The organism is Faecalispora jeddahensis (assembly GCF_000577335.1).
GTDB classification, from domain to species: domain Bacteria; phylum Bacillota; class Clostridia; order Oscillospirales; family Acutalibacteraceae; genus Faecalispora; species Faecalispora jeddahensis.
The window spans coordinates 1-57,671 of the sequence record NZ_CBYL010000019.1; the positions used below are offsets into that span (position 1 = coordinate 1).

A 57,671-nucleotide genomic window follows, 5' to 3' on the forward strand; every position below is an offset into this window, starting at 1 on the left:
CCCGCCGCAAAACGGTACGATACTAGAGCGGGACCTTTCCCGAGTACCTGAACCGAAAGGGAGTAAGAAATGATCCAGCTGGAACCCGAACAAAAGAAAATACGGGCGGCCCTGATCGGGGCGGCCTTTCTAACCGGCGCGTCGTCTATCGGGCCGGGCTTTATGGTGCAGACCTCGCTGTTTACCGCGCAGTACGGCCAGAGCCTTGCGGCGGTGGTCGCCGCGATGATCGTAATGGATACTATTGCAAAGCTCAACATCTGGAGCATTCTGGGCATTTCGGGCCTGCGTGGGCAGGAGCTTGCCAACCGGGTGCTGCCCGGCTCTGGAAACGTGATCGCCATTCTGGTCACCTTTGGCGGCTTTACCTTCGCCATCGGCAACGTGGGAGGCGCCGCCCTTGGCCTGAACGCTGTGTGCGGGCTGCCGCTGCAGGCGGGCTACCTGATTTCGTGCGGCCTTGCCGTTTCCCTGTTTCTCATCAAAAACGCATCGAACGGCATTAACCGGGCCTCTCAGGTGCTAAGCGTGATGGTTCTGGTCATCCTGCTGATCATGGCATTTCAGACGCACCCGCCCATGAATCGCGTGGCTGACGGCCTGCTTTCCCCCGAGCAGCCGCTTTCGCTGCTCGTTCCGCTGATTACGCTGCTGGGCGGCTCCACCGGCGGCTATATTGCCTATACCGGTGCGCACCGCTTTCTGGATGCCGGGATTTCCGGCCGGGAGAATCTGCGCGGGATCCAGAAAAGCACCCTTCTTACCTGTGGGATCACCGGTCTTTCGCGCATTCTGATCTTTTTAGTGGTATTCGGCGTCTGCGCCGCCGGCGGTCAGGCAGCATCCTCCGCGATCGAAGCGGCGGAAAATCCTGCGGCCCAGGCGTTTCTGCTGGGAGCCGGCGAGCTGGGCTCACGGCTGTTCGGCGTCGCACTCTTCTGCGCGGGCATCACGACGATCATCGGGTCGTCGTACACCTCGGTATCCTTTTTAAAAACGCTTTATCCTGTGGTCGGGCGCAACGAAAAATGGTTCATTACCGGATTCATCGTGCTGGCCACCGTGCTGATCGCAACGATCGGCAAGGCCACCGCACTGCTTGTGATCGCCGGGGTCATCAACGGCTTTGTACTGCCGCTGACACTCGCCATCACGCTGTGGAGCATTCGCGACAAGAGCATCGTGGGGGAGGAATACCGGCATTCCCGCGTGCTGACGGTCACGGGGATCGTTATCACGGCGATTACTACATATGCGGCCTTTCGCGCGCTGCCCTCTTCGCTGGCAATGTTCTATTGAACGAGGCAGAGATTTCTGCTTTGCTGCATCCGATCTTTGAAAACGCAGGCCATCGAAAACTTTGCGATGGCCCAACGCTTCTACGGCATAAAAAATACTGCTGTTCCTTTGGAACAGCAGTATTTTTGTTTTTATGATCAGATAGAAACCTTCATCGCGATCCGGTACAGCTCCGTATCAAATCTTCGGAGCATTTCCAGCGCCTCGGTGATGTCGAAATCCACAATCTGGCCGTGCTGCATAGCTACCACACGATTGCTCTCGCCGTCTTCCAGCAGCTTCACCGCATGATAACCCATCTGCGTGGCCACAACACGGTCGCGCAGGGAAGGCGAACCGCCGCGCTGCACATGGCCAAGAATCGTCGCACGGGTTTCGATGCCCGTATTCTTCTCAATCTCTTTCGCCAGCTCTTCCACATGACACCCGGCACCCTCCGCCACCACAATAATAAAGTGGCGCTTGCCGATGCGCTGGGTGTACTGCATCCGCTGGTAAATATCGCGCTCAAAATCATACGGCTGTTCCGGCACCAAAATCGCCATGGCGCCGACCGCGATTCCGGTATTCAGCGCAATGTCTCCGCAGCGCCGGCCCATCACCTCAACCACGCTGCAGCGGTCGTGGGATTCGGTTGTGTCGCGCAGGCGGTCTACCATCTGCATCGCGGTGTTCATCGCGGTGTCGTAACCGATGGTGTACTCGCTGCACGCAATATCATTATCGATGGTTCCCGGCACGCCGATGCAGGGAATCCCGGCCTGTGTCAGGTCGCGCGCGCCGCGGAATGAACCGTCGCCGCCGATGACAATCAGACCCTCAATGCCCAGCTTCCGGCAGTTTTCCGCCGCCTTCTGCACGCCCTCCGGCGAATTGAACTCCGGGCTGCGGGCAGTGTAAAGCACGGTTCCGCCGTTGTGAATAATGTCAGAAACACTGCGCAGGTTCATTTCTTCCACATCGCAGTTCAGCAGGCCGTTATAGCCCCTGTGTACCCCCAAAACACCCATTCCGCTTGTGAGCGCGGTTCGAACAACGGAACGCACCGCCGCGTTCATTCCGGGTGCGTCGCCGCCGCTTGTGAGTACAGCGATCTGCTTCTTCCCCATCTTTCAGACCCTCCCGAATCAAAATGATACTGTGGTTTTTTTCTTACGATAACATTATTATACCATTCTCACGCGGGCGGCACTATGGAGGAAAATACCCATAATATGGATAAAAGTTGCATCATCGCACCAAAGCGACGTTTTCCTCTCCCAGCAGCTCGCGCAGCGCGCCGAGCAAAACCTCGTTGACGCTGACGCGATACTGCATCGGCGCCTGCATCAGCTTTTTGGTATCTTCAAAATACAGGTACAGCGGCGTCGCGCCGTCGAATACCGCGATATACTGCAGCGCTTTCCGGTGGCAGAAGCTCTCCTGCGACGGCAGCTTTAAATACAGGCCCGGGCGGCTGGAGCTGCGTTTCGCGGCGGGCTGCTCATCCGCTCCCGCACGCGGCGCGGCATCGCCATTCGCCTGCGGCGGCGGGGAAAGCGTATCGCACACAAGCTTTGCATCCTTTTCCTCCGTCAGGCTCAGGCGGCCCTTTACCACGACGACATTTCCCTCGGCCACCAGCTCCCCATACCGCTCCAGCACATTCGGGAACACCAGAAGCTCGATCGAACCATACATATCCTCCAGCAGGATGAACGCCATCCGGCTGCCGTTTTTGGTCACCTTCAGCTTCACCGAAGAAATGACGCCCAACAGCGTAAGGGTCTCGCCGTCCTGGTGGCGGCCCGTCTGCTCGTTGGCTTCCTCCAGCAGCTCGCCGGTGGGCGTTGCACCGATCTGCTCATACATCTGCAAGTATTTTCCCATCGGATGACCGGAAAGATACATCCCGGTCACTTCCTTTTCCATCACGAGCTTGTCCGCGTCGGAGAAATCCGGCATAGGATCGATGGAAAAGGTCGGCTCTTCCGACTGCAGCTGCGGCGTATCGAAAAAGCCGAGCTGGCCGTCCACGTTCCGGCGTTTGTCGGAATCGAGCGTATCGAGCACAGACTGGATGCTGGAGAGCATCTGGTTGCGGTTATAGTCAAGCGAATCCAGCGCCCCGCATTTGACCAGACTTTCGAGCGCGCGGCGGTTCAGATCCTTGCCATACATGCGCTTACAGAACTGGTAAAAGGACTCGAAATTCCCGTTCGCATCCCGCTCCTGAATCAGGCTGCGCAAAAAGCCGTCGCCCAGGTTCTTGACTGCCAGCAGACCGAAGCGGATATCGCGGCCCGCGACGGTAAAACCGCGGCGGCTCTGATTGACATTCGGCGGCAGCACGCGGATGCCCATCCGGCTGCACTCGGCGATATACGCGGCGATCTTGTTCGTGTTATCCAGCACGCTGGTGAGCAGCGCCGCCATATATTCGCGCGGGTAGTGGCACTTGAGCCACGCGGTCTGATACGAAATGGTGGCGTAGGCCGCTGCGTGGGATTTATTGAACGCATAGGAGGCAAAGCTCTCCATCTCGCCGAAAATCGCCTTGGCGGTCTCCTCATCCACGCCGCGGCGGACGCAGCCGTCCACCTCCACCGTGCCGTCCTCCGCCATAAGGCCGTACAGGAAAATGGAACGCTCCTTCTCCATCACGGAGGCCTTTTTCTTCGACATGGCGCGGCGCACAATATCCGCGCGGCCAAAAGAGTACCCCGCCAGCGTGCGGAAAATCTGCATCACCTGCTCCTGATACACGATGCAGCCATAGGTGACCTTCAGAATATCGGAAAGCATCGGGTGGCGGTAGGTGACCCGCTCGGGATGATGCCGGTTTTCGATATACCGGGGGATGGATTCCATCGGCCCAGGACGGTAAAGCGAGATCACCGCGATCAAATCTTCAATGTTTTCCGGGCGCAGCTGCATGATTACATTGCGCATGCCGCCCGATTCAAACTGGAACACGCCGTCCGTTGAGCCGGCGGTGAGCATTTCAAATACCTTGGGGTCGTCAAACGGGATCTTTGCGACCGAAAATTCCGGGTCGGCCCGGCGGATCGCTTCCTGCGCGTCGTTGAGCACCGAAAGGTTGCGCAGCCCCAGAAAGTCCATTTTCAGAAGGCCGAGCTCTTCCAGCGTCGTCATGGTATACTGTGTGACAATGGACTCCCCGTTTTTCGCGAGGGGAACATATTCGCTGACGGGGTGATCGGTGATCACGACACCCGCCGCATGCGTAGACGCATTGCGTGGCATTCCCTCCACCTGGCGGGCCATATCGATCAGCTCGTGAATCTGGGGATCGGTATCGTAGCGCGTGCGCAGCTCGGAGGAAGAGGCAAGTGCTTTTTCCAGCGTGACGTTCAGCCCCATCGGCACCAGCTTTGCCACCGAATCCACCACATTATAGGGAATCGCCATCGCGCGGCCAACATCGCGAAGGGAGCCTCTGGCCGCCATGGTGCCAAACGTGACGATCTGCGCCACGTGGTCGGCGCCGTATTTGTGTACGACATAATCGATCATTTCACCGCGCCGCTCGTCGCTGAAATCAATATCGAAATCGGGCATGCTGACGCGCTCGGGATTGAGGAACCGCTCGAACAGCAGCTGGTAGCGGATCGGGTCGATTCCAGTGATGCCGACGCAGTACGCGGCAAGACTCCCCGCGCCGGAGCCTCTGCCCGGGCCGACGGGAATTCCGACAGATTTCGCATACCGGATAAAATCGTAGACGATCAGGTAATAGTTGACATACCCCATACTCTCGATTACGCGAAGCTCATATTCCAGCCGCTCGGTAATGGCGGGGTCCGGCTGCTCGCCGTACAGACGGTGCAGCCCCTCAAAACACAGGCTGCGGAAGAATTCCACATTATCTTCCCCATTCGGCGTTTGGAACGAGGGCAGTTTTGTGTGACCGAATTCAAATTCCACCTGACAGCGCTCGGCGATGACAACCGTGTTATCACACGCCTCCTGCGGGAACAGCGCGCGCATTTCCTCTTCGCTTTTCAGGTAAAACTGATCGGTGGCGAACTCCATTTTATCGGGGTCCTGAATCGTGTGGTTCGTCTGAATGCAAAGCAGAATCAGGTGCATCCGGCTGTCCTGCTGCCGGATATAATGACAGTCGTTTGTCGCGACCAGCGGGATGCCGGTCTCTTTGGACAGGCGCAGCAGGCCGTCGTTGACGATTTTCTGCTCGCGGATGCCGTGATCCTGCATCTCAAGATAAAAATTCCCCTCGCCGAAAATGTCACGGTACCGCAGAGCGGTTTCCCGCGCGGCGGCGTAATCATCGTTTGTCAGCTGGCGGGGAATCTGCCCGGCCAGACACGCCGAAAGCGCGATCAGCCCCTCGCTGTGCGCCTCCAGCAGCTCCAGATCAACCCGGGGCTTGCTGTAGAAGCCCTCCGTCCAGGACTGGGAGACGATCTGAATCAGATTCTGGTACCCTGTATTGTTCTCGCAGAGCAGCACCAGATGATACGGCTCGTTATCGAGCCCATGCACCTTATCGAAACGGGTGCGGCGCGCGACATACACCTCGCACCCGATGATCGGGTGAAGCCCGTTCTGTTTTGCGGCACGGTAAAAATCCACCGCGCCGTACATCACACCGTGGTCGGTAACGGCCACCGCCGTTTGCCCCTGGCCCTTGACTGCCTCCATCAACGGCCCGATACGGCAGGCACCGTCCAGCAGGCTGTATTCCGTATGCAGATGCAAATGCACAAATCCCATGTGCCTGTCCTCCTTTCTCAAAAACCTTTTCGTGCGGTTTTACCGCAGAAGAATTTCTTTTATTTTATCCTTCGTGCCAGGACGAGTCATTTCTTTTTGATAGGAAAAGGTAATTTTCAGCGGGTGTCCCCCGCGGTACAGCTGCAAAGAAAAAATTTCTGTTTGAAAAGCAAGCGCAAAAAGCACTCTGCCCACCCCGGCACTAGAGGTTCAGCCTCCATACAATCCGACGGTCAAAGCGAAAAAGCCTTGACCGTCGGGAATCACTTCAGATTTTCGGCTTCCTCCATCAGTCGGCGCAGCCGATGATTGACCCCCGAGCGGCTGACCGGCGTTTGGAACAGCTGCCCCAGCTCCCGCAGAGAAAGCTCGGGATTTTTCAGCCGAAGCTCCGCCGTTTCCCGAAGCTCTTCCGGCAGAACCTCAAACCCGACCGTATCGCGGATTTTTTCGATCGCTTCCACCTGGCGCACAGATGCGCCGACAGTCTTGTCGATATTGGCGGTTTCAAAATTAGTCTTGCGGTTGACGTTGTTGCGCACCTCTTTGAGCATGCGCACCTGCATCAGCTCCATAGCTGCGCCTCCCGCGCCAAGATAGGCCAGCAGGTCGGCGATTCGGTCGCCGCCCTTGATATACACCACGAACGCGCCCTTTCGGTTGACGAGCGCCGGATGAAAATCCATCCCCTCGCGCAGGAGCGTTATAACGTCCTTTGCGAGGTTCATATAAGGCAGGATCAGCTCCAGGTGGTAATCCTTATTCGGGTCCGTCACGGTGCCGCAGGACAAAAATACGCCCCGCAGAAACGCCGCCTTGCAGCATTCGTTCTCCAGATTGGCCAGATTGACCCGCAGGCTGATTTCCTTCCCGCTGTGGCCGAATGCGGAAAGCACCTGCCTACGCTGGCTTTCCTCCTGCACGATCAGCGCATAACTGCTGCGGCGGTACGACACCGCCGTGCGCACCTCCACAATCGCGCCCGTGATCTGCGCCGCAAGCTGTGCGGCCCGGCGCGCCACCATGGGATGCTCCGTCACGAGAGAAACCGAAATCGGAGAAAAGCTCTTTGCGCACAGCAAAAGGCCGTAGCATTCCGCTTTTTCACAGCAGGCCTGTTCCGGCTCGATTTTACACATTTCCGATTTTGCATCATACGAAAATGACATGGCGCTTCTCCTATTTATGAATGTCCCTGTGGTTAACGCTGGCCCGTTTCCCGTTCTCGAGAAGGTGGTTATACAGCAGCTGCGCGAGCGCCACCGAACGGTGGCGGCCACCGGTGCAGCCGATCGCGATAACCAGCTGACTCTTGCCCTCGTCGCAGTAAAGCGGCAGCATGTAATCGATCATGTCGAGAAACCGGGTAACAAACCCCTTGGTCTGGTCCCATTTCATGACGTACTCGCGCACCGGTTCGTCCAGGCCCGTCTGGCGCTTTAATTCCTCCACATAAAATGGATTCGGCAGGCACCGCACATCAAAAACGAGGTCTGCTTCCGGCGGGAGACCATATTTAAAGCCGAAGGAAACGCAGTGTATCATCAGCGCCGCTGAGGCATCGCCCAGAAACAGGCTTGAAATCCGCTCCTTGAGCTGGGCCGGGGACAAAAACGACGTGTCGATAATGTAATCGGAACACTCCCGCACCGTTTTCAAAATCTGGCGTTCCATCTGCACGGCCTGTTCCAGCGAGCCCAGGTATTCCTCGGCCAGCGGGTGCTTGCGCCGCGTTTCCTTAAAGCGGTTGATCAGAACGGAATCGCCGGCATCGAGAAACAGAATCTTATATTTCTTCCCCTCTTCGCGCATCAGCGCCAGTGTTTCAGAAAGGCTGTCGAACAGCGTACCTCCGCGAATATCCGTCACGGCGGCGACGCGCTGAAACCCTTCCTTGGCCTGACTGCAGAGGTCATAAAAGGTGGGAATCAGCTTCGGTGGAATATTATCCACGCAGTAAAATCCGATATCCTCCAGCGCGTTGACGGCCCTGGACTTTCCCGCGCCGGAAAGCCCGGTTACAATAATAAATTCCATTTGAAATTCCCCCTCGCTTTACGCCCCAGTCACTGCCCGATTTTACGTATCTCACACTCCAACTCTACACCTGTTTGTTTGAAAACGGTCGATTGAATTACGGAAATCAGCCGCAGTACATCCTCACAAGTGGCGTCACCCTGATTCACAATAAAACCCGCGTGCTTGCTGCTGACGGCCGCACCGCCAACACTCTGGCCCTTGAGGCCGCACTGCTCGATCAAAGTACCGGCAAAATGATCCGGCGGGCGTTTGAACACGCTGCCCGCACTGGGCATTTCCAGCGGCTGCTTGGAACGCCTGCGGCCGATCAGGTCGTTCATCTTTGTACGGATCTCTTCCTGATCCCCAGCACAAAGCTGCAAATTCAAAAACAGAATCGCGGACTGATTATAACTGTACGCGCTGTGCCGGTAAGAAAGCTCCAGCTCCGCCCCGGTCAGCACTCCGAATTCGCCTTCGTGCGTCATATGCTCGCAGGAAAATAAAACATCCTTCATTTCGCCGCCGTACGCTCCGGCATTCATAAACGCGGCGCCGCCCGCCGTGCCGGGAATCCCCCACAGGAATTCCGCACCCGAAAGCGAATGCTCCAGCGCAAAGGTACACAACGCTGAAAGCGGTGCGCCAGCGCCGCACCGCACCCGCTGCGGCTGCGGCAGCGTGATCTCGTTGAATTCCCCGGTCAAAGCGATTACCATTCCGCGGATTCCCGCATCGCTGACCAGCATGTTGGAGCCGTTCCCAATCACCAGATACGGTACCTCCAGCTCATTGGCGCGCCGCGCCATTTGACTGAGACACTCACGGCTGCCGGCAGAAACAAACAGATCCGCCGGGCCGCCGATGCGAAACGTGGTGTGCCGGCTCATCGGCTCGTGAAAAGAATAGGCGCAGCCAAGCTGCTGTGCCATTGCACCCAATTGTTCGATCTGATCCATAGATGCCTCCTAGTTATTTTTGCCCACAGGAAATACCGGAGCCATCCGCTCCGGCATCACAAATCAAAATCCAGCTTTTTTTCGGTCGGCTCCAGCATTTTAGAATCCAGACCAAGGCTGCTCAGCAGCTCCTGTGCGGCATTGTAGCCCATCTTTTTCTGACGGTTGTTCATGGCGGCCACCTCGATAATCACCGCGAGGTTACGCCCCGGCTTCACCGGAATCGTCAGAATCGGCACCCGAATCCCCAGAATCTCTGTATAATCATTCTCAAGACCCATGCGGTCGTAATTCTTAGAGCTGTCCCATTGTTCCAGACTGATGACCATATCGATTTTCTCGGTCACCTTGACGGCACCCATACCGAAAATGCGCCGGGCATTGATAATGCCTATGCCGCGCAGCTCAATAAAATGACGGATATTTTCCGGCGAGGTACCGACCAGGGATTTTGCCGATACCCGGCGGATTTCCACCGCGTCGTCGGCAATCAGGCGGTGACCGCGTTTAATCAGCTCAATGGCCGTTTCGCTTTTTCCGACGCCGCTGTCGCCCACCAAGAAGATGCCTTCGCCGTATACCTCTACTAGAACGCCGTGACGCGTGATGCGCGGGGCCAGCTCGACGTTGACATACGATACAAGCGCGGCCATCAGGTCGCTGGTGGGTTCGGATGAACTGAATACCGACACGCCGTAAATCTGAGCCGCTTCCAGCAGCTCGGGCATCGGCTCAATGTCGCGCGCCACAATCACCGCCGGCGATTTTTTCGACAGCAGCTTATTGAGAGAAACCTGCCGTTCCTCCGGCGAAAAGCTGCTTAAAAAGGCTGTTTCCGTATTGCCCATGATCAGAATACGGTGAGAATCAAAGTAATCCAGAAAGCCGTTAAGCTCCAAACCCGGACGATTCACCTCACGGGAAGAAATCAACAGCTTTTCCGGGTCAACCGGCATATAAACAGGACGAAGGGAAAGCTCTTTAATTACCTTGGAAAGCGGAACCGTATATGTTGTCTGTGCGCCGTGGTTCTCATAGCCGCTCATCATTATCACTCCTATATTTTTTGCCGTCTGAACGAAGGACCATACTGCCCTCTGCCCGTTTCAAACGTCGGGAATCCTGCCGTAAACCAAAATTGCTTTTGCTGCGCTCCTATTTCGTCAATTATCATTAATGTTATTATAGCTTAAAAACGGGTAGAATTCAATGATGGAACACCTGAAACTCAATTTGCCCAAACTGGCAAAAGAAATGACTGAACATGGAAATTTTATGTTATAATAACCTCACGGCGTAAACGAAAGCAAAGCTTTTGACGCCTGGGAGAACATTGAATCATCGGCTTAGTGATTCCGAGTGTTGAAATAGGTTTTCGTGGGCTTGTTTTGGTTATGGATGATATAATAACCTCACGGCGTAGTTGAAAGCAAAGCTTTCGACATCTGAGAGACCATCGAATCATCTGCTTGATCATTTCGAGTTTTGAGATAGAATTTTCATGGGCTTGTTTGGTTATGGATGATATAATAACCTCACGACGTAGGTGAAAGCAAAGCTTTCGATGGAGTTTTGAGAGAGTCGAACTTCCCTGTACTTATCCCGCATGGGGAATCTGCATGCACAGCTTGCTTCAAGAGAGACAACACGCTAAACCTGCACGCGCACCGAAAATTTTCATAAAAATTGAAAGAAAAAAATTTTTCAGCAAGACAAATCCATTTTGCTATACTATAATACTTTTGAAAGGCACAATCGAATGAAACTCCCATATCTGTTTTTGGGAAGCGATTGTATGCTTTTTTCCTTTTTAAGGAATGTCCCCGCGGTATGGTTACAACCACTGCAATCCTGCCGCTTTATCTGCGATAAAACGAATCCATTCTTGATGATTTGCGGATCGGTCAGAGCCATCGGATTTGCCGGACGGCCCGGCTGACCGAAACGGGAGGAATTATGAAAATCGCCATTTTTACAGAAACATATCTGCCCCAAACCTCCGCGGTAGAAACACAGATTCTGCTGCTTGCCCAATCTCTCATCCGCCTGGGGCATGAGGTACTGGTGGTCAGTACAGACGTGGAATCGGAAGAATGCTATCTGGAGCAGCATACCCTGTTCGGCCCGGCCAAGCCCTCCGATACAATTTATGGACAAACTGGTCAGCGGACAAAGCTGAACCGGTTAAAAGAGTTCATCGATGATTTTGATCCGGATGTGATCCACCTGTTTACATTCTGTTCCGTGGGCGGGCTTGGGCTGAAATATGCCCTTTCGCACGATCTGCCGCTGATCACCACCGTGCAGAGCACTCACGACATCAGCGAGGGCTTTTATGGCAGAGGAGTACGCCGCCTGCTGGGCAAACGGTTGTGCCAGAGCACCTACCGCAAGGCGCTGGCCTTTTCGGATCTGGTGACAAGCCCCTCGCAAAAAATCCTGCGCAAAATCCGTCCGCTGTGCAAACACCGCCAGCTGACCGTTTCTCCCCTTTGTGTAGACACGGAGCAGCTGCGCGAAAAAGCGCCGGAAGGCGAAAAGACGGAAGCGATCCGCCGCCGTCTTGGAATCACCGGAAAAACAGGGGTCCTGTTTGTTGGAACGCTGGGAAAAGATAATGGAGTGGATGCCCTGCTTGATCACTGGGCTGCCTTATGCAAGGGCCAAAACAAGCTGCATCTGGCAATCGTTGGCACAGGCCCGCAGCTTGACGAGCTGAAGAACAAAGCCAATCTGCTGGGAATTTCCACCCGCGTCACGTTCGCCGGAGAGGTTCCGCGCGAACAGATTCCGCTTTGCTACCAGGTTTGCAGCGCATTTTTCAGCGCATCTGAATCCGACGCCATGAAGGCTGCTCCGCTCGAAGCCATTGTCAGCGGGCTGCCGGTGATTCTGCCGAAAAACAGCGCCTGTTCGGAGCTGCTGGTGGACGGAGTCAACGGCTTTGCATATGATCCGGAAACCGATATTGAAAAAATCCTGCACAATTTTGCATCTCTTTCCCCGGAAAAAGAAGCGGCTATGAAAAAGCTGGTGGCCCGCACAATGGGGAATCTGACTCTTGAGGAACAGGCCAAAAGCTTTTTGAGCTTTTACGCGCTGACGCAAAAGCACCACTATAAAACAGCGGAAAAGCTGGAATGACTTTTCCCCAAAAGAGCATCGCCGCAAATGTTGCGGCGATGCTCTTTTTATGCTGAAAGTTTTACCATCATCCTGCGCCGCCAAGAATCCCGCCAATATAGTACAGCACAAAAATGTGCAAGGGATAGAAAACATAGAAAAAGTATTTCCATCCTTTTCCCCTTTGTCCATTGTAGCTTACTAAAAACGGAAGCGCCCCAAGCATCATCCACGAATAATACTTGAAAAGAATTGCGGTCGGGTCAGGTGTGTAGGCCGGAGGAATTCCTACAGCCTTCAGGCAGAGCTCATAGAAAAAGGAATATAAATCCGGAAGACGGAATATTTCGATCAGCTGAGCAAGGCAATGCGGTACAAACTGGGTAAAAAGCAACAAAAAGAGCACAACGCAAAAAGCAGTATAGGCACGGGCCAAACGCTTTCTGTCATCCTTTACCCAGTAGAGTATCACCCCCAACAGCAAATACACCCAACCGCCCTCTAAATAGAAAATGCTGCCGAGCAAAGTGGGCAGAAACTCTATCAAGATGGTAAAGCCGGTAGTAATCGGAACTACCATTGGCAGCAAAATCAAGAGCAAATAAGCTCCAATCTGCCAGACACCATACCGAAGTAAATATTTTTGAAAGCTTCCATCCTTTTGGCGAAAACGATCTATTAGAAAATAGAGAATGCTCAGGCAAAATAGAGGCCGGAAAATATTATTACCAATGACTCCCGCAGGACTGGAAAACCCAGGAATTGCATGGAAGGAATAAAAGACCACACGCTTTGCAAGCTCCATGAACACACCCGCAAGATAAAGCCGAATGATGTACTTTTTCTTGCTTCTCGTATGAGAAAAGCCCTGTGTGGAGCAAAAAATGAAAATGGGAAACGAGAGTCTGCCGATCCAGTGGAGCCAAATCGGCATGTTGGGAAGAAACTGCCCGATATGGTCAATCACCATAAAAATAAGTGCGAGAATTTTCAGCGCTGTGACAGACATTCTTTTTTCTCCTTGTTCCTAAAAATAAAAACTACACACTCACGAAATCATAAGTGTGCAGTTTTAAAAAACAATTCAGTAATGACTTGATTGTACCAATCACATCAATGTACCTTAAAATATTTGACTTAAACTCTAAATAGCTTTTGATTCTAATGACGTTCTGGTAACTGTGAAAAACCGCTCAGAATTTCCGGGTGTTAAAACTGCATTATGTACTGTGGCCGGAACTTAAGCTTTTCGCCTTTACCGTAAGAATCGAAAAAGAACGATTGTGAACTTGGATAGAACGGCCATATTTATATAACGATTAATAACGATGTTTTGTTACAGATTCTTCCAAAAAGCCAAAATATTTTCAGTCGTCTCTTCAACAAAAAGCACCCCAAGCAATGTAACACTTGGGGTGGCTCAATGATTCTTATTCGTTTTTCTCTGCCAGACAACCTAAACTCAGCGGGAAGAAGCAACCGCCTGCTGTTTCTTCTGCTGCTTGTGCTTCTGCCACATGACATACAGCGGACCGGCAACGCAAACTGAGGAATAGCAGCCGGTAATGATACCTACCATCATCGGCAGAGCAAAGGTCTGCACGGAATCCAGGTTGTACATCACGCTGACGATATATACCACCGCGATTGCGGCAAAGGTGCAGCCCGCTGTGTACAGAGAACGGGTCAGGGTCTGGTTGATACTGGTGTCGACCAAAGTGCCATAGTCGGCCTTTGGGCCCATCAGCTTGCGGTTTTCACGGATACGGTCGTAAATGATGATCGTATCGTTCAGCGAATAACCGAGAATCGTCAGCACAACCGCAATGAAGTTATCATTGATCGGCATGCGGAAAATGACAAACGTAAAGTATACCATCGCCACGTCGTGCAGCAGGGCGATAATCGCCATGGTACCCGCCGAAGCACCGCCGATCTTCTTAAAGCGGAACGCAATGTAGACGATCAGCAGCAAGGCCGCAACCAATACGGACAACAGGCACTTGAGGAAGAAATCGCGGCCCATCACCGGGTTGACGGAGCTGGATTCCACCACAGCAAAGTTTGCACTTGGGTATTCCTTTTCCAGCGCGGCGGCCACCGCCTGCTGGTGCTCAACGGTCAGGGATTCTGTGCCGGAGAAGGAAATCGATACATTATTGAGCGATTTCCCGTCGTCCGCGGACTTGACGTCCTCGTTGATGTTAACGGTAACAGGCTTGCTTGTCGTAGCCTGAACGATATCCTGCACCTTTTCCTGATCGATGGCGCCGGTATAGGAATACTTGATCAGCGCACCGCCGGTGAACTGAATATCGAGCTGAGTGCCGAAAATAATGTTGAAGATCAGGCCGATTGCCATCAGGCCCAGTGAAATCGCAAAATAAATTTTGCGGTTCTCGTAAAAACGAATGTGAAAAGTTTTCATTTATCGGCACCTCCATACAGCCACTTGCTGCGTGCGAATCGGAACCCGGAAATGGATTTGGTCATCAGACGGGTTGCGGTAACGCCCATGATAAAGTTGCCGATCGTTCCGATCAGCAGGGTATATCCAAAGGAATAGATAGCCCCTGTGGTGGAGGAACCGAACAAAGCAGAGAACAGATTGGTGGGTCCGAATACCAGCATCAGAATCACGGCAACGATAATAACGGTGATGTTACCATCGAAAATCGCCCAGAAGCTGTTGGCGTTACCCTTTTGGATTGCTCCGTCCAGCGTTTTGCCGGCCCACAGCTCTTCTTTGATTCTGGTGGCGGTGATGATATTCGCATCCACGCCCATGCCAATGGAAAGGATGATACCGGCGATGCCGGGCAGCGTCATCGTAAAGCTATTGAGGAAGGGGAAATATCCCGAAACGGCCGCAAACGACAGGGCAACTTGTCCCATCAACGCGATTACGGCGATCAGGCCTGGCAGGCGGAACATGAACAGCATGAACAGACACACCAGTGCAAATGCGATCACACCGGCCCAGCGCATGGCATCCAGCGAGCTGCTGCCGAGGGACGGGCTGATCGTCTGGAAGTTGGTGGTCGTCAGCTTGAACGGCAGAGCACCGGCGCTGATCTTCGCGGCCAGAGACGAAGCCTCCGCGGCTGTGAAGTTGCCCTCGATGGTGCATTTACCGTCTGTAATCGCCTCTTTGACGTTCGGGGCGGAAATCATCACGTCGTCCATCCAGACCGAGATGGTTTGTCCGACCAAACGCTCTGTTGCCTCAGCAAATTTAGTAGATCCCTCTTTGCTGAATTCCAGCGCAACCAGATACTCGGTTTTGCCGGAATCGGGATTCTGATAAACCTGCGGCTGAGCCGACACAACATCGTCGCCCTGCAGGATAATCGTATCCTTTGTCGTACCTGTAGGGGTCTTGTACACCGGCTGACCGTCGGAGCCGGTCTCGGTGGTTGCGTAATCAGCCCCTTCACGGAAGGTGAGCAGCGCGGTCGCGCTCAGCTCTTGAATGGCTGTTTCAGGGTCAAAGTTCTGTTCGCCGCTTTTCCAGGGGAAACGAACAATAATACGGTCATTGTGATCGTCGGTATAGATCTCATAATCCGTGATATTATTGTTGACCAAACGCAGTTCAATCGTCGACTTTGCCGCATTGAGCTGATCCTCGGTCGCTCCCTTTCCGGTATCGGGTGTAAAGGTCGCCTCTACCCCTCCGCGGATGTCGATGCCCCATCGAATGTCGCCCGCACCTTTTACATATGTAGTGCGATTGTCCCCGTTTTGCGCATATACCCCAAAAATGGCGGTGTAGGTAAAAAGCAGGATCAGGAGGGCGACGACGAAAAACACCGGTTTTCCTACTCGCTTCATGCAAATATCCTCCAATAGCATTAAGGTTTCCGCGGCTGCGTTCCAGGTGGAACCGCAGCCGCGTACATAACAAAGCTTATTATAAGATTATACCCGCAAAAAGTCAATGGAAAAGCCTTGGTTTGCCCGCTTTCGACAAATCATTCTGAAAAAAATCAGCAATATCCTTATACTTGTATCCCGCTCTCTTTTGTAATATGATTTGAAGATCATTTTCTGAGCGAAAAGACGGAAATCAGAACGGTGGGAATTCATTTATGGATTTGATTCAATGCAAAATAGCACCGGATCACCACATCCTGTCTTACATTGCATTCATACGAAAATTTGACCGTTCTTTGTCTGTAGGTGAAATGAAACAGAAAATAGAGAACGGCCGTTTGCCATAGAATTTGATTTGGAATATTTTGATGTATTGGAAGATTGAAATGGTATTGATAGAAAGGATGTCTTTCGGGAATTGATTTCTCAGTTGATAAACCTTGGGGCCAACATAAGCGATACCATAACGGTGAGACTGCTACGCTTAAGTTTCTGGATAACTGGTTGAACGCTCTGCAGCAAATTGCCCTTCCTATGGAATTTTATGATTGACCAGGAACAGGAAGATCGCGCATAACACAGCGAATTGATCCCCTGTGGCAGCATAGAAACACAATTGTCACCCAATAGCGGCAACGAAAAAACGAGGTCATAGTCTTAAATAGACTATGACCTCGTTTTATTCGGTTCAATATATGAAAATCTGCCGGGAAGCTTAGCCAAGCAGCTTTTCCAAAGCAGCCAGACGAGCGCTGACACAGAACACCGCGATGGCCTTTTTCATCTCTTCCAGAGACGGATACGTGGGGGCGACACGGATGTTGGTATCTTTGGGGTCTTTGCCGTAGGGGAATGCCGCGCCCGCACCGGTAAGAACCACACCGGCTTCCTTACACAGCTGAACAACGCGCTTTGCGCAGCCTTCCATCACATCGACGCTTACAAAATAGCCGCCGTTCGGATTCGTCCAGGAAGCGATGTTCTTATCACCCAACTCGCTGCTGAGAGTGTCGAGCACCACCTTGAACTTGGGGGCGATACTCTCTCTGTGAAGCTTCATATGCGCCAAAATGCCGTCCAGATCGCGCAGATACAGCAGGTGGCGCATCTGGTTGAGCTTGTCGGGTCCGATGGTTTGGAACGAAAGATGCTTTCTGAAATCCTGATATGTTTTTTCTCCCGCTGCCATTGCAGCAATACCCGCACCCGGGAATGTAATTTTAGAGGTGGAGCAGAAAAATACCGGCAGCTCGGTGTTCCCGGTCTTTTCGCATTCCGCATACAAGTCAAGCAGCACGTCGGGGGTATCGGTCAGGTCGTGGACGCAGTACGCGTTATCCCACATCACGCGGAAGTCCGGCGCGGCAGGCCTCAGCGCTGCAATGCGGCGAACCACGTCGTCGGAATAGGTGGTTCCAAGCGGGTTCGAATACTTCGGCACGCACCACATGCCTTTAATGGTATCGTCCTCGGCAACCAGACGCTCGATTATATCCATATCGGGGCTGCCGTCGATCATCGGAACCAGAATCAGCTCAAAGCCAAAATATTCCGTGATGGCAAAGTGGCGGTCATACCCGGGGGAAGGGCACAAAAACTTGATTTTTTCCTGCTTGCCCCAGGGCTTGCAGCCGGAAAAGCCGTGCGTCATACCGCAGGAAATGAAGTCGAACATCATATTGAGGCTGGAGTTGCCGCCGATGATGACATTCTCGGGGCGCACCTGCATCATCTGCGCCAGAATCGCGCGCAGCTCGGGCACGCCCTCAGGCATACCGTAATTGCGCAGATCGTCCCCGGTGGAAGCGATCATATTGGAGTCCGACGTCAGCATATTGAGCATATCCATAGAAAGATTCAGCTGTTCGGGAGAGGGCTTCCCTCTGGCCATATTCAGCTTCAGACCCTGTGCCTTGAAAGCATCATACTGTTGCTGAACCTTTTGCTTTTCCTGTTCCAGTTCCTGTCTGGACAATAAACCATATTCCATTTGAGCATCTCCTTTTCCAAACCTGCATAAATGATATTGAAAGCATTACCATTCTAATATATTCAGATCAAAAACGCAAGTTAAATTTATCGTTCCTGCATTTTTGTTATATTTGGCAAGTTTTTCACAAAAAAGTAGAGCAAATTGCTTTTTTCGGGGATTTTTATTTCAAATAGTCATTTGATTGGTCTTCAAAAAAAACAGTTGTGTCTCCCGAATTTGGCGGGAGACACAACTGTTTTTCGTTTTTTAACAGGACAGATTCTTATTAAAACTCCGCGGAACCGGTTGTGCGCGGGAAGGGAAGGACATCCCTGATATTGGAAACGCCGGTCAAATACATCACCAGGCGCTCAAAGCCCAAGCCAAAGCCCGCGTGTTTGGCTCCGCCGTAGCGGCGCAGATCGAGATACCACCAGTACTCCTCTTCGGAAAGGCCTGTTTCGCGCATGCGGCGCTGCAAGAGCTCCAGCCGTTCCTCTCTCTGGCTGCCGCCGATGATCTCGCCGATGCCGGGCACGAGCAGATCCATGGCGGCCACGGTTTTGTCGTCGTCGTTCAGACGCATGTAGAACGCTTTGATCTCCTTCGGGTAATCCGTCACAAAGAGCGGCTTGCCGAACACCTGCTCAGTCAGATACCGCTCATGCTCGGTCTGCAGATCGCAGCCCCACGAAACGGGGTATTCAAACCGGCTGTTCTCGCGCTCGAGCAGTTCCACCGCCTGCGTGTACGTTACATGGGCAAAGTCCGATTCCGCCACATGGCGCAGGCGTTCCAAAAGGCCGGTATCGATAAAGCGGTTGAAAAAGTCCAGCTCCTGCGGGCAGGAATCCATCACGGAACGGATCACATAGCGGAGCATGTCCTCAGCCAGACGCATATCGTCCGAAAGATCGGCAAACGCGATTTCCGGCTCAACCATCCAGAACTCCGCCGCATGGCGCGCCGTGTATGATTTTTCTGCGCGGAAGGTGGGCCCAAAGGTATATATTTTACCGAACGCCAGTGCCATGCACTCCCCCTCCAGCTGACCGGATACGGTCAGCGAGGTGTGGCGCTGGAAGAAATCCTTGCTGTAATCCACAGAGCCGTCCTCACACAGGGGCGGGTTGACCGGGTCGAGCGTGGTGACGTGGAACATCTCCCCTGCCCCCTCGCAATCGCTGGCGGTGATCAGCGGCGTATTGGCGTAAACGAAGCTGCGCTCCTGAAAGAAACGGTGAATGGCAAAGGCCGCCGCAGAGCGCACACGAAACACGGCGCTGAACAGATTGGTACGCGGGCGCAGATGCGCGATGGTGCGCAGGAATTCCACAGAATGGCGTTTCTTTTGCAGAGGATATTCGGGCGCGGAGGCCGCTTCCACCGCAATCTGTTCCGCGTGCAGCTCGCAGGGCTGTTTTGCCTCCGGCGTTGGCACCAGCGTACCGGTCACACAAAGCGCCGCACCCACATTCTGCTTTGCGATCTCCGCAAAGTTTTCAACGTTCTGCGCTTCAAACACAACCTGAAGCCCCGCAAAGCTGCTGCCGTCGTTCAAATCAATAAACCCAAGCGCTTTGGAATCCCGGATGCTTTTGACCCAGCCGCAAACAGTGATTGTTTTTTCTGCATATTCCTGAGGGCTGGTGAGAATTTTCGCAATTTCGATTCGTTCCATACCATCCATACCTCCTGATTATTTTCTGCCGCGGTCCGCTCCGCGACCAATAGAATTTTCCTGAAGCTCCGCTTCGACTCACGGCGGGCGTTAGGATGATGATACCACAGGCGCAGCACGTCGTTGTGGTATATTTATCAATTGGGATATTAGAAGCCGCTGCGGTTATTATAACATGATGGCAAACACAAAGTCCGCCCCGACCGTATCAAGCTGTTTTCTGGGCCGTGTTACCCTGTTTCAATGCGCTCTCTCAGGCATCCAAAGCTTTGCCTTGGTCTGTACCGTGAGGTTATTATAACATGATAACCAGAACATTTTACACTTCATCTATAAAAGATGTTGCCTGATCTACGCCACCATGTTTCAATGCTCTCTCAGCCGCCCAAGGCTTTGCCTTGGATTGCGGCGTGAGGTTATTATACCATTTGTTCCCATAAAACAGAAACAAATAAAAAAATTTTGCCCGATATTAAAAAATGGACTTGATTTTTGTAATAAGTTTCGCTATAATAACATAGTCGCTAGCCCGGCAGCGGGTTTGATGCCATATGGAGAGGTATTCTAATGGTAAGGAGCCACATTGGAAATGTGGTGTGCCGCAAGGCATTGTGCGTTCGAGTCGCATCCTCTCCGCCATTGTAATCCAAAAGTGAGATTCTTTTTCTTGTAAACGGAATCATGCTTTTGGATTTTTTTACTTTAAATCAAAGTTAGCAATGTTTCCCGGCAAAAATCAGCGAAGCATTCTGTTGGAACTCAAATGACAGGAGGGGAAATGTATGCCACGCAAATCAGATCTGGCCGGCCAGAAATTCGGATTATTGACTGTCGTCGGCGACAGTGGGGAACGCAAGGGTACCTGCGTTTTATGGACGTGCCGTTGCGACTGCGGAGTTACCATAACGGTACCTACCACATCTCTCACCAAGGGACTTGTGAAAAGCTGCGGATGCGTACGGAGTGTACGCAAAAGTATTTTTTCCGAACCGCAGTGGAACAATACAAGCGGTGTCAGAGGCGTACATCTCAAAAGGAACAAAGGGAGATCCGCCCGGTGGACTGCGGTGATCAGCCTGAATCGCAAGCAATATTACTTAGGGTCATACCGTAATTTTGACGCCGCTGTAAAAGCCCGCAAAGCTGCGGAAGAACATATTGAGGGTTCATTTGAAGAGTGGTATTTGGAATGGCGTAAAAAAACCAGACGAACGAAAAAATCCCCTGATCCGGTTTGATTTCTCGGAGTACATACGAGATTTGGAACAACTACATAATACAAAATGAATATTTAAATATAATTATTACTAATTGTATTTTGTCCTGCATCAAAAGAGAGGCTTTCAGTTTTTGAAAGCCTCTCTTTTGTTATGGAGGGTATGAAAAAGAGTTGACACACAGGCATCGCCAAACTCTCTGCCCGAATATGGAATGGATTTATTTCGGCTGCTTTCCAATATAAGCAAGAATTCCCCCGTCCACATATAAAATGTGTCCGTTTACAAAATCGGACGCGGAAGAGGCCAGAAACACAGCCGGCCCGATCAGATCGGACGGCTCCCCCCAGCGGGCTGCCGGTGTTTTGGAAATGATGAAGGAATTGAACGGGTGCCCGTTCTCGCGCAGCGGCGCCGTCTGCGGCGTGGCAATATAGCCGGGGCCGATCCCGTTGCACTGAATATTGTATTCCCCGTATTCCGACGCGATATTTTTGGTCAGCATTTTCAGGCCGCCCTTTGCGGACGCATACGCCGAGACGGTTTCTCTGCCCAGCTCGCTCATCATGGAGCAGATGTTGATGATTTTTCCGCCGCCGTTTTGAATCATGCCCGGAATCACCGTCTTGGCAACGATAAACGGCGCGGTCAGATCCACATCGATCACCTCGCGGAATTCGGCGACATCCATTTCACACATCGGAATCCGTTTGATGATGCCCGCGTTATTGACCAGAATGTGGATGGGGCCCATCTTTTTCTCAATATCGGCGACCATCTCTTTCACCTGCGCCTCGTCGGTCACATCCGACACATAGCCCACCGCATCGATTCCGGCTTTGGCGTATTGCTCCTTCGCCCTCTCCACCGAATCCGCATGGACTCCGTTAAACGCGATTCTGGCGCCGGCCGCGGCCAGCCCGCTGGCAATCGCAAAGCCGATTCCATAGCAGCCGCCGGTGACAAGCGCGACCTTCCCTTTCAGAGAAAACATCGTTTCTATTTCCATTGCATGTTCCTCCTTTTATCTCAACGCGGTGATGTCCACCGTATCCATATCGTCAAAGGCCTGATTCTCGCCGCCCATCGCCCAGATGAAGGAATAGTGGGAGGTTCCGCAGCCGGAATGGATACTCCAGCTGGGGCTGATGACTGCCTGCTCGTTCTGCATCACCAGATGCTGGGTTTCCGTGGGGGAGCCCATAAAATGGAATACCACGTTATCCTTCGGAATATCGATATAGGTGTAAATCTCCATGCGGCGCTCGTGGGTATGTACGGGCATGGTATTCCACACGCTGCCCGGCTCCAGAATCGTCAGGCCCATGGAAAGCTGGCAGGTTTTCAGCACATCCGGGTGGATAAACTGATTGATCACTCTCTTGTTGGCGGTCTCCAAACTGCCGAGCGGCTTCTTTGCGGCGTCGGCGATCCCGATAAACGTTGTTTCATACGCACAGTGAGCCGGAGCGCTCACCATAAAGAATTTTGCCGGGTTCGTTTCGTCCTCGCTGGAAAAGGCAACGCTGCGGGTGCCCATGGTAATATACAGGCAGTCCTTGCAGCCCATGGAAAAACGCCGGCCGTCGGCCTCGATCACGCCCGCTCCGCCAATATTAAAAATACCGATTTCTCTTCTCTCCAGAAAAAATTCGGTGCCAAAGCTGGCCCAAACGTCGATCCCCTTGTCGATGGGCAGCGTTTCCCGCACGGGCATGCATCCCAAGGTCACCATACGGTCCACATGACTGTATACCGCAACGACTTCGTCCGGCACATACAGGTTCTCGATCAGGAACTCCGACCGCAGCTCATCCGTTGTATACCTCCTGACGTCTCTTTGATTGGCCGAGTAACGAATATCCATAAAAAGCTCCCTTCCTCCGGGTAATTTTGCAGATTCCAATGGTATCGTCCTGCCATTTTAAAGTTACCGGTTTTTCCCCCATCTGCGGCGGGGAAAAACGCGGGCAGAAACTACCCCGAAAAACCCTTTCTTAAAATCAGGTCGGTTTAAAGTGCATGAAGTGACAGGACTCTTTTCAGAAATCGGTCGAAAAATCTTGTATACTTGAATACAAGTTAACCAGAAACACTCTCTTTCGACCATCATATACCACCCCAAAGATTTCTGTCAAGAGCGCAAAAGGATAAATCCAGCCCTTTTCTTTGTGTATTTTTATAAAAACATGAAGCTAACACAAATAAAACAATCCAATTTGTCCATTAAAATCCTTACATTTAATAATGTTCTCTGCTGCAATAAAAAGATGCCCTTTTCATGAAATATTGTTTCTGGTAAGGATTTGTTATCAGCCTGTCAACAAATTAGATAAAATTTTTTAAAAAAATAAAAAAGTATTGACAAATCAATTCGCATGGGTATATAGTCATATCAGAAATCAAACGAAAAATCACTTCTGGTGTTGTCATCTTGCATTCAAGTATACAAGTATTGACCATCAATACCAAGAAACGAGGGAAATCTTGAACACTTATTTGAAATCGATGAGCAGTGACGACATTTATCACGCGCTCAAAGACGACATTTTGAACCTGAGGCTCAAACCGGGCCAGATGATTAGTGAAAACGAGATTGCGAACAGCTACCATGTTTCACGCACCCCGGTAAAGACTGCCTTTTTACGTCTGAAGGGAGAGAAATACATTGAAATCCTCCCCCAGAAGGGCAGCTTTGTCACGCTGCTGGATATGCAGTATATCAAAGACATCATTTACATGCGCTATGTTCTTGAAGTAGACGTCATGAAAACCATTCTGGAACAAGGGCCTTACGATGATTTGATGCACGAGCTGAAATCCAACCTGCAGAAGCAGCTGATGATGATTGAGCACGATAATCCCAACCCCCAGAATTTCTACGATATTGACAGCCAGTTTCACTATCTTCTTTTTCAGAAAGCGGGCCGCACGAAAATGTGGGATATTATTCAGGACTGCCAGGTGTATTACACCCGCTTCCGCATTCTGGATACGCTGACCACCTCGCGATATCTGCAGCTGTACCAGGAGCATATTGAAATCTATAAGCTTCTGGAAGAAAAAGACCTGGAGGCACTGCGAAAGCACATGCACGAACATCTTCACGGGAACCTGAAGGTGCTTTCCCAGAAAATCAACGGCGAATTCAAAGAGTATTTTATTCCGAGCGACCAGTCAAAACCTTAATTCCCCGGATTTGACAGGCTCTGGAGCTTTGGGGCCGGGGCTTGTTCAAGATACGAAACTGCCATTCATAAAATAAGGAGGGTTTGTCATTGAATCAGAAAATTTTATCGGGCGTACTGTCCTGTGCACTGGCTAGTTCTATTCTCCTTGGCGGATGTCAGGGTGCTTCCACACAATCCAAAGCGCCGGAAAGCGCCGGCGAAACCAGCAGCGCCGCTGCCGGACAAATCACGAGCGATCCCGTGGAGCTGCGTTTCTCGTGGTGGGGCTCCGACAACCGGCACGAGGCAATTCAGAAGGTCATTGCACTGTATCAGAAAAAGCATCCCAACGTGACAATCAAAGCGGAATATGGCGCGTGGGACGGCTGGCAGCAGAATATTCTGACCCAGCTTGGCGGCAAAACCGAAGCGGATATTATGCAGGTCAACTACAACTGGGTGCATTCCTTCGGCAAGGGCAAAAATGTATTTCTGGACCTGAACAGCGTAAAGGATTACCTGGACTTGGACAACTGGGATGCCGAATACCTGAAAGCCATGACGGTCGGCGGCGAGCTGGCGGCCGTGCCGCACGGTATGACAGGGCGCGCCCTGCTGTACAGCAAGCCGATGTTTGAACAGGCAAAGCTTACATACCCCACTACATATCAAGAACTGATGGACGCCGGCAAGACGATTGGTAAAAGCAATACGGCAACCGGTGCGGAAAACAAATATGTTATGCTGAACATCGGCAAGGAATGCCCCGACCTGTTTATTGCCCAGATGCTTTACAACAAGACCGGCAAGGTCATGCAGGTAGACGGCAAGGTGCAGTATACAGAGGAAGAGGTTGCCGCGGTTCTGGAACAATACAACGAATTCGCAAAATCCGGGGCCATGCCCACCTTCCAGCAGCAGAACGCAATCGCCAACGAATCTGACCCGACCTGGACCAGCGGCCGAGGCGGCAGCATCTACGAGTGGGTCAACTCGATGGATAAATATCTGGGCTCTTACAAGGGCGGCGATGCGAAGGATGAAATCGGCATTGCTCCCTATCTGGTAGAAACCGCAGGCCAGACTCCGAACATCTATGTAAAGCCGAACCTTGGCTATGCAATTTCCAAGAACAGCAAAAACCCTGAAGTAGCGGCGGATTTCCTCAACTTCTTCTTCACCGATGAAGAGGCCGTCAGTACACTTGGCACCAGCATCGGCATTTCTTCCAACACCGTTACCCGCGACCTGCAGGAAAAAGCCGGTCTGCTCAAGGGCATCATGAAGGAAGGCTACGATATGCTCGCCAAATACCCCCAGACCGTTCTGGACCCCTACTTTGAAGATTCCAACGTGCGCGGCGCCCGCTATGCCGCTCTGGAAGCATATCGTTCCGGTAAGCTCAGCTCTGCCGAGGCTGCCAAGCAGTATATCACCAAGCAGCAGGAAGAGCTGGATAAACTCTTCAAATGAGGGCCGGCAGCAAAAGGAACTTCGCGCCCTATCTGATGCTGATTCCATGGGTGATCGGGTTTATTGTATTCAAGATATACCCCATCCTCATTTCGTTTGTTTACTCGCTGATGGAATACCCCATTCTTGGCGACCCGGAATTCATTGGGTTTGACAACTACGTACACATCTTTACAAACGACGATGTGTTCCGGTCTTCCATTGCAGCAACAATGAAATATGTTTTGATCGGTACTCCCTGTGTCCTCGTCACTTCTTTCTTTGTGGCATATATTCTGAATTTCAAACTCAAAGGCGTAAACCTGTTTCGCACCGCGTATTACATTCCCTCCATTTTAGGGGGGAATGTAGCGGTCTCGATTTTGTGGATTCAGCTTTTCGACGTCAACGGGCCGGTCAACATGCTTTTGGGAATCTTTGGCGCGGAGCCTGTCTTCTGGCTGAAAGAGGAAAGCTTTGCGGTCATTACGCTGATCCTGCTGAAAACCTGGCAGTTCGGCTCCACCATGCTGATCTTTCTGGCGGCGCTCCAAAATGTTTCCGCCTCTTTGTACGAGGCGGCAAATCTGGACGGAGCCACGAAGCTGCAGCAGCTGTTCCGCATCACGCTTCCGATTATTACCCCCATGCTGCTGTTTAACATGGTAAACGTTCTGGTCAAGGCGTTTCAGGAGTTCAATTCCGCCTATCTGATTACGAAAGGCGGCCCGAACTACACGACCTACTTTTTGAACGTCTACATTTACGACCAGGCCTTTATGAACGGAAATTATGGCTATGCCAGCGCCCTGACGTGGATTTTGCTTCTGATCATCGGCACATTGACGGCTCTGGTATTCTCGTCCTCAAAATATTGGGTCTACTATAATGATTAAGGGGGACGGAACATGAATCGAGTCGGCAATCTTTCCCTCAACGCGGCCATCCGGTACGGCCTGCTGATCGTGATCGGCGTTTTTCTGATCTATCCCCTGCTCTGGATGATCGGCTCCAGCTTTAAAGAAAACATCGATATTTTCGGCACGCTGGCGATTCTGCCGCCCCAGGGGCGCGGAACGCTGGAAAATTTCAAATCGGCCTGGCAGATCAAAAGCGACCACATTCTGCCGTATTATTTTGGGAACACGATGAAGTTCCTGATTCCCAAAACGATCTTCACCATTGTTTCTTCTACACTTACCGCTTATGTGGTGGCCAGAAAGAAATTCGCGGGGAAGAAGTTTGTATTCACGGCGATCATCGTAACCCTGCTGATGCCCGAGCTTGCGTTTCGCATCCCGCTGTATCTTTTGTTCCGGGATGTCGGGCTGCTGAACACCTACGCGGCCCTGTATGTGCAGGACATTTTTGCGGCAGGCACCTGCTCCTTCTTCATTTTTATGGAGATTCAGTTTATGCGCTCCATTCCAAGGGAACTGGACGAAGCGGCTGTGATCGACGGCTGCAACGACCTGCAAACGCTGATTTACGTGATCGTACCGATTTTAAAGCCTATCATCATTACCGTCGGCCTGCTCTGCTTTATGTGGGGCATGAACGACTTCCAGGGTCCGCTGATTTACCTGCGCACCCCGGATAAAATGGTGATGTCGATGATACTCAAGCAGCAGCTCGACGGCGACACCATGGTCGTTTACGGCAAGCTGTTCGCGGCTTCTTTTATGGCGCTTTTGCCCATGATTGCCATCTTCTTCGCCGGCTCCCGCTACTTTGTAGACGGCGTGGCCAACTCCGGCGGAAAAGAATAATCAAAAAGCTCTGTCTAAAACGGTGATTTTCTCCCCCGCCTTTGGCGAGGGAGAAATACCCGGTTTTCCGCTTTTTATCTGCCAAAGCCTACCCCTTCCCTTTTGTCAGGGAAGCTCGCAAAAACTCTTACAAGCAAATTCAGAACAGGAGGAACAGCAATGCGATTGATCCGGTTTTTGGCACAGGTGATCGACTGGCTCGTCAGTCTGGCCGCTCTGATGTTTTCATTCCTTGCCATTCTCCCTGTTCTAAAACAATTGCTGCATAACACCGCGCTCTCGGCTTTATTGACTCTGCTGACGGCGGTTCTTCTCGCGATCGCGGTACAAGTCCCATTCTGGAGCGTGAATCAGACAGCCGGAAAAGCGTTCTTCGGGCTGGAGATTCAGTCCAGCAACGCGGACCGCCCCCTCACTCTTTCGATTTTAATACAGCGGGAAATTTTCTGTAAGCTGATGAGCTGTTACCTGATCTGTCTCCCCATGCTGTGGGGAAGCCCGGGCGGGCATGAGACAGCCACGGAAACACAGGTGGTACGCAGAAGAAAATCTTCCGCCTGTTACAAAAAATAGAGGTATTTTGAATGCTGAATATACTCACCATTACCCCTTTCGGCTTTGTGCTGGAGCTGGAGCAGGACGGCTGCTTCTATACTCCACAGCCTTATACCCTGTTTGTAAACGGCACACCCCTTCTGACCGGGAGCGACCCGGTGATCAGCCTGTTCGGCCTGAGGCCCGACACGGAATACCGGGTGGAAGTCCGCGGCCTGGGGGAGCCCGCCGCCGCGGTGATCCGCACCGAGCGCTGCGGGTTTGCCATTCATATCAAAGACTATAACGCCGCAGGCGATGGCATCCGCAATGATACGGCGGCCATCCATGCGGCGATTTATTCCGCTCCGCCGCACTCCGTGGTGATCTTCCCGCGCGGAGAATATCTGGTGGAGCATCTTTTTCTCAAGAGCGGCGTAGACCTGTATCTGGAAGAGGGCGCCGTTCTGCGCCAGAATCCAGATCGAGATACTCTGGCCATTGTAAAAGGCTACCAGAAAAGCTACGATTACACCGACGCTGTGATCAACGCCTCGTGGGAGGGGAACCCGCTCGACTGCTTTTGCAGTCTGATTTACGGCAAGGATGTTCAGCAGGTGCGTATTTACGGAGACGGCACCTTAAACGGCAGCGGAATGGAGGGCGGCTGGTGGAACGAGCCCAAGAAAAAGAACCGGGCATACCGCCCGCGGAATGTATCTCTGGTGAATTGCAGCGACATTACCGTCTGCGGCCTCACCAGCCAAAACAGCGCCGCTTGGAACATCCATCCCCTGTATTCCAGTAATCTGGCCTTTTACGGCCTGACGATTCAAAGCGACCCCGATTCCCCGAATACGGACGGCCTGAACCCGGAAAGCTGCGAGAATGTGCAGATCGTCGGCTGCCGCTTTCAGGTGGGAGACGACTGCATTGCCATCAAATCCGGCAAGCTGTTTCTGAGCCGCCGCCATCTGCGCCCCAGCAGAAAAATTACCGTGCGGCGCTGCCTGATGGAAGAGGGGCACGGCGGCGTGGTGATCGGGTCTGAAATTTCGTGCGGAGTTCAGGATGTTCTGGTACAAAACTGCCTGTTTCGCCGCACCGACCGAGGCTTTCGCATTAAAACGCGGCGCGGGCGCGGGAGTACCTCCGTGGTGGACGGCATTCGCTTTTCCCATGTGAAAATGGAGCAGGTTTCTCACTGCTTTGTGATCAATATGTTCTACCACTGCGACCCGGACGGCCATAGCGATTTGGTTCAGTGCAAAGAAGCCCTGCCGGTGGGGCCGGAGACGCCCGCCGTGCAGAATATCACCTTCTCTGACATCTGCGCCGACGAAATCACAGGGAGTGCCGTTTTTCTGTACGGTCTGCCGGAAAGCCCCATCCGCAATGTAACAGTGAAAAACAGCCGGTTCCGGTTTGCGGAACAGCGGCTGCTGGAATGCCCCGATCTAATGGACGATCCCGTTCTGATCCTCAACCTGGGGGTTTATGCCAAAAACGTACAGGGGCTGACTTTTAAAAACAATCAAATAGAAGGCACCCACGTGGATAAAATGGAGCAGGAGGAGAAAGCATGATGGAATATCCTGATGTAATGGACTTTTTCAAAGATCTTCTCCGGCGCTCCTCCCCTGCCCGCCCGGCGTGGAACCAGGAGGCCTTGTTAGAAGACCGCGAGCCCGGCTGGAATTACGTCGACGGCTGTATGCTCAAGGCCGTTCTGGACCTGTACCGCGCCATCGGCGAAAGCCGCTGCGCGGAATTTGCGGAACAGTATGTTGATACCCTGATCGATGAGCAAGGCACGATTTTAGGCTATCATCCGGAGGATTACAACTGCGACAATATCAACGAGGGCAAAGTGCTGTTCGATCTGTTTGATCTGACGGGCAAGGCAAAATACCGCAGGGCCATCGATCAGCTCTATTCCCAGCTGCAACGCCAGCCTAGAACGGCGGAAGGGAACTTCTGGCACAAAAAAATGTACCCGAATCAGGTCTGGCTTGATGGCCTGTACATGGTACAGCCGTTTTACATGGCCTATGAACGCCGGTTCCATGAAAACCGAAATTACCGCGACGTTTTCATCCAGTTTGAAACCGTGGCTCGCCGGATGCGCGACGCTTCGAGCGGCCTTTTATATCACGGCTATGATGAATCCAAGAAAAGCTTCTGGGCGAACCCCGAAACCGGATGCAGCCCGAACTTCTGGACCCGTTCGCTTGGCTGGTATGTCATGGCGCTGGTCGACACCGCCGAGCAGATGGATGAAATGTTTTTTTATGAATACCAGACGCTTCAGGAACAGCTCCGCCTTTTGATCGATTCCCTGCTGTGCTTTTTAGACCCAGAAACCGGTCTGTTTTATCAGGTGACGGATGCCGGAAACCGCTCGGGCAATTATCTGGAAACCAGCGGCACCTGTGCTATTGCCTATGCTATCCTAAAAGCAGTTCGCTTGGAATATCTGCCAGATTATTATTTTGACGACGGCAAACGAATTTTTGATGGGGTTCTCAGGCATAAGTTTATAAAGAGCGAGGACGGTTACGAGCTAAAGGACATTTGTCTTGTGGCGGGCCTTGGAGGATACCCCGGCAAAGGGGATTATAAAGTGCGCGACGGCAGCTTTGCCTATTACATCTCCGAACCAAAAGTGAGCAACGACGCCAAAGGGGTAGCTCCGTTTCTGTTCGCTTTTGCGGAGCTGCTGAGAAAGGAACGGGAAACTCTATGAAAATCGGTGTCAGAGCGCATGACTTCGGGCGGATGACCCCCGAAGACCTATCATCCTGCATTCACAAAGCCGGGTTTGAGGCGGTACAGCTCGCTCCCACCAAAGCCATTCTTGGTATCCATAGCTGGGGGGACATCACTCCCGCAGATCTGACAGCCATTCAAACCAGCTTTGCGCGCAAGCAGGTAGAGATCAGCATTCTGGGGTGCTATATCGAACCCTCTCTTCCTGACAGGAAGGCAAGAATGCAGCAGGTACAGAACTTTCTGCTGGCTCTTTCGTATGCGAAAGAGCTCGGCGTCCCCTTCGTGGGGACAGAAACCACACGCCTTGATCCCTTTACCGAAGAGGCTCTGCGCCCGGAGCGCTACCGGAACCTGAAGGACAGCGTGCTGAGGATGGTAGAGCACGCGGAACGTCTGGGCGTTCGGGTGGCGATCGAGCCCGTGGCCGACCATACGCTGAATACCGCCGGGCTGACCCGCCTGCTGCTCGACGAAGTCGGCTCCGATTACCTGAAAGTGATTCTCGACCCTGTCAATTTGATTCTGGAGCACACCGCTAAACGGCAAACGGAAGTCTATGACGACTTTTTCCGGCTGTTGGGCGAGGAAATCGCGGTTGCCCACATCAAGGACATTGTATTTGAACACGGCGAAAAGGTCTGGCGCAATATCGGCCAGGGCAGCATTGACCTGGAATGCGTATTCCGATGGCTGCGGCGAAACAAGCCGCAGATCACCGCACTGCGGGAACATATTCACCCCGAAAGCGGCGAAATTGATCTTGCCGCCATGAAACAGCTTGCAGGGATTTCTCTTTGATTCCTCCAATCATAAAGAGCATCGGCCACAGCGAAGGCTGTGGCCGATGCTCTTTATGATCTACCGCCGTTCAAAATGTCATTTGAAAACATCTCAAACAATCCCTCTTTCAATATTGGCGCCCGACTGTTCCCACTTTTTGCAAATCTGTATCTACCCTATGCTTTTCCGTACTACATGGATTACAGTCAATACGACTTATGTTTTTTCGTTATGTCAGTGTCGTGCCGCCCTCAAATAAAATAACATCGTGAACCATATCTTCTTTTGTTCGTTCTTTTTGTTCGATCTGACGGATCAGGGCGTTCACGATCGACTGCGAAATTGCGGCGTAGTTCTGGCACACCGTCGTCAGCCTGGGGTAAATAAGCTCCGCAATTTCTGTTCCGTCGTAGCCAACAATCTTCAGCTCCTGCGGTACGCGAATCCCACGCGACAACGCCGTATGCAAAACTCTGGCTGCAATGTAATCTTTGGCGAAAACACCGTCAATATCCAAAGCGGCCGAAAAAATCTTTTCTTCCACTTTGGCGTATTCCTCGCGTGAAAACTCCTTCTTTTTTAATTCGAAGGTCGTGCATTTCACACCGTTCTCCTCCATCAGCTTTTGAAACACTCTGTGGCGCTCCTGCGAGTTTATTTTCACCCGGCGGTCACCCATAATCTGCACCACGTTTTTACACCCATTTTCAATCAGCTTTCGTGCAGCCAGCTCCCCGCCCATCCGATGATTGGAGGTAACATTCGGAATCTGACTGCCGAGCTTCATGTCGATCGATACAATCGGAAGCGACACTTTCTGATACTCGGCGGTATCCAGCGCATGGCTCCCGATAATGATGCCGTCTACCTTGTTCTGGCGCAGCATCGCCAGGCATTCCCGTTCTTTGTTTGCCTTTTCAACCGTATTGCACAGCATCATTTTGTAGCCCCGGTTGTTCAGCTCCATCTCGATATATTTGGCCAGACGCGCAAAAAAGGGACGGCTGATGTCCGGTATGAGCAGCCCGATCATAAAGGTTCTTTGCAGATATAGATTTCGCGCAATCTGATTCGGACAATAATTCAGCTCCTCGATGGCCTGATTCACTCGTTGGTACATTCCTTGCGATATGTATCCGCGTTTATTGAGCACACGGGAAACCGTTGTTACCGATACGCCGGCCTTTTCAGCCACATCTTTAATCCCTGCCATAACGAACCTCAAGTCTCCTTTATCGTTGTCTTCCTCTTGCATGCAAGTTATTCAACCATACTATAATTCAGAACAGATAAACATGTCAACCGGTTGTCAATCAAATTTACACAAAAATACACTTGAAAAACATATCTCGTACTATTTTATCACTAAAAATGTGTTTGAGATTCCAAATAAGATTAAATATTGATTTGCCGCGGAAAAGCTCAATGGATTTCATCCTCATTGCCATTGCCGCTATTTACATCAAACTGCAGCCTTTGCTGTAAAAAAGAAGCCCCGAAAAGCATTTAAACGCTTTTCGGGGCTTCTTCCCATTGTGTTTTAAGGAAATATCATTCGGAATTAAAAAACTTGATCTTCTCCACACAATTTTTTCATGTATAACAACTTAGAACCGGTCAGAAATTTTCACCTGCAGGCCAACGGGACAATGCTGTCGGGAAAACCTGTTTCGATGCTTTGATACAGCTCCTGTATTCTCGCATCGGTGCATTCCTCAAAATCGCGAAGCGGGAATTCGAGCTTCATGGCCTCGTACTTGCTGATGCAGTATTTGCGAAACGGCAGCAGCTCAAGCAGCTCCAGATTCGGATATCGGGCGGCCAGCTCCGCGATTTTCAGAATATGCGCTTCTCCATCGGTAAGGCCCGGAACCACAATATGCCGAATCCATAGCGGGGCCCCCAGCTCTTCCGTCTGCTGTAAAAACCGCAGAACCATATCCATATTTCCCCGGGCATAGCGAAGGTAATCCACATCTTTGGAGAATTTGAGGTCGCACAAAACGAGATCGGTGTGGAGCAGTACCGCCCGGGCTCCCTCCGGGTCGCCGATTCCAGCGGTATCCAGTGCCGTGTGGATTCCCTCGCGGTGCAGCCGGCGGAACAGCTCTGCAACAAATCCCCACTGCAGCAGCGGTTCCCCGCCCGAAACAGTCACCCCGCCGGATGCTGTCAAATACGTTTTGTACCGCAGCACCTTCTGCACCACTTCATCGACCGTGTATTCCGTGCCGCCGGTCAGGCTCCAGGTGTCTGGATTATGGCAATAGGCACAGCGAAGGGTACACCCCTGCAAAAAGATCACAAAGCGGAGGCCGGGGCCATCTACCGCACCCAAACTTTGAAAGGAATGAATCCGCCCTGTCATTACATCGCCTCGTGAAAGGTACGAGAAATCACTTCGCGCTGCTGCTCCCGGGAAAGCTTGTGGAAATTCACGGCATAGCCGGAAACGCGGATGGTCAGGTTGGGGTATTGCTCCGGGTGCTCATAGGCATCCATCAATGTTTCACGGTTTAATACATTGACATTGATATGATGCGCCTTCTGCAGGAAGTAGCCGTTCAGAATCGCGACCAGATTCCCGTGGCGCTCCTCATCGCTGTGACCCAGCGCCTGCGGGATGATTGAAAACGTGTTGGAAATTCCATCCTTGCAGATGTCGTAAGAAAGCTTTGCGACCGAGTTCAGGGAAGCAAGCGCGCCGTTTTTTTCACGGTTGTGCATGGGGTTCGCGCCGGGGGCAAAGGGCTCGCCGGCTTTTCGCCCGTCCGGCGTTGCCCCGGTCTTTTTGCCGTATACCACGTTGGAGGTAATGGTCAGAATCGAAAGCGTGTGCTCGGCATTTCGGTAGGTCGGGTTCTTCTGAAGCGCCTCAAAGAACAGCCGCACCTGCTCCTGCGCGATGGAATCGACGCGGTCGTCATCATTGCCGTAGGCCGGGTACTCCCCAACGGTTTCAAACTCCCTGATCAGCCCGCTCTCATCGCGGATACATCTGACCTTCGCGTGCTTGATAGCGGAAAGCGAGTCTGTCAAAACGGAAAGCCCGGCGATCCCGAACGCCATAAAGCGGTGTACATTGGTGTCGTGCAATGCCATCTGCGTTTTTTCATAGGCGTATTTGTCGTGCATGTAATGGATGATATTCATCGCGCTGACATAGGTTTTCGCCAGCCAGTCGCGGTAAAAGGCCATGCTCTGCACAACCGCTTCGTAATTAAGGTATTCCCCTTCATACGGAGCTTTGGCCGGTGCGATTTGATTCCCGCTCTTCTCGTCGCGGCCGCCATTCAGGCTCATGAGCAGCAGCTTCGCCAGATTCGCCCGCGCGCCGAAGAACTGCATGTCCTTCCCCAGCCGCATTGCCGATACACAGCAGGCAATGCCGTAGTCGTCACCGAACTTCGGGCGCATAATATCGTCGTTTTCATACTGGATGGCATCTGTTTCGCAGGAAACCTTTGCGGCAAAGCGCTTGAACGCTTCCGGCAGACGGTCGGACCACAAAACGGTCAGATTCGGCTCAGCCGAAGAGCCGAGATTATACAGCGTGTGGAGGATGCGGAACGAGCTTTTGGTCACCAGCGTGCGGCCGTCCTCCCCCATGCCGCCGACCGACTCCGTGATCCACATCGGGTCGCCCGCAAACAGCTCGTTGTAATCCGGTGTACGCAGATGGCGCGCCATGCGCAGCTTCATCACAAAATCATCCAAGATTTCCTGCGCCTGCTGTTCCGTGAGAAGGCCATTTGCGAGGTCGCGTTCAAAATAAATATCGAGAAACGTGCTGACGCGCCCAAGGCTCATCGCCGCACCGTTCTGCTCTTTGATCGAGCCGAGATAACCAAAATACAGCCACTGAACCGCTTCTCTGGCGTTTTCGGCTGGCCTTGAAAGATCGAAGCCGTACAGGGCCGCCATGTCTTTTAAGTACCCCAGGAACGTGATCTGCTGGTACAGCTCCTCGAGCTGGCGGATATGGTCGGCATCCATCACACCCTCGCCGATTTTGGCCTTGTCCTTTTTCTTCTCCTCGATGAGCCGATCGACACCGTAGAGCGCGACTCTGCGGTAGTCGCCGATGATGCGCCCTCTTCCGTATGCGTCCGGCAGACCGGTGATGATGCCGCAGTGCCGGGCCGCGCGAATTTCATCGGTATAGGCGCGAAAAACGCCCTCGTTATGAGTGGTTCTGTACTGAAATTCCTTTTCCACCTCCGGAGAAAGCTGGTACCCGTAGGCCTCGCACGCCTTGCGCGTCATGTTCAGGCCGCCGAAGGGATTGACGCCCCGCCGCAGCGGGCGGTCGGTTTGCAGACCCACGATGATCTCCTGCTCCTTGTCCAGATAGCCAGGCTTGTAGCTGGTGAGCGAGGTAACGGTTCGCGTATCGATGTCGAGAACGCCGCCGAATTCCCGCTCCATCTCCAGCAGGTGATCCAGCTTTTTCATCAGTGCGTTTGTGCGGTCTGTGGCCGGGGCCAGGAATTCCGCTCCGCCCTCATAAGGGGTATAGTTTGTTTGAATAAAGTTCCGGACATCGATCTCCCTTTCCCAGTTTCCGCCGTGAAACCCCTGCCATGCCTGTTTCTTCATAAGCTCTCCTTTTGTTTCAAGGCATTCCGGCTTTTCCCCCGCCATTTTCAAAACAAAAAAGGGCGGCATTTGGTAAAAACCAAAATGCTGCCCAGACGGTCGGCTGAAGATACAGCTTTTATTCCCCTGTGGTGTCATCTCCACATTACCCGTCAGTCATAAAAGCCTGTTCAATTGTGATTTCATTATAAAAGACTCAGGCAGCGTCTGTCAACAGGCAGAAAATATTTTGTGGGATGCACAAAAGGATTCAAAAAAGCACTCTCTGCTTTTTCTGTTTTTTACAGGGGAATGAAATTGAGAAGACGGACAAAAGGCAGAATCGACCTCGCTTTTGGCCGCCCATAAATCTTACCTATAGGATTACCCTATATCTACAAATAAATTAAATGAGTTACCCTATGTACGCTTTTTGATGGTACTATAATAACAACACAAAAGAAAGGCGTGTAATCATATATGAAAACATCGGTTATTGGTTACCCCAGGGTCGGAACTTTAAGGGAACTCAAATTTGCAACCGAAAAATACTTTAAGCAGGCAATAGCGGCAGAAGATTTATTTGCGGCAGCGGCAGAACTGCGCAAAGCACATTGGCAAAAGCAATCCGAAAACGCGATAGATTATATTTCCTGCAATGACTTTTCATTTTATGACACGATGCTGGATACGGCTGTGCTCCTGAATGCCGTTCCCGGGCGATACCGTGCCCTGGGGCTTTCGCCCCTCGACGAGTATTTCGCAATGGCCAGAGGCTACCAGGGGAAAAACGGGGACGTGAAAGCGCTCGCGATGAAAAAATGGTTCAATACAAACTATCATTATCTGGTTCCGGAAATAGATGAGGATGCTGAGATCAAGCTCGCCGGAACAAAACCGTTCGACGAGTATGCCGAGGCCCAAAAGGCAGGTGTAGAAACGAAACCCGCCATCATCGGGGCGTTCACTTTCCTGAAACTCGCGCGCTGCACAGGCACAAAGAAGCCCGAGGATTACCTTGACAGCATTGCGGGCGCTTACGGCGAAATACTGAATCGTTTCAACTCACTTGGAACCGCCTGGGTGCAATTTGACGAGCCGTATCTGGTAACGGACCTATCTGCTGAGGATCGGGCGCTGTTCCTCGCGCTGTACCGCAGGATTCTTTCCTCCAAGGGCCAAGTCAAGGTGCTTTTGCAGACTTACTTCGGCGATATCAGAGATTGCTACGGTGACGTTGTCTCTCTTGCATTTGACGGGATCGGTCTGGATTTGATCGAAGGAAAAAAGTCTTTGGAGCTGGTGGAGACAAACGGCTTCCCAAAAGACAAAATCCTCTTTGCCGGCATTGTCAACGGCAAGAACATCTGGAAAAACAACTATGCGCAAACGTACGAGATCATCGGCAAACTGCAAAAACACTGCGGGGAAATCGTGCTATCACCTCCTGCTCTCTGCTGCACGTTCCCTATACGCTGCGCAACGAAACGAAGCTGTCGGAAGAGCATCGAAATTACTTTGCATTTGCGGAAGAAAAGCTGGCCGAACTGCGCGGGCTGAAAGCGATCCTTTCCGATAAGGCTCCCGAAACTCACGCCGAATACCTGGAAAACAAAAGCCTGTTTGCTGGGGACAGGGCGGCCGCTAACCCGACCGTTCAGAATAAAGTTCACGCACTGTCCGAACAGGATTTTATCAGAGAGCCCTCCTTTTACGAGCGTGAAAAAATCCAAAAGAAAGAATTCGGACTCCCGCTGCTCCCGACGACCACTATTGGCTCTTTTCCGCAGACGGCGGAAGTAAAGGCCAACCGAACCAACCTGAAAAGTGGTAAAATTTCGCTGGAGCAGTACCGGGCCTTCAACCGGGAGAAAATCGCCGAATGCGTCGTCCTGCAGGAGAAAATTGGGCTGGATGTTCTCGTTCACGGCGAATTTGAGCGCAACGATATGGTTGAGTATTTCGGCGAATGCCTGGACGGCTTTCTCTTCACAGAAAAGGCCTGGGTACAATCTTACGGCACACGGTGCGTCAAGCCGCCGATCATCTGGGGGGATGTTTCCCGCGGAAAGCCGATTACAGTAGAATGGTCGGTCTACGCTCAGTCACTGACCGCAAAGCCGATGAAGGGCATGCTGACAGGCCCCGTAACCATTTTGAACTGGTCGTTCCCGCGCGAGGATATCTCACTCAAGGAATGCGCCTATCAGATCGGCTTCGCGATCCGCGAAGAGGTACTCGATCTGGAAGCGAACCACATCCGTGTGATTCAGGTAGACGAAGCGGCGCTGCGCGAGAAACTGCCCTTGCGGAAATCCGACTGGCGGGCGGATTATCTCGACTGGGCGATCCCCGCATTTCGCCTTGTTCACAGCGGCGTAAAGCCGGAAACTCAAATCCACACGCATATGTGCTACAGCGAATTTGCCGACATCATTCGGGACATTGATGCCATGGACGCCGACGCGATCACCTTTGAGGCCTCGCGTTCTGATCTGACCATTCTGAACGTCCTCAAAGAAAACGGCTTTCGCACGGAGGTTGGCCCCGGCGTATATGACATCCATTCGCCGAGAGTTCCGTCTGTGGAAGAAATCAAGGCCGCACTCTATAAAATGCTTGGCAGCATCCCCAAAGAGAAGCTGTGGGTGAACCCCGACTGCGGGCTGAAAACAAGAAGCAATACCGAAACCATACCGAGTCTGGAGCATCTGGTTCAGGCAGCAAAGGAAGTACGAGATGAGAACAGCTGATTTATTTAAAAAGAAGCAGGTGCTGTCTTTGGAGGTGTTCCCTCCAAAGCGCACCTCTTCAGAAGATACGATATTCAATACGCTGGAAGAGCTGAAATGGCTGCACCCGGACTTTATCAGCGTCACCTATGGCGCGGGCGGAAGCGCAAACAACAGCAAAACACTTGAAATCGCTTCTTTCATCAAGACGAATTATGCTGTCGAAAGCGTCGCCCACCTGCCGTGCATCAATTTTTCAAAAGAAGAGCTCTTGCTTCTGCTGGATCGCCTGAAAGAACAGGGAATCGAGAATATTCTGGCCCTCCGGGGCGACATCAGCCCGGAGCATCCGCCCTGCACGGATTTTTCCCACGCGGACGATCTGATCGCCTTTATCAAGGAACACGCGGATTTTAATATTATCGGCGCCTGCTACCCCGAAGGGCATGTAGAGAGCAAAAGCACGCTGGAGGATATCCATTATTTGAAGCGCAAGGTCGACGCGGGCACCGATCATTTGATCACGCAGCTTTTTCTGGACAACGATTATTTCTATGCATTCCGTGAACGCACCGCGCTTGCGGGAATCAATGTTCCGATCGAAGCCGGGATCATGCCCGTTGTGAACAAAAAGCAGATTGAGCGGATGGTGTCCTTGTGCGGCGTTCAACTGCCGAAAAAATTCGTAAAGATGATGGAACGCTATGAGCATGACCCAATCGCCATGCGGGACGCCGGGATCGCCTACGCGATCAACCAGATTGTGGATTTGCTCGCACAAGGCGTGGACGGCATTCACCTGTACACCATGAACAATCCGTATATTGCGCGTAAAATCTACGAAGCGGTTTTCCGCCTGCTCGCTGCATAAATAAAAAAGCTGCACCACAACAGTTGTGGTGCAGCTTTTATTGTACAAGAAAGGAAAGCCATAAACCCGCATCTGCGCTGGATTTGTGGCTTTGTTTATTTTATTCCCACTCAACCCCGTGGGCGTTTATTCTCTGTTTTTCTCCTGTTTTTGGCCGTTTTCATAGGGCTTCCTGCCCTGTGTGAGCGGTCAATTTTGTTTTACCGGATTTTTTAGAACCATTGTAGAACCACCGAGCAACTCTATTCCCTGCAGCTTGGCAACAACTTCATCCTGCTTGTGCGGCCACAGATGAGAATAGGTGTTCAGGGTAGTTTCCACCTTCTCATGACCGAGCCGCTCCGCGATCAGCAAGGGCGAGAACCCTAGCTCGATCAGCAGCGAAGCATGAGAATGTCGAAGATCATGCAGCCGGATCTTCTTCACTCCGGACACCTTGCAGCCGCGCTTCATTTCATGCTCTAAGAAATACTTGGTGAAAGGAAAGATACGGTCGCTCTTCTGCAGATCATACAGCTGCGCCAGATAGGCCCGCAACTCGTCGCAAAGGAAGTCCGGTAAAGCAATGACCCGATTGCTTTTCGGCGTCTTAGGTGGCGATATAACGTCCGCACCGTTCAGGCGGTTATAGGACTTGCTGACCGTCACAGTTCCAGCGTCAAGATCAACGTCAGCCTTTGTCAGTGCCATCAGCTCCCCTATTCTCATACCGGTATAATAGAGCAGTTGGAATGCCATATAAGAGCGCGGCTTGTCCTTAACGGCTTCGCGGAACTTCTTGTATTCCTCGGTCGTCCAGAACTGCATTTCCTCGGCGTTCTTCTTCCCCATGCTGCCGGCCTTATGACAAGGGTTTTCCCGCAGGCCATAGTATTTCACCGCATAGTTAAAAAGGGCCGTCAGCTGATTGTTGACCGTCTTGAGATAGGTTGGAGAATACTTCTTCCCCTCCTGGTGCTCCGCTGCCATCAGCTCATTCTGCCATTTGCGCACGTCCGGCGATGTGACCAAATTCATAGGCTTTTCGCCCAGGTACGGCTTTATTTTCAGATTGTAAATAAACCGCTTGTTCTCCAGCGTGGATGCCCGGAGCCGGTGGCCCATGTCCTCAAGGTACAAATCCACAAAAGCCGAAAGCTTCATGCTCATGTCGGCCCGCTGGTGTTTAAGAAATTCGCGCTCCCATTCCAAGGCTTCACGTTTGGTATCAAAGCCCCGCTTCTTCTTTTTCTTCCTGGCCCCTGTCCAATCTGTGAAATAGAACTGACACAGCCACTTGCCGGGCGTGTCCGGGTCTTTATTTGCTGGCATGGCTGCACCGTCCTTTCGCCTGCGTATGTATTTTTCATGCATTTAAGTGAAAAGCCAGTAAGCAAAACTTAACGCTCTTCGATATCCTCACCTTTTATAAACCGAATAAAAGCCTCTTTAGGAATTTTAACGCGGGAGCCTGTTACAATCACCGGAAACCCAAGTTTACTTTTATCTCTTTGCGCTTGTAATCTAATGGTGTGAGGATCACTCCCGATAAATTTCGCCACATCAGTAGGTACTAGCATGTTTTCCGGGAAAGCCTCAAGTTCTTCTAAAGTCATCCGCATTTTCAATATCAACTCCTTTATTTACTACTTTTCCAGCGCTTTTTTGTAGTGTTTTTGTCGTGATTTTGTCTTACTATTGTCATATTATTTTGTGCCACTTTTGTGCTAACTTTGTGCTGTTTTTGTAACGTGTTTGTAACGTGTATGTAACGTTTTTTGCTGTAACTTTGCTGTACTTTTGACGTCCCGTTATTCTTCCTTTGTTCTTCCTTTGTTGTGGTAGCTTTGTGGTGTCTTTGTGGCAGCTTTTCAGCCGCTTCCTTTTGCTTTTCTGGTTCTTTGATGCGAGCAAGCTTAAGAGAGTTTTTCTCGCTGATACCATGATCTTTGACGATGGTTTTCACTTCTGGAATAAGGCTTTTAGCAACTTGGATTTTCCTCTCCACCGTACGGGGTACAACCTGCATCTTTTCGGCGGTGTCATCTACAAAGGATTTTGTTTGAACAAGCGACACGGTGTCGCTTGTTCGTCTCGCAGTACCGCTTGCTTTCCCACCTGCAACCCCCGCCTTGGTTTCCGGATAAAGCATCTCATAAATCTCTTTTTTCCTAAGTAGCTGCTCGCCCTCGTCGATGTGGTTCAGGTTGTGAAGTCATTTTTCTCCCCGCATATATTTCAAAAATGCTGCCTTGGGGATTTTTATCCTTCTCCTCAAAACAATGATAGGAAAGTCGTACGAGTTCCGGCGCTTCTTTTGATCTTCCCAAACTTGCATCCTAAACTGTTGTGGGTCAACCCCAATGCATGCCGCGACTTCTGCTGGTGATAAGACTTCTTTCGGCAGATTTTCAATCTCTAAAAGAGTCATTTAAACGCCCTCCCTCTGCGTTAAAATTTGTTCTCAGACCAACCTGCATTTTCCCTATCGTCCCCACAAATGGGGGAAGATTGTTGCGGGGAGTTGCAACGTTAAGCGTTTTGCCATAAGTGGAAAAAGGTTCTATTCCCCGCCGGTCGGGGAAAACCCATCCCACACTATGCAAACGCCCTCGCGAGTTGCTCGGCGGTTATCATGTTTTTCAATCCCCTGCGGGAAATAGTCATTGCCGACACTCCGATTATTTCAGCAGCTTCTTTTTGGGTGTAAACCAGTTTGTCAGGATAAAGCTCATCGGCCCTATTTCGAATCCTCTCCAACGTATCCCGGTACAGCTCTTTTTCTCTTGGCATTTATCTCGCCTCACACAAATTTTAGAGTGACTTAACTTGCTCAAATTTGAGCGGGTAAACTTTTCGACACTTGTGGATACAGTTTTTCAACTCGTTAGTAAACCATCTTCGCCCAACAATACCAAAAGAGGCATATTTAACTTCCTGCTAACTTGCCGCAACTCTTCTAGCCTAAATGTTCCGGGGTTTTTAAATCTTTCGTATACCGTTTTGGTGCTGGTTCTCATGGCGAGTGCCAAGGAATCGACTGATATTGCTTGTTTTTCCATTCCATACTTAATTCGAGCAATAATTTCTCTATCTGACTTAATGCTCGAAGGTGTACGAAGCTTAGGCATGAAAAGCCCCCCCTTATTCTCCCTCCGACGGGGTTTTGTCCTTTTGGTGGTCTGGTATCTTGGCTAAGTCCTCAAGTTGCTGTTTCTCTAAATCGTTAAAGCGTTTTTCTTGTTCATCTCTTTCTTCTTTCGATAAGAGTTTTCTGAAATCTTCATCCATAAATGTAATTATCGTTAAAAAGGTATCTAACGAAACTTTACCCTCTTTAAACTCACTTAATAAATCCTCGAAAGCAATTCTGACGATTCCATCTGGCCCCCATTCATCAATTGAAAGATTTCTATCAGCTAATTTTTTATCATAGTGCGCAATCAATCTCACTTTAAGCTCATCATCACTAAAATCTTCATTTGGGATAACTGCCCCAGCGTCACCTTGATCTCCTGTAAACAAGTAGTTTACACCCACTTTTAGTGCAGATGCTATTTGTTCAAGCATATCTAAGCTTGGAGTAATTAAACCAGTTTCATATTTTGAGATAACCGATCGCTTTACACCCAGCTTTAACGCAAGTTCTTCTTGCGTCATTTTTATTGTTTTCCGTATATCTCTGATCCGCTCACCAACAGACAAAGTTACCCCCTCCTTTTACAAACATTGTATCCTAACAGGAACAAAATTTCAAGATAATTAAGTAATGTTCTTGACAGGAACAGAATTACGGTTTATAGTGTTCTCATAAGGAACATTTTGAGAAGAGGTGATAAAGGTGAATATCAGTAGACAAAAAATTGAATTGTTGCAGGCCGAAAATAGTATTACAGTTACCGCGCTTGCGGATCGCTCGGGCATTTCTCGACAAAACATTTCTACCGTGAAGCGGCGCGGAACGTGTAACCCGATTACAGCCGCAAAACTGGCTAAGGGCTTAGGCGTGAGCGTAGCGCAGATAGTTGATGAGGTGTGAATATGAAACAGTATTATATTGGTGCTCCAGAGGCCGCGCGTATCCTTGAATTGTCTGAGGGCAAGACATACGAAATTTTTCGGGAACTGAATCAAGAGTTGAAAGCACAAGGCTACATAACCGTATCTGGCCGTGTTCCCCGGGCGTATTTCAACAAGAAATTTTTTGGTGGCTTGGAAGAAGTGGCAGGGTGATGCCATGGCAGAGAAAAAGAGTTTTGTTCTTTATACAGACAGCCGACCACAATGGGAAAAGCTGACTGACGAACAGGCCGGGCGGCTGATAAAATCAGTTATTGCCTATACCGACACCGGTGAAGTGCCTGATTTCAGTAACTTCCCTATGGAAGATATAATGTTCGAAGGTTTGAAAGCCCAGCTCAATCGAGATACCACAAAGTGGGAGGCTTCCAAAAGAGCAAGATCAGAGGCCGGAAAAAAAGGTGCGGAAGTCCGATGGGGCAATGATGCGTAAATAGCATTGCCATGTTCTGCTATACATTATATGGCAATGCTATTTTTCCTATGGCAAGCATAGCAAAAATGGCTGTAAGTGTAAGTGTTAATGTCAGTGTTAGTGACAATGTAACTGTTTTTTAAAAGGTAAGAAGGGAGTGCGCTTTCAGCGCCCCCGCTCGCGCCTTTTAAAAGAATAAGACCTCTTGAAAGGAGGTGATACATATGAACCCTGATGTATTTGGAGCCATTGCAGCCAAGGCCTACCAGGCAGCAGACAGCCCTTCCTATTCGCTGGGAGAGGTTATTTCCATATTTGAATACTATTTCAACAAATACGAAGAAACCTTCGGGAAAGCCCATCCGTATATCCGGCAAGAGCAGATTCAACGAATGATTGAGGATATGCCTTTTGTTGCCGGCGAATACGGAAACCCCATAGACCTTGAACCGGAGGACTATTTCCCCATGATTGACCGGCACTTTCAAACGCAATACCGCTGTGATTACAATATCAACCACTTTTTCAGCGGGGACGTTCGCCTATTTCGATTCTACGAGATTATGTAAGGAGGGTTATATGGATCAATTGGTCTTTGTTCAATCCCAAAGCATGAAAGAAATGCCCTTCACTACCAGCGAAACGATAGCAGAGTATGCAGGCATCAAACATCATGCCATCCAACAGATGATTGCAAAACACGAAACAAGCCTGAAATCTTTTGGACTGGTCGCATTTGAAATGCGCGCAGTGAAAAAGAGCAGAGGCGTAAAGTACGAAAAACTTTACCACCTCAACGAGCAGCAGGCCACTCTACTTATCACATTTTTGCAGAACACCGAGCAGGTGATCCGGTTCAAAACCGAATTGGTTCGGCAGTTCTACCAGATGCGAACCCAGCTTCAAGAACGACAAATAGCCAAGGCAGATCGCAAAACGCCTCACCGAAGCCTTACAGATGCGATTCAATGCAATCCTAATCACAGTAAATGGGATTACAAGCTCTATATGGATTTGGTTTATAAGACGATACTCGGAAAAACCGCTTCAAAAATCCGCAAAGAGCGCGGGGCGGAAAAGAATGCGGCCGCCTCCGATTACATGGCCGCCGATGAAATCAAGGCAATCGCCCGACTGGAGGATCAGGTAGCAGCACTGATTGACCTGGGCATGGACTATCAGCATATCAAAGCTCTGCTGCTTAACAAACAGGCTATGAAAAATATTGCTTAATACAAAGGAGGGAAAACCATGCTCAAAAGCAAAAAAAATAGCGCCCCAACGGCGGCAACCGTTCAGAGCGCAAAATTCATTCAACAAAGTCAGGATACCATAAATTCGGAGGAAACACAAGCCCTTGACGATCGTGGGGCTAAACTATTGTTAGCATTTCGGAGATTAAGCAAAGAAGATAAAAAGGATATTATTGGACTTTTAAACTTTTTGCTTGAAAAGCAGCGCAAAGATGAACGAGCTGACAACGCTCTTGAAGAATGGCGAAGCATGACATTTTATCAGAAAAGACGATACATTGAGGAGGGTTTATCATGATAGCCATAGAAGAATTGGATTTGCTAATTTCTTCCTTGGATGAAGAGGGGAAAGAGGAGTTTTATAAATTCCTCTATTATCTTCGTGATAATAGAGATAGTGGCAAGTCTCCTGATGAACTTCGAAATGAATGGATGAAAACATCAGAATATTGGAAAAAGATAGTCCCTGAGGAGATTGCACCGTGAGCGGCCCCGTAATAGCAGCAGATGTAGAAGCAGTCTTAAATAGTCTAGACGGTATAGAGTTTATCAGTTTCTGCCTTAAAAGGCTAAATGAAAGTCAATCAGTTGAGGCTATTTGGCACGATTGGCAGAATTCAATTTGTTAAGTTAGCAAAATATTGATTTTTAAAGGAGCATTCAAAATGAACACAAAAGAGTTTAACACCGTACCCGGCTACGTCGTCGAGTATTCCAATAATAATCTTACGTGCATTTCCAAGGAAGAATTTGTTCATTACTATGGCATTATGAATCTTTATGGTGATGCTTCGGATAAACAGGTTATGACCGCCATCCTGAACCTTCCCGCGAATCCCGAGGAGGACGACGCCTGGATCACCAACATTTCGGATGAAGTCGGCCTGTTCAGAACCTGGATATACAATTGGGACGAAGAGCCGACTTCCCGTATTGGGAATTTCTTCACTGCTGCAAAGCTGGGGCTACTGTCAAAGAAAGATGCCACGTATGCAGACGAGCATTTCCTCTCTGTGCTGCTTCGTGACTCAAATTTAGTTGCGGTAGAATTCAAAGACGGTCGGCAGGTAGTCCTGACTGAGGCCGGCATTGTATGAAAGTTCATATATCCTACCAGCCCCAGGAGCAAGAAGCAGCTGCAGCCATGATCCAGGCGGCCCGACAGATTTTGCCTTATGCAAGGCTGCACAGAGCCGACAACAAGCCCCCGTTTATTCATCTGTATTTGACCACTAGAAATTCTGTAAACCCGCATGGAGCCTAGAAAGTTGATTGACTTTTCTCTACATTTTTGGTATAATAAATATATAAATTAAGGCATAGAGTACCGCCAATAGGCAGCCATTCAAAGGCATGGGAAACAGCTTATCAGCTGGTATCCTGTGCCTTTTTCTATTTATCCCCTCAGGCATTAAACAAAGGTATTAATATGGTCGGCGTGAACACCGAAGCGCAGGCCCAAAAACGGCAGAACGCTATGTAAATCATTAATTTTGAAAGAGGCACATTATGGCTAATTGTAAATATGTTGAAGATTGTAAAAAGGTAACTGAAAACTATTTCAAAGAGATTCATTCCCTTATCGACCAAAAAAGCAAAGCGCCAGCAGAATACGCAGGGGATCGCCTTAAAACAGAATTGCAAAAGCTTGATAGCTCCGCGAGTACCGCCGGTGAAACGGCCCGGCGGCAGTTGGCTTCGCTTCGTGACAGTGCTGCACAGGCTTATCAGAACGTCAAGCAAATCCAGCTCAATGGTAATTTGCCTGATGATATTAGATTACTGTCCGCTCCTGTCACATTAACGGCAGATGAACTCCAAACCCTTGCGGATCGGCATAAAGACAGCTACATCATGCAAAGGGCCATAAAAGAGTATGGAGAAAAAAACAAAGTCCATGTAAACACTGCTCCATCACCCGACGATCAGATTCAGGCAGCACAAGACCTCTGCAACCATTTTAATAACTATATTGGTATTGGTTTGGAAGGTGCCGCTCGTAATGAGCATTATTTCAATCTGGAATCCGGGGACGAAGGATGCTATGCAGACTTTGATAAAACTTTAGGTTAAGAGAAAGCTCGAAGAGTTCACACCTAACGTACATTAAAGCTGTTTTTGACCTAAAGCCCCCATAAAAAAATTAATTTAAGGAGTCTATCATGGAAAAAACTTTGATGCAGTTTTTACACCCGGAGCGCAAACCAAATGCTAAGTTTAAACTAAGTTCTTTTGGTGATGCAGAGTTTGAAATGCGCGCATTAAATGCGGAGGAAATCGCCAAAATTTCCGCAGAAGTACAGACCAGCAATCTAAAAGGGCTTGGGGCAATGTATCCGGCCATCGCCGCTAGTTTGGTTAAACCAGATTTGCATAACGCAGAACTACTTAATGCGCTATCAGAACGAGAGGGGTGCAAAATTCTTTCTGCAACAGACGCGCTGAAAGTGATCTTTACCGGGGATGAAGTCGGCGCGCTCATCAACATCTACAACGAACACGCCGACGTTACAGTCAATTTCGAAGCAAAGGTAAAAGAAGCAAAAAACTGATCAGGCAGGGCGGGGACGGGTTTTACTTTTGGGCGCACCTCGCCTTGCAAAATCACAATATATTACCACACGAATTTATGGCTTTGCCTGTACATGAACGCGCTCTGATTGTAGCCAGCGATTCGATCGTCAGCGAGGAAATGAAAAAGAAATAGCGGCAGGAATTAACCTGCCGCTGGGGGTTATTGTAGGCCCATTTGTGCTTTAGCCATTACTTGGCCATTACTAAATGTGACGTTTGCGTTTGCTCCTATATCTCCGTTTCCATCCCAAGCTATAATGACGGATTGATATCCAGCCACCTCAGAACGCGCTAGCTCGGTTCCAAATGAACCGATTATTTCGGTTACCTCTTCATAACGCATCCCGGTTTTAATACGGTTAAATTCGGCCAGGGTCATGTTCTGCCTGAATTCGTCGGTGACAACAACGAGATTAACCGCATCATCTTTAAAAATCGAATGCGATTGTTCTGTCCCAAATATTGATTCTCCGGCTTTAGTGGTTAAGCCCAAACTGTTCACGCCTTTACGATCATCAGCAGAAACACTATCTCCCAATTTGACAAACAGCGGAAAATAATGCTCGTCAGTAGTTATAACACTAACAGTAAACGTTTCTACAACAGAACTTCCAGAGGCATTTGTATACTTGACTGTTCCGTCACCGGTCAATATTGCGTTATCCGCAGACCAGCCGTCCTTGTTGTGCGTGAATTCTGCACTGTCGGGGTTTTTCAAAAGTCTTTTAATCGTATCCTCTATATCCCACTGCGCGCCAGCTTCAAAGGCTGCGCGGATTTGTTGCTGCCTCGGAGACAAAGAAGTTTCGGCTTGAGTGGCTTCTGTTGCACTCGCAACGGCCGGAAGCGCGGGTGCGCCACTGCTTACGACGCTGCTTTCATCTACGCCCTGAATTACTATCGCAAAAAGTATAATGCAAACGCCGAAAAGCACAAGAATTCGACCGCAACCTTTCTTTTCTCTTTGCTCTTCCGGTTCCGCTACTTGTCCAGTCGCTGCTTCTAGTTCAACTATTGGCTTAGGCTCATAGGCATTAATAGTAGCACCACAGTTCAAACAGAATTTGCTGTTTTCAGGAATTCGTTCTCCACAGTTTTTGCAATACATTGTATCCCCCCTTTTTCTCATATTACCATATATTGGATTTCATTCCAATAGAAAGCTGGTGATTTAATTGGCGAACACACTCTCGGTGATCTTTAGACTTAATGATAATTTTTCTAGCCCAATGAAATCGATAATCACAGCTACTGCGCAAGCCGAAAAGCAGCAAACGCAACTCAATAAAGCCTTGAAGAATATGCACGGTACTATGGGTGATGCGTCAGGAACTCGGGTTATGTCGGACGGTATCAACTCGATCACAAGACGGATTACCGGGCTTGTATCCGCTGCTTACCTTGGCAAAAAAGCTCTCGATGTGATGTTCGCGGCCGTTAAGACCGGCGCGGAAAAGCAAGTGCAGCTTAATACATTCCAGTCACTTTTAAATAGCGACGAGGCAGGCCAAGCCCTTTACAACTACACAAACCTGTATGGTAAGCAAAAATCCGTGTTGGGCTCTATGGGCATTGCTAATGCCACTAAATCGTTTTTGCCGTTTACCCAAGACATTAACCAAATGACTAAACTGTACCAATTAACAGAACGCCTTTATGCTCGCGACCCTACACAGGGAAGTGAGGGCGCAGTCTTCGCAATGAAAGAATTGATCTCTGGCGATGTTATGAGTGCCAGAGAGCGCTTTAATATTTCTGGTATCAGCGGGGCGAAGATTCGCGATCTGGTCAACGCCGGAGACATGAACGGCACTTTGAACTATCTTGATGCCGTTTTCAACAAATTTGGCGTAACTCAGGGAATTGTTGACAAAAACTTCACCTCTTTACAAACACAGGCCACAAAGTTTGGAGATAATGTTCGATCAGCATTAGGGGATGAATCTAGCCCGATCGTACAAAATCTTTCTACAATGTTTCAGCAGCTTAATGCAGATATGGACGCAGGAAAATTCGCTCCGTTCTTTAATCTCGTTGGTAATGGAATGTATTTTCTTGGAAGCGGTTTGAGCTGGTTAGCGCAAAATTTATCTACCATAGTACCAGTGGTTGGCGGATTGTCTATGGCCTTGCTTGCTTATAAAACAGTTACCGTCATTGCTACTACCGCCACCTCAGCTATGCATATTGTGCTAGCTTCTACAACTGGTAATTGGATTGCACTATCCGCTGCTATTGCCGGCGCCGCTACTGCATATGGCATATACAAAAACATGGATAGTATTGCAGGAAGTGCGGGAAGTGGTGCTGCAAAATCAGTTGAAGATGCTCAAAAAGCAGCAGAGCAAGCAATCGCTAAAGCGCAGAAATTAGGTGGATCGGGAGCCGTGAACGCCGAAATTACCAATACAGCGCCAATACCTGTTAAAGGCGAAGTCGAAATTGAAAAGGAATCCCTTCGATATCAGTTTGACTTGGCAGCACAGAAAGCAATGGCAATGTTTAACTTGCAACAGATAACACCGCAAGTCAGCGTTCACGTTGAACGAGTTGAAAAAATTGCTGATATGGAAGAGGTTGCTAATTATTTGGGAGATGTAGTTTCCCAAAACCAGCAAACACAAGCCGCAGGGGTGTACGCATAAATAAATTCAGTATAACCCCTCGCTTCTTCCTCGCTTGTAATCGTTTTTACTCTCTTTTTAGGGGGTCGGAAATGTCGGGATACATTCCTTTTTTAGGGCCTCACAAATCTCACCATACTGTTTCATTTTTACGTGCACGTATCGTGCCCACAGGCTCTAAGTTTTTCTAAGTTCAGGAGGAAATTTGCATGGAAACAAACGAGGAACTGGCCTTGCGTGTTAAGACAGGCGATTCCGAGGCCGTGGCGGCTCTGTGGGAGCAGACGAAGAAGCTTGCCTATCAGTTTGCTTTCCGCTTCTACAACCGTAGTATGGCCTCCTGTGCGGCTTCCGGCATTACTCTTGAGGATGTGCAGCAAGAATCCTTCTTTGTTGTATTGGATGCTGTACAAGCCTTTGACGAAACGAAGGGCTTTAAGTTTACGTCCTTTATCTCTTTCCATGCGAAGAAACGCTTTAATGCTCTAATCGGTATTCGTGGAAACACTGCCAAGCGACCTCTGAATTGCGCGGAAAGTCTGGATGAACTTATACCGGGCGGCGAAGATATTACAGTGATGGACACCATACCGGACGAGAATGCCGCTCAGGCGTTTGAAGATGTGGAACAAGAAATATACCAGCAACAGCTTCACGGCGCAATGGAGCAGGCGCTGGGTACGCTGGACGAACAGCAGGAAGAAACCATCCGCAGCCGATATTATCAGGACATGACGCTTGAAGCAATCGCCCAGCAGGACGGAACTACTCGCGAATGCGTCCGGCAGTTGGTAGCAAAAGGGCTCCGGGGTCTGCGTAAGCCTTCATGTTCCGTGCTGCTCCGTCCGTTCGTCGTGGGGTATGAAAAAGCCTACCAGGGAACCGGATTCACCTCATGGAAGAACAAAGGTAGTGTGGAGGAAAGACTGGTTGAACGGACTGAGTACCGGAAAATACGCATATAAGACTGAGAAGAAATGACGATCCCCGTAACTGGAACGAATCCGGTTGCGGGGAATTCTTGTTTATATTCCCTTTTGAGAGAAAGTTTTTAGAATAAAAGCAGTATGTTATCAAATAAAATATTTGAATTAAAAATTTGTGTACCACTGTTAGCAAACTAATTGACTTTTTATATTATGTGTTATATACTCAAGACACAAAGGTATCAATTGATACTGGCCTTGAGGATGGTGGACGAATGCAGCGGGATTGTACTCAAATAAATAGCATACTGCAACAAGCGCGTTTTGCGATAGCAGAGGGAAACACAGATTTTGTACCAAGACCCAAAAATATGAAGACTTTGTCAAAATTGGGAATGATGCCTTCTGAAATTTATGAAGAAATTAATGATCTAGTTGATAGAGATTGGTTTAGAGGCCCTACACCAGATAGAGATTCAAGATGTCCAGATTCTGTTTGGGAATTTAAAAAATTTGTTAGCGGTAAAAAATTGTATATAAAATTCAAAATTGTCAAAAATGAAAATAATTTATTAAGGGTGCTAGGTTTTCATTTTGACGGGATGAAATGATTGTGTATTATATAACATAGTGTTTGGAGGAACCTTTATGAACAAGCTTTGCCCATGCTGCCTAAAAGAAGTAACAAGTGATAAAATCAAAAATAAGACAGAGCAGTACGAAGTAAAAGGACAAAAAATCACTATAATGGCAAGAGTGAAAACTTGTCCTGAGTGCGGAGAAGAGCTTTGGGATGATAAGCTTGACAGCGAAAATTTATTAAAAGCTTACAATTCATATAGAAGTAAAAACAAGCTTTTATTACCTGATGAGATAAAGTCAATACGTCAAAAGTATGGTTTGACACAGAGTTCTTTTGCAAAAATTCTTGGCCTTGGAGAGAAGACTATAACAAGATATGAAAACGGATCTTTGCAGGATGAAGGACAGAATAATTTGATTTTAATGGTGGAAAGGGCCGATAATTTTATTGTACTTTGGGAAAAGAACAAACATTTATTACAGCGACCCGAAATAGATAAAACGGAAAAAATCGTTGCTTCTCTGTTACAAACTAATATTAAAAAGAGTCTGATTTCTATTCATCTTGATATTCCAAAGAAAAGGACTCCAATAATTAATCTGGTAAACGATAGCTTCAGCCTGTGTTATCCAGGTGATTCCTGTCATCCGAATGCTTTACAACATTGATTTTTTAAAAGAATGAGGTAGCACTTATGGAAATAGTACAAAGTATGTTGAACTTTTATGGATACGAAGTTAATAAGATAATATTTCATAAAAACGAAAGATTCATTGAAACAAATAATGAAGAGGTGAGCTTAAAACCATTTTTTTGGAGAGAAATATCAAAAAATGATGCTAATGATTATTTCGTAGAGATAGGATTTGAAATTAAACCGGATGAAAATTCAGACGATCAATCATTTCCATTTTATTTGACATTAAGCATTGTGGGGCGTTTTGCATATTCTGGCGATGATACAATTATAAAAGAAAATGCAGTAGCCATTCTTTTCCCATACTTGCGGGCCTTAATAACTACAATAACGGCTAACTCCAATGTTCCCCCGCTAATTTTGCCTACTTTGAATATTGTGGAAATGCTAAAACAGGAGGAAACAAGTGAAGATAGTCAAATAGAAAATTGATATTGCACCCTATTTACTTAAACATAAACATTAAATATATTCCGATGCTGCACATTATGGATTATATAAAACTATATTTTGTTTGAATCTACACCAGCTTTTTATTGCCTTGTCTAGAGACCTAAAAGAAATTAGAATCTATCCAGTTTAGAATATCTGAATAAAATTTCAGGGAAACAATGTTGCGTATCACCTCGACCAGTTTCACCTAAGACGGTTTTCAACGTACTTGTTATGTTGGCAACCGTCTTATTTTTTATGTCTATGCGCTCTACCAGAACTGACCGTACGAAGCCTAATCCACCCAGCGATAACCGGTACTGTATTTGAGCGAAACGATCTTCAAATAGACAGTTTTTCTAAATATTACACAAGCAAAAGGGCTTCATGACGTAAATCCGTGAAGCCCTTAATTTCTCTTAAAATGTTTTCAACATGAGAAAAAATTAAAAATCAATTTCATTATAATCAAATTTATATTTATACTCAATATGTTTTCCTATCCCATCCAGCCCCGGAAAAAGCGTTTTGTGATTGATGCCAACACCTTCGAGTTGCCGAATAATTCTATGCTTCGCATATTGGGAAATTTTCAACTTTAGTATTACTTCCTGATTTTGGCCACCGTAATTGCAGTATATTCCATCAGTAGGATTCTGGATTGCCAGATAATTTTCCTTAGGAATCATTTCTTCAAGTGCGCCCTGCCTCGTGCCCCAGATCATTAATTTACTTGACTGTGCACTCATTCTATTATCAACATAATACGGCTGGTATACAGCGGGATATTCTAAAGGCATTTGGTTGTTTTGACAAAATAGAAAATTAAACATCTCCCTATAACTTATCTCATTCATCATCTTCTTATCTTTGTCACTCATTTTTGAATTTATAAAACTAAAATATCGGTAATTACCCTCGTGCAAGATCCATAAAGCGCCGTCTCTATCTTCGGCATTAACACAGGCAAAAAACAAAGCAACCAATGGATTAGAGGTCCAATCCAGCAATCGCGTAGGAGCGCCGAAATGTTGAGCATACTCTGCCCACCGCAAAAAATCATTAGAAGGAATATCTTTTATGTACCCGGCCGCTTCCCCAATAAAATCCTGCAATACTTTCTTTTCTGTTGAATACGCTAAGTACTTGTCATTTGAGATATTCATAAATTCGTCATCATCAAACTTTTGCGTCACCTTACGAAAAACAGAAGGAATAAGTTGGTATTGTTCGTCACCCACCCCGCGATAAATATAGGGAGAAGAAACTGGCGCTTGTGGATAGGTCATTTTTAATCTATCCTGTATATTAAATAAATCAGTTAAGTTTTTGATTTCAAGATTTATTTTATTCATTTCAGATAGTCTCCCTTTTGCAGCACAAATATAGAACCATTTTAGAGCCACTGTGTTAAATTTAAAGCCACAAACCCGCACGATTGCTGAGTTTGTGGCTTTGTTTATTTTATTCCCACTCAATTGTGGCCGGGGGCTTGCTGGTGATATCGTACACGATGCGGTTGACGCCGCTCACCTCGTTGATGATGCGGTTCGAAACCTTTGCCAGAACATCGTACGGGATTCTGGCCCAGTCTGCCGTCATGAAGTCGGTGGTGGTCACACCGCGCAGTGCAACGGTAAAGTCGTAGGTGCGGCCGTCGCCCATGACGCCGACGCTCTGAATGCCGGTGAGCACTGCAAAGTACTGATTGATCTGCCTGTCGAGGCCAGCAGCGGCAATTTCCTCACGGAAGATCGCGTCAGCGTCGCGCAGAAGGTCAAGCTTGTCCTTCGTGATGTCGCCCAGCACACGGATCGCAAGGCCCGGGCCCGGGAACGGCTGGCGGAATACAAGGAACTTGGGGATGTCCAGCTCCAGACCAACACGGCGAACCTCGTCCTTAAACAGGTCGCGCAGGGGCTCAACAAGGCCGGTAAAACCGATGTCCTCCGGCAGGCCGCCCACGTTGTGGTGGCTCTTAATGACTGCCGCTTCGCCCACGCCGCTTTCGACCACATCCGGGTAAATCGTACCCTGGCACAGATAATCCATATGGCCGAGTTTCTTGGCTTCTTCCTCAAAAACGCGGATGAACTCTTCGCCGATGATCTTGCGCTTCGCCTCCGGCTCGGACACCCCAGCCAAGCGCGACAGGAAACGCTCCTGTGCATTGACGCGGATCAGGTTCATGTCGAACTGCTCGCGGAACACCTGCTCCACCTGATCGCCCTCGTCCTTGCGCAGCAGACCGTGATCGACAAAGATGCAGGTCAGATTCTTGCCGATGGCCTTGTGCACCAGCACTGCAGCGACGGAGGAATCCACGCCGCCGGAGAGAGCGCAAAGCACCTTCTTATCGCCGACACGCTCCTTGATCTGGCGGATCGTTTCCGCCGCAAAGGCGTCCATCCGCCAGTCGCCGGAGCAGCCGCAGACACGATACAAAAAGTTTCTCAGGTACTCGTTGCCCTGCACGGTATGCTCCACCTCGGGGTGAAACTGCACGCCGTACAGACGCTTCTCCGCGTTGTCCATTGCCGCCACAGGGCAGGCGCGGCTGTGAGCGCGCGCCGTGAACCCTTCGGGCAGTGCAACGATTTTATCGGTATGGCTCATCCAGCAGACACTGGTTTGCTCCACACCGTGAAACAGCTCGGAGGAAAGATCAAACTCCACCGGTGTTTTTCCGTACTCTTTCACATTAGAAGGCTCTACCTTGCCGCCCAGCTTATAAGCCATCAGCTGTGCGCCGTAGCAAATTCCCAAAATCGGAATCCCGAGCTCGAAAATTTCTTTTTCACAGCCGGGTGCTCCGGGAGCATAGGCACTATTGGGGCCGCCGGTAAAAATAATTCCCTTATAGCCCGCCTTCTGAATCTCCTCAATCGGCGTTTTGTACGATTTGATTTCGCAGTACACGTTCAGGTCGCGCACACGGCGCGCGATCAGCTGACTGTACTGTCCGCCGAAATCCAAAATTAAAACAGCCTCGTTATGAATCGTCATAAAACTCCCCTATTCCTCAGTTATTCCACAGTCACGGATTTCGCCAGATTGCGCGGCTTATCAATATCGCAGCCCTTCATGGACGCCACATAGTACGCGAACAGCTGCAGCGGGATCACCGCGAGAGACGGCCGCATGATCTCGCAGGCCGTCGGCACCGAGAACAGGAAATCCATATCCTTGCCGATCTCCTGCGCGTTGTCTTCGGTGGTCAGGCCCAGCACCAGCGCGCCGCGGCTTCTCACCTCGATCACGTTGCTCATCATTTTCTCGAGCAGCTGCTGATGGGTGGCGATCGCAACAACCAGCGTTCCCTCCTCCATCAGAGAGATCGTTCCATGCTTCAGCTCGCCGGCGGCGTAAGCTTCGGAATGGATATAAGAAATTTCCTTCAGCTTCAAAGAGCCTTCCAGAGAAATGGCGTAATCCAGATTACGGCCGATGAAGAAAATATCCTTCGCGCTGAAATGCTTCGATGCAAAATACTGAATATCCTCTTTGTTTTCTAACGTTTTCTCCACCTTATCCGGCAGCTCCTGCAACTCTTTGACATAGTCTGCGTACTCTTCCGGCGTCAGGCGGCCAAGCAGGTCCGCCATATAAATCGCCAGCAGATAGACAACCGCCAGCTGCGTGCTGTATGCCTTTGTCGTCGCTACCGCGATTTCGGGGCCTGCCCAGGTATACAGAACATCGTCGGAATCGTTGGCAATGGAGCTGCCCACCACGTTCACGATCGAAATGACGCGTGCGCCAAGGCGCTTGGCTTCGCGGAGAGCCGCCAGCGTATCCGCTGTTTCGCCGGACTGGCTGATGACTATCACCAGGGAGTTGTTGTCGAGAATCGGGTGGCGGTAACGGAATTCGGAGGCAACATCCACTTCCACAGGGATGCGGGTCAGCTTTTCGATCACATATTTCGCGACCACACCCACATGGTACGCAGAACCGCAGGCCACGATGCTGATGCGGTTGAACTTCTGGAGCTGCTCCGCCGTGAGAGTCACGTTGTCGAGCACGATGCGGCCATCCTTGATGCGGGGAGAAATCGTGTCGCGCAGCGCTTTCGGCTGCTCCATGATTTCCTTGAACATAAAATGCTCATAGCCGCCTTTTTCCGCAACAGAAAGATCCCAGTCAATATGAACCAGTTCTTTTTCAATGGGTTCTTTTTCCAAATTGCAAATCTGCACGCTGTCGCGGGTCAGCTGAACAATCTCGTTGTCCTTCAAGCGATAAAAATCGCGGGTGCGGTTCAGGATGGAAGGAATGTCGGAGGCAACATAATTCTCGTGCTCGCCAAGGCCAACCACCAGCGGGCTGTCTTTGCGAACCGCATACAGCTTATCGGGGTCATCCACACACAACATGCCAAGCGCGTAAGAGCCCTGCAAGCGCGAAATGACACGGATAAACGCATCGAGAATATCACCGTCGTAATAATATTCCAGTAGCTGAGCCACAACCTCGGTATCTGTTTCCGATACGAAGCTGACGCCCTTTTTGAGGAGCTTCTCTTTGATTTCCTGATAATTTTCGATGATGCCGTTATGCACCACCG

Annotated in this window: 53 protein-coding genes, 1 tRNA gene, 2 pseudogenes and 1 riboswitch (1 of these 57 running past the window's edge); of the genes and pseudogenes, 29 read left to right on the forward strand and 27 right to left on the reverse strand. The window is 49.9% G+C overall.

Going from position 1 to position 57,671, the window contains the following annotated elements; genetic code table 11:
• Positions 1–69 precede the first annotated feature (69 nt).
• Positions 70–1,299, forward strand: a complete 1,230-nt coding sequence (locus tag TY09_RS08735; protein WP_042433214.1) for an NRAMP family divalent metal transporter — start codon at positions 70–72, stop codon at positions 1,297–1,299.
• Between the two features lie 137 nt (positions 1,300–1,436).
• Here TY09_RS08735 and pfkA read toward each other — a convergent pair whose 3' ends face one another.
• From pfkA to hprK, 6 genes are all read right to left on the reverse strand, one after another.
• Positions 1,437–2,408: a 6-phosphofructokinase gene (pfkA, locus tag TY09_RS08740; protein WP_009062245.1), complete on the reverse strand. Its 972-nt coding sequence runs from the start codon at positions 2,406–2,408 to the stop codon at positions 1,437–1,439.
• A gap of 121 nt (positions 2,409–2,529) precedes the next feature.
• The gene (locus tag TY09_RS08745) at positions 2,530–6,036 is read right to left on the reverse strand and encodes a DNA polymerase III subunit alpha (protein WP_042433217.1); all 3,507 of its coding nucleotides are present in this window, start codon (positions 6,034–6,036) and stop codon (positions 2,530–2,532) included.
• Positions 6,037–6,299: 263 nt separating this feature from the next.
• On the reverse strand, positions 6,300–7,205 hold the full coding sequence (gene whiA / locus TY09_RS08750) for a DNA-binding protein WhiA (protein ID WP_042433220.1): 906 nt from the start codon (positions 7,203–7,205) through the stop codon (positions 6,300–6,302).
• 10 nt (positions 7,206–7,215) lie between these two features.
• A complete protein-coding gene (gene rapZ, locus TY09_RS08755) occupies positions 7,216–8,073 on the reverse strand; it encodes an RNase adapter RapZ (RefSeq protein ID WP_009062264.1) in 858 nt (285 codons plus the stop codon).
• A 29-nt stretch (positions 8,074–8,102) separates the two neighbouring features.
• Positions 8,103–9,014 carry a UDP-N-acetylmuramate dehydrogenase gene (gene murB / locus TY09_RS08760; protein ID WP_042433224.1) on the reverse strand — a complete coding sequence of 304 codons (912 nt, stop codon included), beginning with the start codon at positions 9,012–9,014 and terminating at the stop codon, positions 8,103–8,105.
• A gap of 56 nt (positions 9,015–9,070) precedes the next feature.
• Positions 9,071–10,060, reverse strand: a complete 990-nt coding sequence (gene hprK / locus TY09_RS08765; protein WP_042433227.1) for an HPr(Ser) kinase/phosphatase — start codon at positions 10,058–10,060, stop codon at positions 9,071–9,073.
• A 910-nt stretch (positions 10,061–10,970) separates the two neighbouring features.
• On the opposite strand from hprK, the gene TY09_RS08770 reads away from it, so the two are divergent.
• Positions 10,971–12,158 carry a glycosyltransferase gene (locus TY09_RS08770; RefSeq protein WP_042433230.1) on the forward strand — a complete coding sequence of 396 codons (1,188 nt, stop codon included), beginning with the start codon at positions 10,971–10,973 and terminating at the stop codon, positions 12,156–12,158.
• Positions 12,159–12,225: 67 nt separating this feature from the next.
• On the opposite strand, the gene TY09_RS08775 is transcribed toward TY09_RS08770, so the two are convergent.
• The 5 genes and pseudogenes from TY09_RS08775 to asnS form a co-directional block, all read right to left on the reverse strand.
• The gene (locus TY09_RS08775) at positions 12,226–13,146 is read right to left on the reverse strand and encodes a TraX family protein (RefSeq protein ID WP_042433233.1); all 921 of its coding nucleotides are present in this window, start codon (positions 13,144–13,146) and stop codon (positions 12,226–12,228) included.
• Positions 13,147–13,704: 558 nt separating this feature from the next.
• A pseudogene (secF, locus tag TY09_RS08780) lies at positions 13,705–14,565 on the reverse strand (protein translocase subunit SecF); the annotation flags it as partial.
• The gene (gene secD, locus TY09_RS08785) at positions 14,562–15,971 is read right to left on the reverse strand and encodes a protein translocase subunit SecD (protein WP_042433239.1); all 1,410 of its coding nucleotides are present in this window, start codon (positions 15,969–15,971) and stop codon (positions 14,562–14,564) included. The gene secD and the pseudogene secF, both read right to left, overlap by 4 nt.
• Before the next feature lie 757 nt (positions 15,972–16,728).
• On the reverse strand, positions 16,729–18,003 hold the full coding sequence (locus tag TY09_RS08790) for an aminotransferase class I/II-fold pyridoxal phosphate-dependent enzyme (protein WP_042433242.1): 1,275 nt from the start codon (positions 18,001–18,003) through the stop codon (positions 16,729–16,731).
• A 268-nt stretch (positions 18,004–18,271) separates the two neighbouring features.
• Positions 18,272–19,666 carry an asparagine--tRNA ligase gene (gene asnS / locus TY09_RS08795; RefSeq protein ID WP_042433245.1) on the reverse strand — a complete coding sequence of 465 codons (1,395 nt, stop codon included), beginning with the start codon at positions 19,664–19,666 and terminating at the stop codon, positions 18,272–18,274.
• A 553-nt stretch (positions 19,667–20,219) separates the two neighbouring features.
• Here asnS and TY09_RS08800 point away from each other — a divergent pair.
• Both TY09_RS08800 and TY09_RS08805 read left to right on the forward strand, forming a co-directional pair.
• Positions 20,220–20,305 (forward strand) — tRNA-Ser (locus TY09_RS08800).
• Between the two features lie 143 nt (positions 20,306–20,448).
• Positions 20,449–20,904, forward strand: a complete 456-nt coding sequence (locus tag TY09_RS08805) for a hypothetical protein (protein WP_042433248.1) — start codon at positions 20,449–20,451, stop codon at positions 20,902–20,904.
• A gap of 199 nt (positions 20,905–21,103) precedes the next feature.
• Here TY09_RS08805 and TY09_RS08810 read toward each other — a convergent pair whose 3' ends face one another.
• Together TY09_RS08810 and kduI are read right to left on the reverse strand one after the other, a co-directional pair.
• A complete protein-coding gene (locus TY09_RS08810; protein WP_042433251.1) occupies positions 21,104–21,892 on the reverse strand; it encodes a gluconate 5-dehydrogenase in 789 nt (262 codons plus the stop codon).
• Between the two features lie 15 nt (positions 21,893–21,907).
• Positions 21,908–22,750 carry a 5-dehydro-4-deoxy-D-glucuronate isomerase gene (kduI, locus tag TY09_RS08815; protein WP_042433254.1) on the reverse strand — a complete coding sequence of 281 codons (843 nt, stop codon included), beginning with the start codon at positions 22,748–22,750 and terminating at the stop codon, positions 21,908–21,910.
• A gap of 620 nt (positions 22,751–23,370) precedes the next feature.
• Between kduI and TY09_RS08820 the strand changes: the two genes are divergently transcribed.
• The 8 genes from TY09_RS08820 (at position 23,371) to TY09_RS08855 (ending at position 31,378) form a co-directional block, all read left to right on the forward strand.
• Positions 23,371–24,072 (forward strand): GntR family transcriptional regulator, encoded by a 702-nt coding sequence (locus TY09_RS08820; RefSeq protein WP_009062268.1) that lies wholly within the window; start codon positions 23,371–23,373, stop codon positions 24,070–24,072.
• Between the two features lie 89 nt (positions 24,073–24,161).
• On the forward strand, positions 24,162–25,526 hold the full coding sequence (locus TY09_RS08825) for an ABC transporter substrate-binding protein (protein ID WP_009062225.1): 1,365 nt from the start codon (positions 24,162–24,164) through the stop codon (positions 25,524–25,526).
• Complete coding sequence (locus TY09_RS08830) at positions 25,523–26,401, forward strand: carbohydrate ABC transporter permease (protein ID WP_009062236.1); 879 nt, start codon at positions 25,523–25,525, stop codon at positions 26,399–26,401. The genes TY09_RS08825 and TY09_RS08830 overlap by 4 nt, the downstream gene beginning before the upstream one ends.
• 12 nt (positions 26,402–26,413) lie before the next feature.
• Positions 26,414–27,274, forward strand: a complete 861-nt coding sequence (locus tag TY09_RS08835; protein WP_009062239.1) for a carbohydrate ABC transporter permease — start codon at positions 26,414–26,416, stop codon at positions 27,272–27,274.
• A gap of 159 nt (positions 27,275–27,433) precedes the next feature.
• Positions 27,434–27,847 (forward strand): RDD family protein, encoded by a 414-nt coding sequence (locus TY09_RS08840; RefSeq protein WP_042433257.1) that lies wholly within the window; start codon positions 27,434–27,436, stop codon positions 27,845–27,847.
• Positions 27,848–27,858: 11 nt separating this feature from the next.
• Positions 27,859–29,394: a glycoside hydrolase family 28 protein gene (locus tag TY09_RS08845; RefSeq protein WP_042433260.1), complete on the forward strand. Its 1,536-nt coding sequence runs from the start codon at positions 27,859–27,861 to the stop codon at positions 29,392–29,394.
• Complete coding sequence (locus TY09_RS08850) at positions 29,391–30,554, forward strand: glycoside hydrolase family 88/105 protein (protein WP_081759633.1); 1,164 nt, start codon at positions 29,391–29,393, stop codon at positions 30,552–30,554. Before TY09_RS08845 ends, TY09_RS08850 begins: the two co-directional genes overlap by 4 nt.
• On the forward strand, positions 30,551–31,378 hold the full coding sequence (locus TY09_RS08855) for a sugar phosphate isomerase/epimerase family protein (protein WP_042433263.1): 828 nt from the start codon (positions 30,551–30,553) through the stop codon (positions 31,376–31,378). The genes TY09_RS08850 and TY09_RS08855 overlap by 4 nt, the downstream gene beginning before the upstream one ends.
• A 211-nt stretch (positions 31,379–31,589) precedes the next feature.
• On the opposite strand, the gene TY09_RS08860 is transcribed toward TY09_RS08855, so the two are convergent.
• The 3 genes from TY09_RS08860 to pflB form a co-directional block, all read right to left on the reverse strand.
• Complete coding sequence (locus TY09_RS08860; protein ID WP_042433266.1) at positions 31,590–32,573, reverse strand: LacI family DNA-binding transcriptional regulator; 984 nt, start codon at positions 32,571–32,573, stop codon at positions 31,590–31,592.
• Positions 32,574–32,987: 414 nt separating this feature from the next.
• The gene (pflA, locus tag TY09_RS08865) at positions 32,988–33,728 is read right to left on the reverse strand and encodes a pyruvate formate-lyase-activating protein (protein WP_042433270.1); all 741 of its coding nucleotides are present in this window, start codon (positions 33,726–33,728) and stop codon (positions 32,988–32,990) included.
• Positions 33,728–35,959 (reverse strand): formate C-acetyltransferase, encoded by a 2,232-nt coding sequence (gene pflB / locus TY09_RS08870; protein WP_042433347.1) that lies wholly within the window; start codon positions 35,957–35,959, stop codon positions 33,728–33,730. Before pflB ends, pflA begins: the two co-directional genes overlap by 1 nt.
• 82 nt (positions 35,960–36,041) lie before the next feature.
• Positions 36,042–36,129, reverse strand: a riboswitch (ZMP/ZTP riboswitch).
• 289 nt (positions 36,130–36,418) lie between these two features.
• Between pflB and metE the strand changes: the two are divergent.
• Both metE and metF read left to right on the forward strand, forming a co-directional pair.
• Positions 36,419–38,691 (forward strand): annotated as a pseudogene (gene metE / locus TY09_RS08875) (5-methyltetrahydropteroyltriglutamate--homocysteine S-methyltransferase).
• Positions 38,678–39,541, forward strand: a complete 864-nt coding sequence (gene metF, locus TY09_RS08880; RefSeq protein WP_042433274.1) for a methylenetetrahydrofolate reductase [NAD(P)H] — start codon at positions 38,678–38,680, stop codon at positions 39,539–39,541. The pseudogene metE and the gene metF overlap by 14 nt, the downstream one beginning before the upstream one ends.
• 189 nt (positions 39,542–39,730) lie before the next feature.
• Here metF and TY09_RS08885 read toward each other — a convergent pair whose 3' ends face one another.
• The 7 genes from TY09_RS08885 to TY09_RS17600 form a co-directional block, all read right to left on the reverse strand.
• Positions 39,731–40,852 carry a site-specific integrase gene (locus TY09_RS08885; protein WP_042433277.1) on the reverse strand — a complete coding sequence of 374 codons (1,122 nt, stop codon included), beginning with the start codon at positions 40,850–40,852 and terminating at the stop codon, positions 39,731–39,733.
• A 68-nt stretch (positions 40,853–40,920) separates the two neighbouring features.
• Positions 40,921–41,142 carry a hypothetical protein gene (locus TY09_RS08890; RefSeq protein ID WP_042433280.1) on the reverse strand — a complete coding sequence of 74 codons (222 nt, stop codon included), beginning with the start codon at positions 41,140–41,142 and terminating at the stop codon, positions 40,921–40,923.
• Positions 41,143–41,159: 17 nt separating this feature from the next.
• Complete coding sequence (locus tag TY09_RS17595) at positions 41,160–41,672, reverse strand: hypothetical protein (RefSeq protein ID WP_052335580.1); 513 nt, start codon at positions 41,670–41,672, stop codon at positions 41,160–41,162.
• A gap of 63 nt (positions 41,673–41,735) precedes the next feature.
• Complete coding sequence (locus TY09_RS08900) at positions 41,736–41,951, reverse strand: hypothetical protein (RefSeq protein WP_042433282.1); 216 nt, start codon at positions 41,949–41,951, stop codon at positions 41,736–41,738.
• A 167-nt stretch (positions 41,952–42,118) separates the two neighbouring features.
• Positions 42,119–42,313 carry a hypothetical protein gene (locus tag TY09_RS08905; RefSeq protein WP_042433285.1) on the reverse strand — a complete coding sequence of 65 codons (195 nt, stop codon included), beginning with the start codon at positions 42,311–42,313 and terminating at the stop codon, positions 42,119–42,121.
• 86 nt (positions 42,314–42,399) lie between these two features.
• Entirely contained in the window at positions 42,400–42,651 is a 252-nt protein-coding gene (locus TY09_RS08910) for a hypothetical protein (protein WP_042433288.1), read from the reverse strand.
• 13 nt (positions 42,652–42,664) lie between these two features.
• A complete protein-coding gene (locus TY09_RS17600; RefSeq protein WP_052335581.1) occupies positions 42,665–43,225 on the reverse strand; it encodes a helix-turn-helix domain-containing protein in 561 nt (186 codons plus the stop codon).
• Between the two features lie 136 nt (positions 43,226–43,361).
• Between TY09_RS17600 and TY09_RS08920 the strand changes: the two genes are divergently transcribed.
• The 10 genes from TY09_RS08920 (at position 43,362) to TY09_RS08965 (ending at position 47,820) form a co-directional block, all read left to right on the forward strand.
• Positions 43,362–43,559 (forward strand): helix-turn-helix domain-containing protein, encoded by a 198-nt coding sequence (locus TY09_RS08920; protein ID WP_042433291.1) that lies wholly within the window; start codon positions 43,362–43,364, stop codon positions 43,557–43,559.
• A gap of 2 nt (positions 43,560–43,561) precedes the next feature.
• Positions 43,562–43,753 carry a thioredoxin domain-containing protein gene (locus TY09_RS08925; protein ID WP_042433294.1) on the forward strand — a complete coding sequence of 64 codons (192 nt, stop codon included), beginning with the start codon at positions 43,562–43,564 and terminating at the stop codon, positions 43,751–43,753.
• A gap of 4 nt (positions 43,754–43,757) precedes the next feature.
• Positions 43,758–44,033, forward strand: a complete 276-nt coding sequence (locus TY09_RS08930) for a DUF6291 domain-containing protein (protein WP_042433297.1) — start codon at positions 43,758–43,760, stop codon at positions 44,031–44,033.
• Between the two features lie 206 nt (positions 44,034–44,239).
• The gene (locus TY09_RS08935) at positions 44,240–44,584 is read left to right on the forward strand and encodes a hypothetical protein (RefSeq protein ID WP_042433301.1); all 345 of its coding nucleotides are present in this window, start codon (positions 44,240–44,242) and stop codon (positions 44,582–44,584) included.
• A gap of 10 nt (positions 44,585–44,594) precedes the next feature.
• Positions 44,595–45,248: a Rha family transcriptional regulator gene (locus tag TY09_RS08940; RefSeq protein ID WP_042433304.1), complete on the forward strand. Its 654-nt coding sequence runs from the start codon at positions 44,595–44,597 to the stop codon at positions 45,246–45,248.
• An 18-nt stretch (positions 45,249–45,266) separates the two neighbouring features.
• On the forward strand, positions 45,267–45,566 hold the full coding sequence (locus tag TY09_RS08945; RefSeq protein WP_042433306.1) for a hypothetical protein: 300 nt from the start codon (positions 45,267–45,269) through the stop codon (positions 45,564–45,566).
• Complete coding sequence (locus TY09_RS08950) at positions 45,563–45,754, forward strand: hypothetical protein (RefSeq protein WP_042433308.1); 192 nt, start codon at positions 45,563–45,565, stop codon at positions 45,752–45,754. Before TY09_RS08945 ends, TY09_RS08950 begins: the two co-directional genes overlap by 4 nt.
• A gap of 179 nt (positions 45,755–45,933) precedes the next feature.
• Positions 45,934–46,365 (forward strand): hypothetical protein, encoded by a 432-nt coding sequence (locus TY09_RS08955; RefSeq protein ID WP_042433312.1) that lies wholly within the window; start codon positions 45,934–45,936, stop codon positions 46,363–46,365.
• Between the two features lie 412 nt (positions 46,366–46,777).
• Positions 46,778–47,341, forward strand: a complete 564-nt coding sequence (locus TY09_RS08960; protein ID WP_042433316.1) for a hypothetical protein — start codon at positions 46,778–46,780, stop codon at positions 47,339–47,341.
• Positions 47,342–47,430: 89 nt separating this feature from the next.
• Entirely contained in the window at positions 47,431–47,820 is a 390-nt protein-coding gene (locus TY09_RS08965; protein ID WP_042433319.1) for a phage XkdN-like protein, read from the forward strand.
• Positions 47,821–48,002: 182 nt separating this feature from the next.
• Here TY09_RS08965 and TY09_RS18155 read toward each other — a convergent pair whose 3' ends face one another.
• The gene (locus TY09_RS18155) at positions 48,003–48,950 is read right to left on the reverse strand and encodes a zinc-ribbon domain-containing protein (RefSeq protein ID WP_187119598.1); all 948 of its coding nucleotides are present in this window, start codon (positions 48,948–48,950) and stop codon (positions 48,003–48,005) included.
• 67 nt (positions 48,951–49,017) lie between these two features.
• On the opposite strand from TY09_RS18155, the gene TY09_RS08975 reads away from it, so the two are divergent.
• The 5 genes from TY09_RS08975 to TY09_RS08995 all read left to right on the forward strand — a co-directional run bounded on the left by TY09_RS08975 (position 49,018) and on the right by TY09_RS08995 (position 53,104).
• Positions 49,018–50,487: a hypothetical protein gene (locus tag TY09_RS08975; RefSeq protein WP_052335582.1), complete on the forward strand. Its 1,470-nt coding sequence runs from the start codon at positions 49,018–49,020 to the stop codon at positions 50,485–50,487.
• A 188-nt stretch (positions 50,488–50,675) separates the two neighbouring features.
• Positions 50,676–51,431, forward strand: coding sequence for a sigma-70 family RNA polymerase sigma factor (locus tag TY09_RS08980; RefSeq protein WP_042433322.1), 756 nt, complete (start codon positions 50,676–50,678; stop codon positions 51,429–51,431).
• Between the two features lie 236 nt (positions 51,432–51,667).
• Positions 51,668–52,003 carry a type II toxin-antitoxin system MqsR family toxin gene (locus TY09_RS17605; protein ID WP_052335583.1) on the forward strand — a complete coding sequence of 112 codons (336 nt, stop codon included), beginning with the start codon at positions 51,668–51,670 and terminating at the stop codon, positions 52,001–52,003.
• Positions 52,004–52,040: 37 nt separating this feature from the next.
• Positions 52,041–52,643, forward strand: coding sequence for a type II toxin-antitoxin system MqsA family antitoxin (locus TY09_RS08990; RefSeq protein ID WP_052335584.1), 603 nt, complete (start codon positions 52,041–52,043; stop codon positions 52,641–52,643).
• Positions 52,644–52,669: 26 nt separating this feature from the next.
• Entirely contained in the window at positions 52,670–53,104 is a 435-nt protein-coding gene (locus TY09_RS08995; RefSeq protein WP_042433325.1) for a protein-export chaperone SecB, read from the forward strand.
• Positions 53,105–53,550: 446 nt separating this feature from the next.
• Here the strand turns inward: TY09_RS08995 and TY09_RS18320 are convergent, their stop codons facing one another.
• The 3 genes from TY09_RS18320 to glmS all read right to left on the reverse strand — a co-directional run.
• Positions 53,551–54,459 (reverse strand): FRG domain-containing protein, encoded by a 909-nt coding sequence (locus TY09_RS18320; RefSeq protein ID WP_042433328.1) that lies wholly within the window; start codon positions 54,457–54,459, stop codon positions 53,551–53,553.
• Between the two features lie 109 nt (positions 54,460–54,568).
• Entirely contained in the window at positions 54,569–56,110 is a 1,542-nt protein-coding gene (gene guaA, locus TY09_RS09005) for a glutamine-hydrolyzing GMP synthase (protein WP_042433332.1), read from the reverse strand.
• Positions 56,111–56,130: 20 nt separating this feature from the next.
• Positions 56,131–57,671: the 3' portion of a glutamine--fructose-6-phosphate transaminase (isomerizing) gene (glmS, locus tag TY09_RS09010; protein WP_009065015.1), read on the reverse strand. The gene runs 289 nt beyond the window's last position; 1,541 of the gene's 1,830 nt are visible here — the last part of the coding sequence; its start codon lies off the right edge, out of view — the gene reads right to left on this strand; its stop codon occupies positions 56,131–56,133.

Excerpts from the sequence above, each read along its gene's own strand:
- TY09_RS08735 (WP_042433214.1), top strand. The coding sequence starts at position 70 with ATGATCCAGCTGGAACCCGAACAAAAGAAAATACGGGCGGCCCTGATC.
- pfkA (WP_009062245.1), bottom strand. The coding sequence starts at position 2,408 with ATGGGGAAGAAGCAGATCGCTGTACTCACAAGCGGCGGCGACGCACCC.
- TY09_RS08745 (WP_042433217.1), bottom strand. The coding sequence starts at position 6,036 with ATGGGATTTGTGCATTTGCATCTGCATACGGAATACAGCCTGCTGGAC.
- whiA (WP_042433220.1), bottom strand. The coding sequence starts at position 7,205 with ATGTCATTTTCGTATGATGCAAAATCGGAAATGTGTAAAATCGAGCCG.
- rapZ (WP_009062264.1), bottom strand. The coding sequence starts at position 8,073 with ATGGAATTTATTATTGTAACCGGGCTTTCCGGCGCGGGAAAGTCCAGG.
- murB (WP_042433224.1), bottom strand. The coding sequence starts at position 9,014 with ATGGATCAGATCGAACAATTGGGTGCAATGGCACAGCAGCTTGGCTGC.
- hprK (WP_042433227.1), bottom strand. The coding sequence starts at position 10,060 with ATGAGCGGCTATGAGAACCACGGCGCACAGACAACATATACGGTTCCG.
- TY09_RS08770 (WP_042433230.1), top strand. The coding sequence starts at position 10,971 with ATGAAAATCGCCATTTTTACAGAAACATATCTGCCCCAAACCTCCGCG.
- TY09_RS08775 (WP_042433233.1), bottom strand. The coding sequence starts at position 13,146 with ATGTCTGTCACAGCGCTGAAAATTCTCGCACTTATTTTTATGGTGATT.
- secD (WP_042433239.1), bottom strand. The coding sequence starts at position 15,971 with ATGAAGCGAGTAGGAAAACCGGTGTTTTTCGTCGTCGCCCTCCTGATC.
- TY09_RS08790 (WP_042433242.1), bottom strand. The coding sequence starts at position 18,003 with ATGGAATATGGTTTATTGTCCAGACAGGAACTGGAACAGGAAAAGCAA.
- asnS (WP_042433245.1), bottom strand. The coding sequence starts at position 19,666 with ATGGAACGAATCGAAATTGCGAAAATTCTCACCAGCCCTCAGGAATAT.
- TY09_RS08805 (WP_042433248.1), top strand. The coding sequence starts at position 20,449 with ATGCCACGCAAATCAGATCTGGCCGGCCAGAAATTCGGATTATTGACT.
- TY09_RS08810 (WP_042433251.1), bottom strand. The coding sequence starts at position 21,892 with ATGGAAATAGAAACGATGTTTTCTCTGAAAGGGAAGGTCGCGCTTGTC.
- kduI (WP_042433254.1), bottom strand. The coding sequence starts at position 22,750 with ATGGATATTCGTTACTCGGCCAATCAAAGAGACGTCAGGAGGTATACA.
- TY09_RS08830 (WP_009062236.1), top strand. The coding sequence starts at position 25,523 with ATGAGGGCCGGCAGCAAAAGGAACTTCGCGCCCTATCTGATGCTGATT.
- TY09_RS08835 (WP_009062239.1), top strand. The coding sequence starts at position 26,414 with ATGAATCGAGTCGGCAATCTTTCCCTCAACGCGGCCATCCGGTACGGC.
- TY09_RS08840 (WP_042433257.1), top strand. The coding sequence starts at position 27,434 with ATGCGATTGATCCGGTTTTTGGCACAGGTGATCGACTGGCTCGTCAGT.
- TY09_RS08845 (WP_042433260.1), top strand. The coding sequence starts at position 27,859 with ATGCTGAATATACTCACCATTACCCCTTTCGGCTTTGTGCTGGAGCTG.
- TY09_RS08850 (WP_081759633.1), top strand. The coding sequence starts at position 29,391 with ATGATGGAATATCCTGATGTAATGGACTTTTTCAAAGATCTTCTCCGG.
- TY09_RS08855 (WP_042433263.1), top strand. The coding sequence starts at position 30,551 with ATGAAAATCGGTGTCAGAGCGCATGACTTCGGGCGGATGACCCCCGAA.
- TY09_RS08860 (WP_042433266.1), bottom strand. The coding sequence starts at position 32,573 with ATGGCAGGGATTAAAGATGTGGCTGAAAAGGCCGGCGTATCGGTAACA.
- pflA (WP_042433270.1), bottom strand. The coding sequence starts at position 33,728 with ATGACAGGGCGGATTCATTCCTTTCAAAGTTTGGGTGCGGTAGATGGC.
- pflB (WP_042433347.1), bottom strand. The coding sequence starts at position 35,959 with ATGAAGAAACAGGCATGGCAGGGGTTTCACGGCGGAAACTGGGAAAGG.
- metF (WP_042433274.1), top strand. The coding sequence starts at position 38,678 with ATGAGAACAGCTGATTTATTTAAAAAGAAGCAGGTGCTGTCTTTGGAG.
- TY09_RS08885 (WP_042433277.1), bottom strand. The coding sequence starts at position 40,852 with ATGCCAGCAAATAAAGACCCGGACACGCCCGGCAAGTGGCTGTGTCAG.
- TY09_RS08890 (WP_042433280.1), bottom strand. The coding sequence starts at position 41,142 with ATGCGGATGACTTTAGAAGAACTTGAGGCTTTCCCGGAAAACATGCTA.
- TY09_RS17595 (WP_052335580.1), bottom strand. The coding sequence starts at position 41,672 with ATGCTTTATCCGGAAACCAAGGCGGGGGTTGCAGGTGGGAAAGCAAGC.
- TY09_RS08900 (WP_042433282.1), bottom strand. The coding sequence starts at position 41,951 with ATGACTCTTTTAGAGATTGAAAATCTGCCGAAAGAAGTCTTATCACCA.
- TY09_RS08905 (WP_042433285.1), bottom strand. The coding sequence starts at position 42,313 with ATGCCAAGAGAAAAAGAGCTGTACCGGGATACGTTGGAGAGGATTCGA.
- TY09_RS08910 (WP_042433288.1), bottom strand. The coding sequence starts at position 42,651 with ATGCCTAAGCTTCGTACACCTTCGAGCATTAAGTCAGATAGAGAAATT.
- TY09_RS08925 (WP_042433294.1), top strand. The coding sequence starts at position 43,562 with ATGAAACAGTATTATATTGGTGCTCCAGAGGCCGCGCGTATCCTTGAA.
- TY09_RS08930 (WP_042433297.1), top strand. The coding sequence starts at position 43,758 with ATGGCAGAGAAAAAGAGTTTTGTTCTTTATACAGACAGCCGACCACAA.
- TY09_RS08935 (WP_042433301.1), top strand. The coding sequence starts at position 44,240 with ATGAACCCTGATGTATTTGGAGCCATTGCAGCCAAGGCCTACCAGGCA.
- TY09_RS08940 (WP_042433304.1), top strand. The coding sequence starts at position 44,595 with ATGGATCAATTGGTCTTTGTTCAATCCCAAAGCATGAAAGAAATGCCC.
- TY09_RS08945 (WP_042433306.1), top strand. The coding sequence starts at position 45,267 with ATGCTCAAAAGCAAAAAAAATAGCGCCCCAACGGCGGCAACCGTTCAG.
- TY09_RS08950 (WP_042433308.1), top strand. The coding sequence starts at position 45,563 with ATGATAGCCATAGAAGAATTGGATTTGCTAATTTCTTCCTTGGATGAA.
- TY09_RS08955 (WP_042433312.1), top strand. The coding sequence starts at position 45,934 with ATGAACACAAAAGAGTTTAACACCGTACCCGGCTACGTCGTCGAGTAT.
- TY09_RS08960 (WP_042433316.1), top strand. The coding sequence starts at position 46,778 with ATGGCTAATTGTAAATATGTTGAAGATTGTAAAAAGGTAACTGAAAAC.
- TY09_RS08965 (WP_042433319.1), top strand. The coding sequence starts at position 47,431 with ATGGAAAAAACTTTGATGCAGTTTTTACACCCGGAGCGCAAACCAAAT.
- TY09_RS18155 (WP_187119598.1), bottom strand. The coding sequence starts at position 48,950 with ATGTATTGCAAAAACTGTGGAGAACGAATTCCTGAAAACAGCAAATTC.
- TY09_RS08980 (WP_042433322.1), top strand. The coding sequence starts at position 50,676 with ATGGAAACAAACGAGGAACTGGCCTTGCGTGTTAAGACAGGCGATTCC.
- TY09_RS17605 (WP_052335583.1), top strand. The coding sequence starts at position 51,668 with ATGCAGCGGGATTGTACTCAAATAAATAGCATACTGCAACAAGCGCGT.
- TY09_RS08990 (WP_052335584.1), top strand. The coding sequence starts at position 52,041 with ATGAACAAGCTTTGCCCATGCTGCCTAAAAGAAGTAACAAGTGATAAA.
- TY09_RS08995 (WP_042433325.1), top strand. The coding sequence starts at position 52,670 with ATGGAAATAGTACAAAGTATGTTGAACTTTTATGGATACGAAGTTAAT.
- TY09_RS18320 (WP_042433328.1), bottom strand. The coding sequence starts at position 54,459 with ATGAATAAAATAAATCTTGAAATCAAAAACTTAACTGATTTATTTAAT.
- guaA (WP_042433332.1), bottom strand. The coding sequence starts at position 56,110 with ATGACGATTCATAACGAGGCTGTTTTAATTTTGGATTTCGGCGGACAG.